This is a genomic window from Parabacteroides sp. CH2-D42-20 (assembly GCF_003670185.1).
GTDB classification, from domain to species: domain Bacteria; phylum Bacteroidota; class Bacteroidia; order Bacteroidales; family Tannerellaceae; genus Parabacteroides; species Parabacteroides distasonis.
In genome coordinates this window covers 1-57,671 of the sequence record NZ_RAYG01000015.1, presented here as the reverse complement: position 1 = coordinate 57,671, position 57,671 = coordinate 1, and the positions used below count along the sequence as shown (strand labels likewise).

Annotated in this window: 39 protein-coding genes, 1 tRNA gene and 2 pseudogenes (1 of these 42 running past the window's edge); 12 read left to right on the top strand and 30 right to left on the bottom strand. The window is 44.0% G+C overall.

Features of this window, described 5'->3' with window-relative positions; genetic code table 11:
- Together D7V92_RS11040 and D7V92_RS11035 are read left to right on the top strand one after the other, a co-directional pair.
- Nucleotides 1-2,011: the 3' portion of a TonB-dependent receptor gene (locus D7V92_RS11040; RefSeq protein ID WP_121772877.1), read on the top strand. The gene continues 1,160 nt to the left of window position 1, outside the view; 2,011 of the gene's 3,171 nt are visible here — the last part of the coding sequence; the start codon falls outside the window, past its left edge; the stop codon is at nt 2,009-2,011.
- Nucleotides 2,012-2,049: 38 nt separating this feature from the next.
- Nucleotides 2,050-3,468 (top strand): calcineurin-like phosphoesterase family protein, encoded by a 1,419-nt coding sequence (locus D7V92_RS11035; protein WP_057328077.1) that lies wholly within the window; start codon nt 2,050-2,052, stop codon nt 3,466-3,468.
- Nucleotides 3,469-4,542: 1,074 nt separating this feature from the next.
- Here the strand turns inward: D7V92_RS11035 and D7V92_RS11025 are convergent.
- The 4 genes from D7V92_RS11025 to alaS form a co-directional block, all read right to left on the bottom strand.
- Complete coding sequence (locus D7V92_RS11025; protein ID WP_121772876.1) at nt 4,543-7,521, bottom strand: DUF6383 domain-containing protein; 2,979 nt, start codon at nt 7,519-7,521, stop codon at nt 4,543-4,545.
- 867 nt (nt 7,522-8,388) lie between these two features.
- Nucleotides 8,389-8,463: transfer RNA gene (locus tag D7V92_RS11020), tRNA-Pro, on the bottom strand.
- 36 nt (nt 8,464-8,499) lie between these two features.
- A complete protein-coding gene (gene aroB / locus D7V92_RS11015; RefSeq protein WP_121772875.1) occupies nt 8,500-9,561 on the bottom strand; it encodes a 3-dehydroquinate synthase in 1,062 nt (353 codons plus the stop codon).
- A 154-nt stretch (nt 9,562-9,715) separates the two neighbouring features.
- Entirely contained in the window at nt 9,716-12,337 is a 2,622-nt protein-coding gene (alaS, locus tag D7V92_RS11010) for an alanine--tRNA ligase (protein WP_036615111.1), read from the bottom strand.
- Nucleotides 12,338-12,435: 98 nt separating this feature from the next.
- On the opposite strand from alaS, the gene D7V92_RS11005 reads away from it, so the two are divergent.
- The 4 genes from D7V92_RS11005 to D7V92_RS10990 all read left to right on the top strand — a co-directional run bounded on the left by D7V92_RS11005 (nt 12,436) and on the right by D7V92_RS10990 (nt 15,228).
- On the top strand, nt 12,436-13,419 hold the full coding sequence (locus D7V92_RS11005) for a M23 family metallopeptidase (protein ID WP_005861279.1): 984 nt from the start codon (nt 12,436-12,438) through the stop codon (nt 13,417-13,419).
- Between the two features lie 14 nt (nt 13,420-13,433).
- The gene (locus D7V92_RS11000; RefSeq protein WP_005861277.1) at nt 13,434-13,790 is read left to right on the top strand and encodes a MerR family transcriptional regulator; all 357 of its coding nucleotides are present in this window, start codon (nt 13,434-13,436) and stop codon (nt 13,788-13,790) included.
- 79 nt (nt 13,791-13,869) lie between these two features.
- On the top strand, nt 13,870-14,271 hold the full coding sequence (locus D7V92_RS10995) for a DUF3127 domain-containing protein (protein WP_005861275.1): 402 nt from the start codon (nt 13,870-13,872) through the stop codon (nt 14,269-14,271).
- 6 nt (nt 14,272-14,277) lie between these two features.
- Nucleotides 14,278-15,228, top strand: a complete 951-nt coding sequence (locus D7V92_RS10990; protein WP_121772874.1) for a calcium/sodium antiporter — start codon at nt 14,278-14,280, stop codon at nt 15,226-15,228.
- Nucleotides 15,229-15,273: 45 nt separating this feature from the next.
- Here D7V92_RS10990 and D7V92_RS10985 read toward each other — a convergent pair whose 3' ends face one another.
- Nucleotides 15,274-17,559 (bottom strand): bifunctional (p)ppGpp synthetase/guanosine-3',5'-bis(diphosphate) 3'-pyrophosphohydrolase, encoded by a 2,286-nt coding sequence (locus D7V92_RS10985; protein ID WP_121772873.1) that lies wholly within the window; start codon nt 17,557-17,559, stop codon nt 15,274-15,276.
- Nucleotides 17,560-17,656: 97 nt separating this feature from the next.
- Entirely contained in the window at nt 17,657-18,127 is a 471-nt protein-coding gene (locus D7V92_RS10980) for an Lrp/AsnC family transcriptional regulator (RefSeq protein WP_121772872.1), read from the bottom strand.
- A gap of 168 nt (nt 18,128-18,295) precedes the next feature.
- Here D7V92_RS10980 and D7V92_RS10975 point away from each other — a divergent pair, with 168 nt between their 5' ends.
- Complete coding sequence (locus D7V92_RS10975) at nt 18,296-19,585, top strand: O-acetylhomoserine aminocarboxypropyltransferase/cysteine synthase family protein (protein WP_121772871.1); 1,290 nt, start codon at nt 18,296-18,298, stop codon at nt 19,583-19,585.
- Between the two features lie 102 nt (nt 19,586-19,687).
- Here the strand turns inward: D7V92_RS10975 and D7V92_RS10970 are convergent, their stop codons facing one another.
- From D7V92_RS10970 to D7V92_RS10920, 11 genes are all read right to left on the bottom strand, one after another.
- Complete coding sequence (locus tag D7V92_RS10970) at nt 19,688-20,086, bottom strand: hypothetical protein (protein WP_121772870.1); 399 nt, start codon at nt 20,084-20,086, stop codon at nt 19,688-19,690.
- Nucleotides 20,087-20,405: 319 nt separating this feature from the next.
- Entirely contained in the window at nt 20,406-21,161 is a 756-nt protein-coding gene (locus D7V92_RS10965; RefSeq protein WP_008773869.1) for a LytTR family DNA-binding domain-containing protein, read from the bottom strand.
- A 6-nt stretch (nt 21,162-21,167) separates the two neighbouring features.
- On the bottom strand, nt 21,168-22,226 hold the full coding sequence (locus D7V92_RS10960) for a sensor histidine kinase (RefSeq protein ID WP_008773870.1): 1,059 nt from the start codon (nt 22,224-22,226) through the stop codon (nt 21,168-21,170).
- A gap of 68 nt (nt 22,227-22,294) precedes the next feature.
- Nucleotides 22,295-23,851, bottom strand: coding sequence for a lytic transglycosylase domain-containing protein (locus D7V92_RS10955; protein WP_121772869.1), 1,557 nt, complete (start codon nt 23,849-23,851; stop codon nt 22,295-22,297).
- Between the two features lie 5 nt (nt 23,852-23,856).
- Nucleotides 23,857-24,567, bottom strand: coding sequence for a DUF5683 domain-containing protein (locus tag D7V92_RS10950; RefSeq protein WP_005866821.1), 711 nt, complete (start codon nt 24,565-24,567; stop codon nt 23,857-23,859).
- Nucleotides 24,564-25,451 carry a ParB/RepB/Spo0J family partition protein gene (locus tag D7V92_RS10945; protein ID WP_121772868.1) on the bottom strand — a complete coding sequence of 296 codons (888 nt, stop codon included), beginning with the start codon at nt 25,449-25,451 and terminating at the stop codon, nt 24,564-24,566. Before D7V92_RS10945 ends, D7V92_RS10950 begins: the two co-directional genes overlap by 4 nt.
- On the bottom strand, nt 25,439-26,218 hold the full coding sequence (locus D7V92_RS10940; RefSeq protein WP_005861254.1) for a ParA family protein: 780 nt from the start codon (nt 26,216-26,218) through the stop codon (nt 25,439-25,441). Before D7V92_RS10940 ends, D7V92_RS10945 begins: the two co-directional genes overlap by 13 nt.
- 1,333 nt (nt 26,219-27,551) lie before the next feature.
- Nucleotides 27,552-30,881: a DUF6383 domain-containing protein gene (locus tag D7V92_RS10935; protein ID WP_008773874.1), complete on the bottom strand. Its 3,330-nt coding sequence runs from the start codon at nt 30,879-30,881 to the stop codon at nt 27,552-27,554.
- A 399-nt stretch (nt 30,882-31,280) separates the two neighbouring features.
- Complete coding sequence (locus D7V92_RS10930; RefSeq protein ID WP_121772867.1) at nt 31,281-32,033, bottom strand: biotin--[acetyl-CoA-carboxylase] ligase; 753 nt, start codon at nt 32,031-32,033, stop codon at nt 31,281-31,283.
- A complete protein-coding gene (locus D7V92_RS10925) occupies nt 32,020-32,379 on the bottom strand; it encodes an MmcQ/YjbR family DNA-binding protein (RefSeq protein ID WP_005866809.1) in 360 nt (119 codons plus the stop codon). Before D7V92_RS10925 ends, D7V92_RS10930 begins: the two co-directional genes overlap by 14 nt.
- A gap of 12 nt (nt 32,380-32,391) precedes the next feature.
- Nucleotides 32,392-32,757 carry a YraN family protein gene (locus D7V92_RS10920; RefSeq protein ID WP_008773876.1) on the bottom strand — a complete coding sequence of 122 codons (366 nt, stop codon included), beginning with the start codon at nt 32,755-32,757 and terminating at the stop codon, nt 32,392-32,394.
- 69 nt (nt 32,758-32,826) lie between these two features.
- Between D7V92_RS10920 and D7V92_RS10915 the strand changes: the two genes are divergently transcribed.
- Complete coding sequence (locus D7V92_RS10915) at nt 32,827-33,054, top strand: hypothetical protein (protein ID WP_005861242.1); 228 nt, start codon at nt 32,827-32,829, stop codon at nt 33,052-33,054.
- Nucleotides 33,051-33,491, top strand: a complete 441-nt coding sequence (locus D7V92_RS10910; RefSeq protein WP_008780688.1) for a nucleoside deaminase — start codon at nt 33,051-33,053, stop codon at nt 33,489-33,491. Before D7V92_RS10915 ends, D7V92_RS10910 begins: the two co-directional genes overlap by 4 nt.
- Before the next feature lie 3 nt (nt 33,492-33,494).
- On the opposite strand, the gene D7V92_RS10905 is transcribed toward D7V92_RS10910, so the two are convergent.
- The 5 genes from D7V92_RS10905 to D7V92_RS10885 form a co-directional block, all read right to left on the bottom strand.
- Complete coding sequence (locus D7V92_RS10905; protein ID WP_008773877.1) at nt 33,495-33,773, bottom strand: DUF4834 family protein; 279 nt, start codon at nt 33,771-33,773, stop codon at nt 33,495-33,497.
- A 56-nt stretch (nt 33,774-33,829) separates the two neighbouring features.
- Nucleotides 33,830-34,531, bottom strand: a complete 702-nt coding sequence (locus D7V92_RS10900) for a phosphatidylcholine/phosphatidylserine synthase (protein ID WP_005861239.1) — start codon at nt 34,529-34,531, stop codon at nt 33,830-33,832.
- A complete protein-coding gene (locus D7V92_RS10895) occupies nt 34,528-35,190 on the bottom strand; it encodes a phosphatidylserine decarboxylase family protein (RefSeq protein WP_121772866.1) in 663 nt (220 codons plus the stop codon). The genes D7V92_RS10900 and D7V92_RS10895 overlap by 4 nt, the downstream gene beginning before the upstream one ends.
- A gap of 72 nt (nt 35,191-35,262) precedes the next feature.
- On the bottom strand, nt 35,263-38,430 hold the full coding sequence (locus D7V92_RS10890; RefSeq protein ID WP_121772865.1) for an exodeoxyribonuclease V subunit beta: 3,168 nt from the start codon (nt 38,428-38,430) through the stop codon (nt 35,263-35,265).
- Nucleotides 38,431-38,441: 11 nt separating this feature from the next.
- Complete coding sequence (locus D7V92_RS10885; protein ID WP_008773880.1) at nt 38,442-38,786, bottom strand: translation initiation factor; 345 nt, start codon at nt 38,784-38,786, stop codon at nt 38,442-38,444.
- A 215-nt stretch (nt 38,787-39,001) separates the two neighbouring features.
- Here D7V92_RS10885 and D7V92_RS10880 point away from each other — a divergent pair, with 215 nt between their 5' ends.
- Together D7V92_RS10880 and D7V92_RS10875 are read left to right on the top strand one after the other, a co-directional pair.
- Nucleotides 39,002-39,910 (top strand): 6-bladed beta-propeller, encoded by a 909-nt coding sequence (locus tag D7V92_RS10880; RefSeq protein ID WP_121772864.1) that lies wholly within the window; start codon nt 39,002-39,004, stop codon nt 39,908-39,910.
- An 859-nt stretch (nt 39,911-40,769) separates the two neighbouring features.
- Entirely contained in the window at nt 40,770-43,076 is a 2,307-nt protein-coding gene (locus tag D7V92_RS10875; protein WP_051635824.1) for a PAS domain-containing sensor histidine kinase, read from the top strand.
- Here the strand turns inward: D7V92_RS10875 and ispF are convergent.
- From ispF to D7V92_RS10840, 7 genes and pseudogenes are all read right to left on the bottom strand, one after another.
- Nucleotides 43,045-43,530, bottom strand: coding sequence for a 2-C-methyl-D-erythritol 2,4-cyclodiphosphate synthase (gene ispF, locus D7V92_RS10870; RefSeq protein WP_008773883.1), 486 nt, complete (start codon nt 43,528-43,530; stop codon nt 43,045-43,047). The two genes, D7V92_RS10875 and ispF, sit on opposite strands and share 32 nt — an antisense overlap.
- Nucleotides 43,531-43,536: 6 nt before the next feature.
- Complete coding sequence (gene porV, locus D7V92_RS10865; protein ID WP_005861221.1) at nt 43,537-44,739, bottom strand: type IX secretion system outer membrane channel protein PorV; 1,203 nt, start codon at nt 44,737-44,739, stop codon at nt 43,537-43,539.
- A 91-nt stretch (nt 44,740-44,830) separates the two neighbouring features.
- Nucleotides 44,831-48,205 carry a type IX secretion system sortase PorU gene (porU, locus tag D7V92_RS10860; RefSeq protein ID WP_121772863.1) on the bottom strand — a complete coding sequence of 1,125 codons (3,375 nt, stop codon included), beginning with the start codon at nt 48,203-48,205 and terminating at the stop codon, nt 44,831-44,833.
- A complete protein-coding gene (locus tag D7V92_RS10855) occupies nt 48,202-48,816 on the bottom strand; it encodes a fumarylacetoacetate hydrolase family protein (RefSeq protein ID WP_005861219.1) in 615 nt (204 codons plus the stop codon). The genes porU and D7V92_RS10855 overlap by 4 nt, the downstream gene beginning before the upstream one ends.
- A 3-nt stretch (nt 48,817-48,819) precedes the next feature.
- Entirely contained in the window at nt 48,820-49,470 is a 651-nt protein-coding gene (locus D7V92_RS10850) for a redox-sensing transcriptional repressor Rex (protein ID WP_005866780.1), read from the bottom strand.
- 55 nt (nt 49,471-49,525) lie between these two features.
- Nucleotides 49,526-51,949, bottom strand: a pseudogene (locus D7V92_RS10845) (M14 family metallopeptidase); the annotation flags it as partial.
- Nucleotides 51,950-52,147: 198 nt separating this feature from the next.
- Nucleotides 52,148-52,411: a hypothetical protein gene (locus D7V92_RS10840; protein ID WP_121772861.1), complete on the bottom strand. Its 264-nt coding sequence runs from the start codon at nt 52,409-52,411 to the stop codon at nt 52,148-52,150.
- Nucleotides 52,412-52,606: 195 nt separating this feature from the next.
- Between D7V92_RS10840 and D7V92_RS10835 the strand changes: the two are divergent.
- Nucleotides 52,607-53,214 (top strand): annotated as a pseudogene (locus tag D7V92_RS10835) (Bro-N domain-containing protein).
- Between the two features lie 180 nt (nt 53,215-53,394).
- Here D7V92_RS10835 and D7V92_RS10830 read toward each other — a convergent pair.
- On the bottom strand, nt 53,395-56,967 hold the full coding sequence (locus D7V92_RS10830; protein ID WP_121772860.1) for a DUF6383 domain-containing protein: 3,573 nt from the start codon (nt 56,965-56,967) through the stop codon (nt 53,395-53,397).
- Nucleotides 56,968-57,671 lie beyond the last annotated feature (704 nt).

Here is a 57,671-nt window from a genome sequence, read left to right as displayed (position 1 = left end):
GAGCGATAACTCCAGTATCAATCTTTACGAGGTTTGGATCGACCGCAAATCGCATAACAACAGCTTACTCACTACCTTACGCTCGGTATTAAGTCCGAAGCTGACCAACGAGTTGAAGCTTCAACATTTCTTGGTTTACGAGGCCACGACCCCGAACAAGCAATTGCCAAGCTCTAATATCCCAAGAGCAATCGTAGAGAACGTGGAATCTATATCTGGTGACAAAAGCATGTACACTTCCATCCAACTTGGAGGTCAACGCTACGCTCCCGAACATTTCAAGGATAATGTACTTCAATTGGTAGACAATATGTATTATAATACGGACCGCATCAACTATACATTCGGAGCGGACTTCATGTACACCAATATGAAATCACTCTACGGCAGTGAGATGAACGGACGGTTTTATTTCACGGGACTGGATAATTTCGAGAATATGACTCCTTACCGCTATGCCCGGGAAATCGCCTTGGTAGATGATCCTACCGTAAAGATGAATACCTTGAACTCCGCTATCTACGGACAATTACAAACGAAGCTTTTCACCGGATTCGAGGTCATGGCCGGTATCCGTGCGGATTATACCCGCTATTTCAACCACGCGAACTTTAACCAGACCGTTTATGACGAACTAGGCTTACGTACAGACAACGTAATCTCCACCTTCCAGTTGCAACCCCGCGTTCAATTCACGTGGGACGTGAATGATAAACATCAAGATATTATCCGCCTTGGCGCCGGTATCTTCGGCTCGGATTTAAACAACTATTCGATGATCAACAATATGCTGTTCGACGGTACGAAGGTAGCGTCCGTGGATATACAAGGCAATTTGGTTCCGACACCGAATTTCCCGGCATACCGCAATGATCCTTCTACCGCTCCGGGCGTTGATTTATTCAACAACCCGAATATCCAAAAGATCAGCACGATCAATATGAATAGTAAGGATGCCCGTGTACCGGTAGTATATAAGTTGAACGCCAGCTACACGCATTTCTTCTCCGATCGCTTGCGGGTAGGTATCAGTGCTTACGCCAACTGGGCACGCCATAATTATATGTACGTAGACCGTAATATGGTGGATGAGCCTTACTTCCGTATCGCCGCCGAGGGGAATCGTGGCGTGTTCGTCCCCGCCGAGAGTATCAATACCGAGAACGGAGCGACCGACTGGATGCAAGGACGTAAAAGTGATAAGGTAGGCCGTGTGCTGGAATTAATCAGCGATGGAAAAATCAACCAATACGCGTTCGTTGTAGATGGAACTTGGCGTTATTTCAAGGATGGCGAACTTTCTTTCAGCTATACGTGGAACGATTCCAAGGATAACACCTCTTACAACGGAAACGTAGCGAATACAGCGACCCTAGCCTTGATGGTAAAAGATGATCCTCGTGATTTGAGTACCATGACTTACTCGGACAACCAATTCCGCCATAAGGTCGTATTCTACGGTACGGCTCCTTCTTTCTGGGGGATCAGCGTAGGCTTGCGTTTCTCCGGGATCGGTGGGACCCGTTACTCTTTAGCGGTTAGTGGTAATATGAACGGTGATTTCGTATCATCTAATGACTTGGCTTATATTTATGACCCGAACGATAGTAATACGCCTCAATATCTTCGTGAGGGTATCCAAGCGATCTTGGACAATCCGGAAGCGGAGAAGAGCGTAAAAGATTATATCCGTAAAAACTATGGGAAGGTTGCCGAGCGTAACGGTGGCGTAAATGGCTTCTACGGTACTTTCGATTTGCGCTTGAACAAGAACTTCAAGATCTATAAGACTCATTCCATCGAGGCCTCGATAGACTTTTTCAATTTCCTGAATATGCTGAACAAGGACTGGGGTGCCGGACATAATCTAGGCAAGCAGAATATCTACTCCATCAAGAGTTTTGACGCAGAGAAGAAGCAATACGTATATAACGTAAACAAAAACACGGGTGTATCCAATATGAACGGAAACCCTTGGCAGATTCAAATCGGCGTACGTTATAAATTCTAACTAACATATTCTATATTCAAATCATAAAAAAAATTACGATGAAGAGACAATTCTTATCATTCACGCTTTTACTTGCGTTATCCACTTGGATAGCGCAAGCCGCTACCGTAAGAGGCACTGTATCCGATACGGCAGGTAAACCGCTACAAGGCGTAGTCGTTACGGATGGTTATAATTTCACGCAAACAAATGAGCGGGGAGAATATAGCCTAGATTCGAATCTGGACAAAAGCCGCTTTGTCTACCTCTCCGTACCGGGTGACTATGAGATCGAGCAAACAAAAGGTATACCGGATCTTTTCTATCAGCAACTTGATAAAAGTAAGGAGATCAATGAACATGATTTTACGCTCACCCCTAGGAAACAGCCAATCGACGGGTTTGTCTACTTGGCAATCTCCGATCCTCAGACCATCGACGAACGGCAGATGAAACGTTTCCGTGAAGAGACCGTCCCCGACTTGAAGCAGACTATAGAGCACTACCAAGGAAAAGAGGTCTACGGTATGGCGCTGGGAGACATTACTTGGGATCGCATGGATTTATTCACTCCTTATAAGGAAGCGGTCTCGGTCTTAGGCATCCCGATGTTCTCCGTGATCGGCAATCACGACCACGACTTACGTTACCCAGCCTTATCCAATCAAAAGGTAACCGAGGAGAGCTACGCAGAGCGTATCTACGAGGATCATTTCGGCCCTTACAATTATTCGTTCAATGTCGGGGATGCACATATCATCACCTTAAAAGATATTGATTATTATAAAGACAAGAAATATGACGAACGCTTCGGAAAGGAACAACTGGAATGGCTGAAAAACGACCTGAGTTACGTTAAACCCGGGACACTTGTATTTATCAACGTACATGCCCCGGTATTCAACCAGACGGATAAAGGGGGAGGAAACGCCGAGGACGCTGAGAGCCTGAAAGAGATCGTCGGCCCTTATAATGTCCATATCTTCGCTGGACATACGCATTTCTTCGAGAACAACCAAGTCACACCGAATCTGTACGAGCATAATATCGGAGCCGCTTGCGGAGCTTGGTGGGCCGGCCATGTAAACCGGTGCGGCGCCCCGAACGGTTATCTGGTCGTTGAGGTGAAAGGGAATGCCGCTACTTGGTATTATAAGGCAACCGGCCATGATTCGGATTATCAATTCAGGGTTTATAAGCCGAATGAGTTCAAATCGCAAGCGGATTACCTAGTGGTGAACGTATGGGATTGGGACCCGACCTACCAAGTTACATGGAGCGAAAACGGCATAGAGAAAGGTCGCATGGAGCAATTCGATGATGAAGACCAAGACTATATCGACATGCACGGAAAACCTTCTGGATATCATACATCGCACTTATTCCGTTGCCACCCTTCTGCCGGAGTCAAAGACGTACAGATCAAGGTTATCAACCGATTTGGCGAGACCTTTACTAAAAATGTAACACTCCCGTAATCAAATCGTAACAAGTGGCATTTACTTTTGTATCGATAAAATGTAGAAAACTCTCATTACATATTAATGTTAGAATCATTACAAAGGAACAAACCAAACCTTATTCCTAACTTTGAACGGCAACTTGGCTTTCGGCGGAAGGCGGTTGCCGTTATTTTTTTAAGGGTATATCCTATTCTTAACGGGAAAAGTTTCGAGTTCATTCGAAACTTTTGTACTTTTACGCAAAAGTTTCGAGTATGGACGATAGATTTAAGACATTAGAGAAGTATAACCTATGGGGTGGAAACGATTTTCCAACAGGCTATAAACGGCAAGATTATTTAGATAGGATATTATCCTACATCCTATAAACTCATAAACGGAGGCCTTGGCATTTTGTCAATTTGTAAACTCAACTGCCAGAGAATCACTTTTTTCGGGCAAACGTACAGCTTATCCCCAAATACGAGAAAAAATATTAGCAATCATTTGTCTTATACCGCATTAATTAAAAACAGCCTTTTATCCTAGCGAATTTAATTCATCCTAATTCATATCCTATAGCTTATCCGGGCTATCTCATTGAGTTACGACAGGGATATAACAGGGTTACGATGCCCATTCATGAGTACTAACAACCCTATTCATGACTGTTTACGATGCCCAACGGCACTACTGGCGTTGCCAAACACCACTAGTCGTGTTGCCTTTTACCGCCTGTCGTGTATAAAAAGCGGTCCTTTTGTATGAAAAAGGCTATTTATACCCCTCCGATCTCCCCTACTTTATACCTCTCTCAAAAATGGTGTGTCACGATATCTGCCTTATATCGATTAAAAAGATCGAATACCGTCCATTTCGCTAACAAAGCCCTTACCCATCCTTATCAACAAATAAGGGGAAACAGTGTAATACCGTCTCCCCTTGTCTTTTATCCGTTTCCATCCTCACGGAAGTACTTACGGATGAACTTTAATTTATTACTTTAGTATTAATATTAATCCATTCCCGCCTGTTCGCCCTCTCGGGGTACTTGGATAATCCGCACGGGAATGATTTTCGATTTATCTTTTCATTATTCCTTTACATGTCTTATTTAACGACAACCTTTACAGTCTCGTCGCCAACCGTTACAAGAACGATTCCAGCAGGAACAGCGATCGTAGCGTTATCGGAAGTGACAACTGTCTCTGCCAACGGCATACCCAACAAGTTACGAACATAAGCAGTCTCGCCTTGAGCGCCTTGGATCGTTACAGAACCGGCGTTGCCTGTTACAACGATAGAAGAAGACGCAGAGTTATCGATAGACTCGTTACCGGTCGGAACCTCAGTACCCAACGTGAAGACCATAGCTTGTTCTTTAGAGCCTAAGCCTAACTTTCCGTTCAAAGCATATACATACTTGCTGTTGTCTGCCTTTGAGTAAATTACATATTCACCCTCTACAGCAGGATCAGCCAAGCAGATACCGAACTTGAAGTTATCCAAACCGCCTAACACTTCCTCAGCCTTGTCCTCTTCAGCCACAACGACAGCAGCCTTACCATTTACAACCGTATTGATCGTATCAACACCCGCGATAGTAGCCGGACGGAAGATTACCTTAGCGATCTTATCCTCCTTAGTTGTACCTTCCAACATATACTTCTCGTTGAAAGAAGCAACAGCAGAACCTTCATCAAATACTTGCATAGAGTCTGTAGCGTTATACATGAACATTCTCTCGGCCGGTTTCTCCTCGCCTTCAGCAACCTCAATACCCTTAGAGATATAGAAGAACGGAGTCGTAGCCTTGCTATCCGCCGTATCCAACCAGAAGATCATGCTCTCAGCGGAAAGAATACCCTCTGTGATACCATTCTTATTCAACTGATAGTTGATAGAACCCAACATATTGTCGAATGAAGCGTGACGAGGCTCAGCAGCCAATGTAGTCTTATCTGAGTTGTCGTTTACTTGTACGGTTACATTTGCGAATTTATCAGCCTTCATATCATAAACAGATGCCTCATCGTTAGTGAAAGCCAACTCTTGACTTACACCGATTGCTTTTGCTGATGCGTTAATCGTACCCTCGTCGCCAAAGCTAACCGGACCATTCTCAGCGAAGCCCATAGCGTATGAACCATCAGCGTTCTGTCTGAAATAGAACTCAGCAGGATTTGCTCCATCAGTTTTCTCTGTATATTTCATATCCTTGCCTAAGCAGAATGTCTTAGCGGCATCACCTTCGCCTGTCACGAAGAAGATCGTATAAGCAGGAACAAATAATGTATCCTTAGCAGCAACAACCTTACCATCCTTCAAGTAAGCTACATCAACCACTTGGATCGTATAGTTTTCTACAGCGTCCTTATCGTCCTCATTGATCTTACCTTTTGCTTTCTCGATTGACAAAGAAGCTAATTCAGAAGCTTTCATGCTAGGAGTCAAAGTGTTCTGTTCCTTCATTGCAGCATAGAAAGTCTTCTCGCCGATCAAGTCTGTTTTACCCTTGAACAACAAAGAAACACCAGCCTTCATCTCTTCCTTGGACAAATCCAAGAAACCAGCAACTTTTTCAACAGGGATAAATTTAACTTTAGTACCGGCGATTGTTTTCATCTCTTCAGTATCCTTTTTGCCATCTTCGGTCAAGTTGCCAAATTTCTTATCCTCACCTGTAGCAACCACCTCATACTCGCCTTTAACCTTAGTCTCTTGCATGCTCAATTCCAATTCTTGCTGAGTCTCGCGGTTCACTAACGTGAACGTATATTTACCATCGAAGTCCTTAACAGCCCATTGAGAAGCGGCAGACTTAAAGTTCACGTCGTTAGCGGCCATAGCGTTATATACGAATGATCCCTCAGAAACACCCGGAACCAAGTATTTATGATACTCAGTTGTAAGGCTCTTGTCCTTTTGACTTTCATTCGAGCTAGTGAAGTAAACATTCACGAAGTTAGCCACGCCTTCCTTCAACAATACAGAAGGTTTCAAATAAGTGCTAGCACCTAAAGTCGCGTTGATCAAAGAACCGATCTCGCCTTCCTCTACAGTAGTCACATAAGTCTTCGTATCCGTAGAAGTGAAACGAATAGCACCCATATAAAGAGCGGTTTCTGCTTCCGGAGACTTGATCTTCAACTGATATTCATCCGGATTAGCCAACTTATCGAATTCCGTTACCATGAAAGCAGCGGAGTGTTCAGCCACATTGGCCTTATCACCAGCTACAGCCTCTAATTTATAAGCCGTAGTCTTAGCAGCTTTCACGTCATACTTAACGTCCTTTTTCAAAGCTAGGATCTTGATGTCCTTATTGAACAGCAAGTCTTTCTCATCCAATGTTCCATCCTTGTAGTCTTCCTTCAAAGCCTTCAAAGCCTTCTCCGTACCACCAACAACAAAGTACGTATTGCCGAAAGTCTCACCTTCAGCCGCAGTAGCAACCTCTTCCGTATAATCTACCGCATAGATCGGCTGGGCGAACGGATTGGATACTAACTCAGTCGGAGCGTTAAATCCGAAAGTAAAGCCATTCTTATTATAAGTATTCAATGCTTCAGCATCCATAGTCTCTACCTCAGTAGCTAGAACCACTGAAAAACCGTTGGCTTCTTTCAAGAAAGCAGGCAACGCTTTGATTGCACTTAGCGTGTTTACGGTAGAAAGAATAGTTGTTGTACGGGCATCCGCATTCAAATCAGCGCCATCCTTAATGCTAGAGGCATCTTTCTGAAAAGTAACAACTTTCCCATTTGCAGACAATGAGAAGGTGTACTGGTTACCTACCTTAGCATAATTAGAAACCTCAAAAACAGACGCTTTTTCTGCAGACTCAGCCTCAGTCAAAGTCCAAACCTTAGTCTTGTCTTTAAGTGTCACTTCTTTTACCGTGTAATAAGTCTCTCCAGCTTTTGCTTCTGTACTCTTTTGCAAATAGAACTTCACGCCGTTAGCTAATACCTTATCTTTATTTACAGTCGAATAGGCTGTAATCTCAGAAGCAGCATTAACAGGCATTACCGCTGAACCTGCGGACAATAAAGCCGCTGTCATCAAAGTAAAAATCCCTTTGTTCATAATCTCTAATTTAAATATTAATAATAGTGTTAATTAAATATCTATCAAGACCTTAATCAATCGCCCTCTATTCAAAAACGACTAGTCTAAACGATCGTCTAAATCTTGCGTTTTTCGAAGAGTAAAAAGAGAGATTCGTTTACAGAATCGGTTGTTTCGTAAAGGATAGGCTATCCTATTGATAAGAAAGAGAATAAGGGATGAAAAAAATAGCTCGGAAGGGTTGCAGAAGTCAAAGAAACGCGTACCTTTGCAAATGACTGATTAAAACGATCGTTTATACTAGCCGTTTTATTAGATAAATAAGTCCTTGATATTATTGGTATGTATTACTAAAGCCTATTCATATACATCATATTCTTTAATGTACGTGTACATATATAATATAATTTCCAAAAATCCTCCTCTAGGTTAACGCATACTTGATTTCGCAGGCCGTAGAAGGCTTTCCAAGTGATCAGTTATTCACTTCCCGAGCCGTTAGTTAGCGGCTATATATAGCCGCTAGTTATTCATTCGACAAGCCGTTAGTTATTCACTTCAGCAGCCAATGGCACTCTATCAAACAGCTAGGCCTCCCTACTCCGATAAACAATCGTGCCCCAAAAGACTTTGAACTCACAGAGCATGCACCGATAAGTCGGCACTAAGCAACCATTAACAGATATAATGGCTAAAATAGGCTGGAATGACCGCACTAAATTCAAACGGAAATATATCAATTTTAATCTATTGTCATGATTTAAGGCTATCCCCCATGAATATCGGATGAGTCGGAATTTCTACTGCCTCATTGTTTTAGGAAAGTGATAAAGAGCAAAAAAAGGAGTTAAGCCATAGACTTAACTCCTTTTCTCTCAGCTTTAGTCGGGATGACTGGATTCGAACCAGCGACCACACGCCCCCCAGACGCGTACTCTAACCGGGCTGAGCTACATCCCGCTTTTATTTTACGGGTGCAAAGGTAGTTTTTTTCCGTTAAATGCCAAAACTTTCACGATAAAAATCAAGAGACTCCAAGATTTTTTCCTTGGTGACCGATTGATTGATACGGACATCCCCTACATTTTTCAGTAAAGTGAAGTTGATGATACCGCCCTCATTCTTTTTATCATGTGTCATTAACTCATATAAGGTATCGTAGTCCGTGCAGTCAAAGAAGAGCGCCGGATAATACTCTTTTATATAATAAACGACTTGACTCAATTTCTCCATCGGGAAGCCACACAGCTTATGCGAGAGGTAAAGCTCGCTCACGATACCCGCCGCTACCGCATGACCATGCAAGATCGGACGCATTTTCAGGAAAGACAAGCTCTCGAAAGCGTGGCCGATCGTATGACCGAAATTCAATGCCTTACGAATACCTTGTTCCTTGGGATCTTCCTCTACGATCCGCTCTTTCACGGCGACCGACTGGCCTACCAAACTATTCAAATACGAATAATTCATGGAGTCGATATCAAAAAGCATGACAGACGCATAATTCTCCATCGAACTAATCAACCCGTGCTTGATCATCTCCGCATAACCGGAAAGGATATTATCGCGATCCAACGTGCGCAAAAAATCGCAATCGATGAATACACACAAGGGGGGATAAAAAGAACCGACCTCGTTCTTCAACCCATTGAAGTTTATACCCGTCTTACCGCCAACCGCAGCATCGACGGACGCCATCAAGGTCGTAGGGATATTGATCGTACGGATGCCACGCTTGAAAGTAGCGCCGGCAAAACCACCCATATCCGTAATCATACCGCCACCCAAATTCACCAGCAAGGAGTTACGGGAAGCCCCCTCATTCGACAAAGCTGTCCATATCTGGGCTAAAGAGACAAAACCCTTATTCATATCACCCGCTTCCATCACGAGAATTGGCGCCTTTTGAAAGGCCGGTATATCCTCTACCAAGGGAAAACATTTCTCTTTGGTATTCGTATCCATAAGGATGAACAACTTATCGTATTTTAGAGAGAAGAGAAAATCTTGCAGTTCCGATTTCAGGTCCTTGCAAATAACCACTTTTTGCTCTGACATATCTTTTTTATTTAAAACCTTAGACCACAAAGGTAAAACATGTATTCCGATTATCAAAACGACATAAAAAAATTCCTTCGGATGGAATTCTTATTCGATCCGAAGGAATCTATCATTGCGTCCGAAAGAAAAGTCAATTTCTTCCGAACCGATTTTACTGTACTCCAACAGCCTCTTTCACAGCGCCAACCGCAATGGAAAGGCCCTCCATGTTCTTACCGCCGGCCGTAGCGAAATGGGGTTGTCCACCACCACCGCCTTGGATATGCTTAGCGGCCTCTTTTACGATCTTACCGGCATGCAAGCCCTCTTTCACCAAATCATCGCTTAACATAAGCATGAGCGTGCATTTGTTATCGTCTATGATACCGGCAACAAAGACAAAGCTATCGGTTGTCTCCGCCTTGATCTGGAAAGCCACGTTCTTCATAGCGTCCGCATTTGCCTTACCAACGAACTGCATAACCTTGATACCATTGCTCTCCGAAGCTTTCGCCACGATCTCCTCTTTCAAACGCATAGACTTCTCACGGATATAATCCTCGATCTGTTTCTTCATCTCGGCGTTCTCCTCGATAGACTTTTTCATCGCTTGCGCCAAATTCGGCATATGGTTCATCAACGCACGCAACTCACGGATCAGATCTTGCTGGGCATATACGAATTGCTCGGCGCCCTCGGCCGTAACCGCCTCTATACGACGGACTCCTGCGGCGATAGAGCTCTCTCCTATCACGTGCAAAGAACCGATCATACCGGTTGCCGGGATATGCGTACCACCACATAGCTCCACGGAGCTTCCGTATTTCACGACACGTACCTCATCGCCATATTTCTCACCGAACAAAGCCATAGCCCCTAGCGCCTTTGCTTCGGCGATCGGCATATTGCGATGCTCTTCCAACGGGAAGTTCGCACGGATCTTCTCTCCAACCAATATTTCCACCTTACGGATTTCCTCGTCCGTCACTTTCTGGAAATGAGAGAAGTCGAAACGTAAAGAATCAGGCGAAACATACGAACCTTTCTGCTCTACGTGCGTACCTAATACCTCACGCAACGCCTCATGCAAAAGGTGCGTGGCAGAGTGGTTACACTCACACTGGATACGCTTTTTCTCGTTGATCTTCGCAGTAAAAGTAGCTGTCACATCTTTCGGGAGTTTCGCTACCAAATGAACCGGCAAGTTATTCTCACGTTTCGTATCGATCACGTCAATCTTCTCGTCATCGGCGATCAACCAACCCGTATCACCAACCTGTCCACCCATTTCCGCATAGAACGGGGTTTGATCCAGAACGATCTGGTATAATACTTTATTCTTTTGTTTGATCTGGCGATAACGCAAGATCTCTGCCTCGCATTCGAACAAATCATAACCCACGAACTTACATTCACCCTCTTTCAGCGTGATCCAGTCGCCTGTCTCGATAGCGGCGGCGTTACGGGCACGCTCTTTCTGCTTCTGCATAGCCTTATTGAACTCCTCGATATCGGCTTCCATGCCGTTCTCACGAAGAATCAATTCCGTCAAGTCCAACGGGAATCCGTAGGTATCATATAATGTAAAGGCATCTACGCCATTCAAGACCGTCTTGCCCGCAGCCTTCGTCTCCTCCATTTTCTTATCCAGCAAACGGATACCGGTTTCCAAGGTACGAAGGAAAGATTCTTCCTCCTCCTTGATAACCTTCTCAATCAAGGTTTTCTGAGCGATCAATTCCGGATAAGCGTCGCCCATCGTCTCGATCAATACGGGCAAAAGCTTATACATAAACGCTTCCTTGCGATCCAAGAACGTATAACCGTAACGAACGGCACGCCGCAAGATACGACGGATTACATAACCGGCCTTAGCGTTGGAAGGCAACTGTCCGTCCGTGATAGCGAAAGCGATCGTACGGATGTGGTCGGCGATCACACGCATGGCGATGTCTTGCTGTTTATCCGTACCGTAAGTCGTACCCGCCATTCCCGCGATTACCTTGATAATCGGTTGGAATACGTCCGTATCATAATTTGAGGTCTTACCCTGCAATGCCATACACAGACGCTCGAATCCCATACCGGTATCGATCACCTTAGCCGGCAGCGGTTCCAAAGAACCATCGGCCTTACGGTTGAATTGCATAAATACAAGGTTCCAGATCTCGATTACCTGCGGATGATCCTTATTTACCATATCGGCACCGCTGACCGCCGCACGCTCCTCGTCCGAACGAAGGTCGATATGGATCTCGGAACAGGGACCGCAAGGACCCGTATCCCCCATTTCCCAGAAGTTATCATGTTTGTTACCGTTCAGAATATGATCTTTCGGTAAATATTGCTCCCAATAACCAGCAGCTTCGTTATCACGATCTAAGCCTTCAGCGGGGCTTCCCTCGAATACGGTGGCATATAAACGCTCCGGATTCAGCTTCAATACCTCTACCAAGTATTCCCAAGCCCAGTTGATCGCCTCTTTCTTAAAATAATCTCCGAACGACCAGTTTCCGAGCATCTCAAACATCGTATGATGATAGGTATCATGTCCTACCTCCTCTAAATCGTTATGCTTACCGCTAACACGAAGACATTTCTGAGAGTCCGCGACACGAGGATACTTACGGGGCACGTTGCCCAAGATAATATCTTTAAACTGATTCATTCCCGCGTTCGTAAACATCAACGTGGGGTCACCCTTTACCACCATTGGAGCGGAAGGCACGATCTGGTGTTCCTTAGAAGCGAAGAATTGCTTGAAGGATTCACGGATTTCTTTTGCTGTCAACATAATCTATTTATATAGTTCTCGTTAATATTCTGAAAAACAATTTGCAAAAGTACTGCAAATTATTATTTTTGCGTGCATTCAGATAACAAAAAATGTAGATGAAACTCTTTAAAAGTCGCAAAACATACTATTTATACAATCCGAACACTCTCAATTATGAGCGTGTATACCCATCTAGCAAAGACCGGCTGTTCACCGTTCTCCGCCATTTAAGCACCGGAATAGCATTCGGCGTAGCCACTTTTTTCGTCATGATGCATTTGGTGGACTCTCCGATGGAATCTCAGTTACGTAAGGAGAACCGCCTATTGCAAACTCAATACGAGGTGCTTTCCCTTCGCTTAAATAACGCGTTGGACGTATTGGATGATATCCAACAGCGTGACGAGAATCTGTACCGGGCTATCTTCCAAGCTGAGTCCATACCTGAATCCGTTCGGAAAGCCGGGTTTGGAGGGACAAACCGTTACGAGCATTTGATGAGCCTGTCCAATCCGGAGCTTGTTGTCTCCACGACCCAAAAGATGGATATGCTACGTAAGCAATTATATATCCAGTCCAACTCCTTGGAGGAACTGATCTCCCTAGGAAAGAACCAAGAAGAGAGAAGTAAATGTATCCCGGCTATCCAGCCGATTTCCAATAAGGATCTGCGTCGTACCGCTTCCGGCTATGGCGTGCGTATCGACCCGATTTACCGTACACCTCGTTTCCATTCCGGAATGGATTTCTCGGCTAAAGTGGGAACGGAGATCTACGCGACAGGTAATGGCGTAGTCACTTTTGCCGCTTGGAAACAGGGATACGGAAATTGTTTGATTATCGATCATGGCTACGGCTATCAGACGTTATACGGTCATATGAGTAAGTTCAAGAAACGTGTCGGACAAAAGGTTACTCGTGGAGAGGTGATTGGCGAGGTTGGAAATACCGGGAAATCTACCGGCCCTCACTTGCATTATGAGGTAATCGTACGAGGGAAGTATGATAACCCATCTAAATACTATTACATGGATCTCTCACCTGAGGAATACGACCGTATGATCCAGATTGCCGAGAATCATGGTCAGGTTATGGATTAAACTTCATTAGCAGTATGAGTCTAAAAAAGAATAAAGATCTCAAGCTCTATTTTTCCATCAGCGAGGTGGCGCAGATGTTCGACGTGAACGAGTCCACCCTTCGCTTTTGGGAGAAGGAGTTCGATATCATCAATCCAAGGAAGACGAGCAAAGGTACCCGTTTTTACAAGCAGGAGGATATCGACGCGGTACGCCTCATCTACCATCTGGTTAAAGAGAGAGGGATGACCTTGGCCGGCGCACGGCAAAAACTGAAGGACAATAAAGAGACGACGATCCGGCAAGAAGAGATCGTAAACCGCTTGAAACAGATCAAAGAAGAGCTGTTAGCTATGAAAGACGCATTCGATGCTTTTGCCCCAAAAGTGTGATTATTCTGTTGATAAAACCAGAACAAAACCGTACCTTCGTCCCCAATTAAATAAAACATAAGCAAATAAAATACAAGACATGGAAATTACAGGAAAAATTATTCAAGTCCTACCGGAAGTAGGCGGTGTCAGCAAAGCCGGAAACGAATGGAAAAAACAAGAGTACGTATTAGAGACACACGATCAATATCCCAAGAAAGTATGCTTCCAGATATTCGGAGCGGATAAGATCGCTCAAGCGGCCATTCAGCCGGGCGAGGAATTGACAGTCTCTTTCGACATTGACAGCCGTGAGTACCAAGGCCGCTGGTTCACCAGTATCAATGCATGGAAAGTAGACCGTCCGATGGCGGCAGCTCCTCAAGCCGCTCCGATGGGAGTAACTCCGGATAATTTCGCTCCGGCTTCCGCTCCTACGGCTCCAGCCTCATCCGCTCCTGATTTCGGACCGGCCAATCCAATCGATGATTTGCCATTCTAAAGACTAATGGATATCGTATTACTAATTGGCGGTTTACTACTAATTTTAGTCGGGGCTAACGCCTTGACAGATGGTGCCGCCTCGGTAGCCAAACGCTTCAATATTTCCAGCTTAGTAATCGGGCTAACTATTGTGGCGTTTGGGACTTCCGCACCGGAATTAACGGTCAGTGTCGTATCCGCCTTGAAAGGAAGCTCGGATATCGCTATTGGTAATGTAGTAGGAAGCAATATATTTAACGCCTTGATGATTGTCGGCTGTACGGCCGCTATCGTACCGATCAGCGTCACGAAAGGTACGTTGAGCAAAGAGATCCCTCTTTGCGTGCTTGCCTCAATCGTATTATTTATTTGCGCGAATGACGTTTTGATCAACGGCGCGTCGCACAATAGTATCAGTAGTAGCGATGGAATGTTACTATTATGCTTCTTCACCATTTTCCTTGGCTATACATTCGCGATCGCACATAATGGAGAGGAAAATGGAGAGAGCACGATTAAAATAATGCCCATTTGGAAAGCGAGTTTATTCATCATTGGTGGATTGGCTGGTTTGATTTACGGAGGACAATTTTTCGTGGATGGAGCTTCTGGTATCGCCCGTGGACTGGGTGTCAGCGAATCTATTATCGGTTTGACTTTAGTGGCCGGAGGAACCTCTCTTCCTGAGTTAGCGACTTCCGTCGTGGCCGCATTAAAGAAGAACCCGGAGATGGCGATCGGAAATGTTATCGGTTCCAACCTCTTCAATATATTCTTCGTATTAGGTTGTAGCGCAACAATCACGCCGATGAACATACAAGGCATTACCAATCTGGATTTGGGCGTCATGATCGGTTCATGCGTATTGCTTTATATTTTTGGCCTTTTCTTCAAGAAACGGACCATCACTAGGCCGGAGGGAATCCTATTGATCGCTTGTTATATAGCTTATATAACTTATTTGATTGTCGGCTGATAAAGCTTTTATAAAACAAAAGTGTAGCGAAGCACTTCGCTACACTTAATCCGCTACACGTCCGACAGATTTAATATTCTGTATCTTCGACAAAGTCACGCACATTTTCTGGATATCTTCTACGTCATGAACTTTCATCTTTATCTTACCTTCGAACACGCCGTCTTTCGCCTCGATCAGCAAGCGCATGATGTTCACGTTGAAATCCTCGGAAATCGTTTTCGTGATCGTATTCAATACGCCTATCGAGTCTATACCTTTCACCTCTAGCGTGGCCTCAAAAGAAGCGTTCATATGGCTGCTCCAAACCGTATTCAAGATACGTTCGCCAAAGCTACTTTTCAAGCGCATGGCGATCGGGCAGGAACGTTTATGAACTACTACATTTCCATCATCATTGATAAAACCTAAAGAGTCATCTCCCGGAATCGGCTTACAACATTCGGCAATTACATAATTACGCTCAAAAGCCTCCTCTTTCAATAAATAAGGCTTTTTCTTATCATATTTAGGCTTCTCTTTCTTGGCTTCCTCCTCTTCGGGTTGTTTCACCTTCTTGGAAGCGACACCCAACGCCTGTTTCACATACTTAAACAAGACATTATCCGTCTTCTCCTTCAACAGCTTCTTTAAATTCTCGGGCAAAACCACATCCCCCTTCTCTACCGCATAAAAGAATTCCTCGCGTTTCGAGAATCCAAAGTACATACCTAATTTATCCAGATTGGATGTACTCGCCTCAAGCTCCGAACGCTTGAAGGCATCAAGAACTTTTATCTCTCCATACTTAGCGACCTCTTTACGGACACGCTTTAATACGGCATCGATCTTCGCACGAGCCTTAGCGGTAGTCACGAAGTTCAACCACTCCGGTTGCGGCTCCTGAGAACGGGAAGTCAAGACCTCCACCTGATCTCCACTGGACAGCGGATGACTCAATGGCACCAAACGATGGTTTACCTTAGCACCAATACATTTATTACCGATATCGGAGTGAAGCGCATAAGCGAAATCCAAGGCGGTAGCCCCTTGGGGCAATGTCTTTATATCTCCTTTCGGAGTGAAAACAAATATCTCGGAAGTAAATAAGTTCAGTTTGATCGTATCCAAGAAATCCAGCGCATTCGGGTCCGGACTCTCCAATATCTCGGTAATGGTTTGTATCCATTTATCCAATTCCGTATCCTCCTCCACGTTGGATTCCTTGTATTTCCAATGGGCAGCGAAGCCTTTCTCTGCGATATCATCCATACGGCGGCTACGGATCTGGATCTCTACCCATTGTCCATCCGGTCCCATAACGGTCAGATGAAGCGCTTGATAACCGTTCGCTTTCGGACGGCTCACCCAATCACGGATACGGTCGGGACGAATCCGGTAAATATCCGTAATAGCCGAGTAGATATCCCAACATTGGTTTTTCTCGTCCACACCGGGAAGCGGGTCAAAAATAATGCGGACCGCATAAATATCATAAATATCCTCGAAAGCGACACCCTTGCTTTCCATCTTATTCCAAATGGAATAGACCGATTTCACACGGGCACGCATCTCATACTGAAGTCCCATCGATTTGAGCTTCTCGTCCACAGGGGCGGCGAAACGCTCGAATAATTTATTACGGCTCTCTTCTGTCGCTTTCAACTTAGCGCTGATGAAATCGTATTCTTGCGGATGCTCATATTTAAAACTCAAATCCTCCAGTTCCGTCTTGATCGAGAAGAGACCCAGACGATGCGCCAGAGGAGCATACAGATAAAGAGTCTCACCCGCAATCTTAAATTGCTTGGCGGGAAGCATGGAACCCAAAGTCCTCATATTATGAAGACGGTCTGCGATCTTGATTAGAATCACCCGTATATCGTCACTCATAGTCAGCAGCAACTTACGGAAGTTCTCGGCTTGAGCCGAGGCCTGTTCCCCAAAAATGCCACCGGATATCTTCGTCAAGCCATCCACGATCTGGGCGATCTTGTCTCCGAACATATCCCGGATATCCTCCACCGTATACTCGGTATCTTCCACGACATCATGCAATAACGCAGAGCAAATAGAGGTAGAGCCCAAACCCATCTCCCGGCATACGATACGAGCCACGGCGATAGGATGCATTATATAAGGTTCGCCGGAACGCCGTTTCACTCCGGCGTGCGCTTGATTGGCGAAATTAAAGGCTTTCGTGATTCGTTCGACCTTACGGCGGTGGTTTGACTTCAAATAATCGTTCAACAGCGCATTGAACCCATCTTGTATCATCTGTTCGTCCGCAGAGAGAACGGACGCAGTCTCGCCCGTTTCTTTTATATCTTTTGTGTCCTTTGTATCGTCCATGGTTTTACACCTCCCATTTTTATACTGTATAGCCACAAATATATACAAATATTTGGAAGGAAACCCTAACAAAAGACAAAAATAGAATATCTACAGCTTAAATATGGATCCCATAGTCGTGTTTAACCTCGTCCATGACAAAAGTACTTCTCAACGAGCCCAAACTATTGATCGTTCCTAACACATTCAAAATAAACTCTTGATAATATTTCATATTGGGAGCGTGTATCTTCAATAAGTAATCATAATCGCCTGAAATATTATAGCACTCCGTTACCTCGGGGATTTCTTGGATAATCCGGGTAAACTCAAAAGCTATATCCTTATTCAGCCGAACCAATTTCACGCTACAAAAGACAACAAAGCCTTGATTCAGCTTCTCCGCATCTAGTACCGCTATATACTTCTTTATATATCCACTATTCTCAAGACGTTTTAAACGCTCGAACACCGGGGTTGACGAGAGACTGACCCTTGCCGCCAACTCTTTCGTAGTCAACCGGGCATTATCTTGTAACGTTCGGAGGATTTGCAGATCCACCTTGTCTAACTTATCAGAAACATTCATAAGAAAAAAATTCTATCGGATTGATTCCCCAGCGTCCTTCGCCGAAGATGTATTCTATTTATAGCCCTAAAAATAGTATTATTTTCTATATTCTCAACGAATCTTGTTCAAAAAGCACACACATCATACATTTGCCAACAGAATAAGAACTAAATAAACAAGATGACTATGGCAACAAAGAAGTTACATTTCGAGACATTACAACTTCATGTAGGACAAGAACAACCGGATCCCGCAACCGACGCACGTGCGGTACCCATTTATCAAACAACTTCCTATGTATTCCATAACGCACAACATGCGGCAGACCGTTTCGGCCTACGTGACGCAGGGAATATTTACGGACGTTTGACAAACTCCACGCAAGGCGTTTTCGAGGCACGTGTAACTGCCTTAGAAGGAGGTGTGGCAGGTTTGGCCGTGGCTTCAGGAGCAGCGGCTGTCACCTATGCGTTACAGAACATAGTGAGGGCAGGAGATCATATTATCGCGGCCGATAATTTGTATGGCGGTTCCTTCAACCTGATCACCCATACACTGGCCTCTCAAGGCATTACTAATACGATTATCAATGTAAATGACCTAAACGCATTAGAAGCAGCCATCCGGGAAAACACGAAAGCCATTTATGTAGAGACATTCGGGAATCCTAACTCTGACGTAACGAATCTGGATGCGGTAGCGGAAGTCGCCCACCGACACCATATTCCATTAATCGTAGACAATACGTTCGGAACCCCCTACTTGATTCGTCCGATCGAACATGGAGCTGACATCGTCATCCATTCCGCCACAAAGTTCATAGGGGGACATGGCAGTAGTCTAGGAGGCGTAATTGTAGATGGAGGTACTTTCGACTGGAAGGCGAATGCCGATAAGTTTCCTACATTAGCCAAACCAGACCCAAGTTATCATGGAGCCATATTTGCGGACGTAGCAGGTTCCGCCGCCTTTGTCACCCGTATCCGTGCGGTCATTCTTCGCGATACCGGGGCAACAATCTCTCCTTTCAATGCTTTTATCTTGTTGCAAGGATTAGAGACCTTATCCCTACGCGTGGAACGCCATGTAGCAAACGCATTGAAAGTCGTGGATTATTTATCAAAACATCCGAAAGTAGAAAAAGTGAATCATCCATCACTTCCTACCCATCCGGACCATGAACTTTACAATAAATATTTCCCGAATGGTGCCGGCAGTATCTTCACCTTCGAGATCAAAGGCGGGCAGGAAGCCGCTTGGAAATTCATCGACTCACTGGAGATCTTTTCCCTACTAGCGAATGTCGCCGATGTAAAGAGCCTTGTCATTCATCCATACACGACCACTCATTCCCAGATGAGTCCGGAAGAACTTGCCCAACAGCACATAACACCATCCACCGTACGCTTGAGCATCGGAACCGAATATATAGATGATATTATAGATGATCTGGATCAAGCTTTCGCTAAAATCTGATAGCGCACTTCCAAAAGGAAAAGGACAGAAGCAAAGAAGGCGATCCCTGTTCGACACAAGGATCGCCTTTCTAATCAACATCACATCGAGCCAAGGTTACACTCATTTATTCTCAGCCAAATAGATATCCGTAAATGTCACAGTTCCGGTTAATCGGTTATTGTTGTTAGTTACATTTAACAATATGACATACTTGCGATACTGATCGGCAGTCAACGCCTCTTTCATCAGCTTCAAATTGCCGTACACGGCTTTTTGCAATCGTTCATTCTGACGCTTCAGGTCTTTGCTCAAACTCTTTCTTTGTTCTTGTACAAAATAATCGTTAATGTTAAGTACCTCCTCCATTTGGTAAGGAGCCAATCCTAGATAAGAACTCAATCGGCTAAACTCTACCGCAAACGGTTCTTTATTCCCATATTCATTCACACATTGCGCTTTCGCAAAATTCATTGTAGCACTCATTCCCAAAACCGCTACCGCCATAATTAACTTTCTCATAATACCTACAATTTACCTATTACAAAACTATTCACAAAACAAACACTCATTTTAGAGAAGATAGCCTAAACATTCTTTTGTTTCGGACTAATCCTTTTTTACAAACCTATTAACCTATCTAATTTGTATGATAAAACTCGGATTAACATCAAAATTTCAACTTACATCTTATTGATGTATCTCCTTGTTTGTATTGCAAAGATGAAGAATTATCGGATAGGAAGTTTCCGATTGTTGACGAAAAGGAAAAAATGGGGATTGAACACGAAAAGGGCAAAAAAATACCGGCTTTAAGAGAACCGGCATTTCTATTTAATTATCATTCCAGACTTACTATCCAAGACTTAAACTCGGATGCCTTATTTTTACTAATATATATACGCTCAGGCACTTCTATATCCAAAGTAACGAGCAAACGGCTATCAAACCAAATTGTTATGTCCTTCACGCTATCACGAGAAATGATGAATTGTTTATTCGCACGGATAAAATCAGCAGGACTTAAAGAAGAAATTATCTGTTCCAATGTTTTAGCATATGGATACGAATTACCAGTCTTTAAATAAACATATGTACTCTTATCAGCTGTATAGAAACAAGACACATCTTTCAAGCTAATAGGCAACAATTTATCCTTAACAGGAATCAGTAGTTTATCCTTGTATTTAGGAGTAGTAGACAACTGTGTTAATTGGGATAAATAATGGATGATATCTTGATGATTCCATCGGCTAAACTTATCTAAGGCCCGTTTCAATTCTTCCGGCTTAATCGGCTTCAAGATATAGTCTATGCTGTTTACTTTGAAAGCGTCGATCGCATATTGATCGTACGCCGTAGTAAAGATGATCGGTGCCTCCACCTCTATCTGGTCAAAAATAGCGAAAGCGGAACCGTCCGATAAATGAATATCCATAAAAATCAAATCCGGCCTCGGATTGGCTTGCAGCCAACGTACCGTTTGCCGGACACTCTCCGTATTTCCCATGATCTCAATCGTGGGATCTATTGTAACCAACATATCCGCTAAGTTCTCATAGGCGGCGGTCTCGTCCTCTACGATCAGTATTCTCATATAGCATCATTTTAGGGGTAGGTATACCTGAAACTCATCCTCATCAGATTCTACCCGTATTTGTTTATTCATTAATAGCAAGAAACGATTCTCCAGATTCTTAAGCCCGGTTCCATTCGTATCCGGTAAGGTCAATTTCGGATAGATTGGATTAGAAACAACCAGTTCCATTCGCTCGTTCAGCCGGATCAAGATATCCATCCGGTGCTCGCTGTCTATAATATTATGTACCGTCACGTTCTCTACCAACGGAAGCAAAGATAATACGGGAATTCGCAAGTTCCGCTTATCTTCGGGAACTTCGATCGTAAAAGTAAGCTTATTGGCGAAACGGACTACCATTACATGCTGAAAAGCCTCTATAAACGCAAGCTCCTCCGACAGTAGTACCAAATTCTTTTTATCACTCTGAAGGATATAACGGAATATATCGGACAATTTCGTAACATACAACAAGGTATTCTCATCGTTTTTCTTCCGTATCAAGGAGGAGATTCCATTCAATGAATTGAAAAAGAAATGCGGATTGATCTGGTTCACCAACGCATCGCAGCGGCTCTGCAAATTCTCGACACGCAGATTCTCGATCAATTGATCCTTTTCCCGTTGATTGTGATATAGCATTTGTATATAGCCGATCAAGGTACATAACAACGCCAACACGATAAACTGGAAGATAATGATACTCAAAAAACGATCATAACTAATAGTCAGGAAGGAGATCAATTTATAGACAACAAAGCCTCCGGAAACGTACAGGGCATTCCAGAGCAACCGCTCGAAGAAGGAGGTACAATCCTCGTGCCTCAAGTTACTTTTCAGCAAAAACCAAATAAGTCCCCAGAAGTAAAGAAAACGGAACCCAAAGAAGAGCAAAAACCCTTGATGATCGTTCGGAGCCAGATAGCTCATGTCACAAAAGATCCATGCCAAATTCGGATAGGCGATAAACACTGCGCAAACCAAACTGACCAACCAAGGTTTAGCCTTGACCACTGATATCTTTTCATCCAATGAACCCATACGATTGTATCTTTTTTCGTATACAAAGGAATAAAAAATCATTCACATCCTTCTCCAGTGCACGAAGAAAGCGAAAAAAAAGAGTTAAAGACGAATTTATCCCCGAATGATCATCCTACCGGTATCTTCAGTACTTGGCCCGGACGGATATCCGGACTTGACAGCCCATTCACCTTTTGTAAGGAAGAAGCGGTAACCCCAGGGTATTTCTTGGAAATCGAATAAAGTGAATCTCCCGATTTAACCTTATAAGAGACAAAATCTTTATTGGCGGAAGCGATCTGTTTTGTAGCGACGGAAGCCGACTTTTTCGTTGTTGTCGCAGTCGATTTCGCAGTCACGGTAGTTGATTTCACCGGAGTCTTGGTAGCCGAGGCAAAAGCGACACCCCCATTATCTACATATAATCTTAACCGTTTTCCTTTCGCTACCCGGTTGGAGCCTAGCCCGTTCCATTTACGGATATCTTTCGCTGTCACGCCATAGCGGTTAGCGATCGTATAAAGATTCTCACCACTCAATACCACGTGGGTGATTTTTTCCCGGGTCGCACCACTTGGTAAAGAGCCATTAGAGTTATTCGCGGAAATGCAATTCGCCAACAGTTCCTCGATCCGATGCGTATAGACCGTATCTTCTTTATCGATAAAAGCATAGGTTTCCGCCGCAGGTAGTTTCAAGACCGAAGGGCGGGTATTACCCGGAACGATGTCTCTTTTATATTGTGGATTTAACGCACGCAACGTCTCAATATCTACTTGCAATAGATCCGATACTTGCTGCAAATGTAGGGCATTATTCACCATGACCGTATCCGTGGCTAACGGCAAGCTGGTTTGCATCGGACAGATGTTATGCTCGCAATAATAATTCATGACGTAATTGGCGGCGATAAATAAGGGGACGTATGAACGAGTCTCTTTCGGTAAATAAGGGAAGATATCCCAGAAGTCCGTCTTGCCCCCCGAACGACGGATCGCTTTATTCACGTTGCCCGGCCCGCAGTTATAAGATGCCAACACTAAATTCCAATCCCCATAGATAGCGTACATATCCTTGAAATACTTACAAGCGGCCTCGGTCGCTTTCAAGGGGTCCCGGCGCTCGTCCACCAAGCTATTAATCTCCAAGCCATAGCTCTTACCCGTAGGAAGCATGAATTGCCATAAACCACAAGCGCCCACTCGAGAGAGGGCTACCGGATTCAAGGCACTTTCCACGACGGCGAGATATTTCAATTCAATAGGCAGGCCATGCTCATCCAACACCTGCTCGATTATCGGAAAATAAAAGTCTGCCATCCCCAGCATATAACGCACTAAATTTCGTTTACGCTCCGCATATAAGTCAATACAATCACGCACTATATTATTATAGGGCAAAGCGATCACGCTGGGAAGCCTAGACAGGCGGTCGATATAGACCGAATCCGGGAAATAGACATTCTCGTCGTCATCATGGCAAAAGTCCTCTCTTTTTGAGAAATATTGCACATGCCAAGTATGGAGCAAACTATCCACGTTCGCATCCAAGCTTTCCGGAATCAATCCGACCTCAGACTCCAGCGAGCTTAAGGTATCTTTTTCCTCAATTCGGGTCTCTTCCTGCGCATAGACCAATGAGACCAAACAATTTAAACAAATGAGTGCTAGCAGGTATCTTTTCATGTATATCAGAATTTTAGACTGCAATTCAATCCGTAAGTACGAGGCGTGACACTCGTCTTCGGACTAACAACCGGCTCCAAATGCAAGGATAAATCCGGTGATATATCAAAATCGAATAACTGGGCATCCACGTAGGCATCCACGATACTCAACGCATACACCCCGACCGTAATAATTATACTTAAGTCTCTATATCGACGAAAATAATCCTTCTGTCTTTTCAATTGATCCTTGAAATTTGAATTATTAATCGCATCCTCAGGAGCCATGGAAGTCAAGTCTTGCCAACTTTTACTCCAAGCATCCGGATTTTCCAGATTCTTAGCGGCATCATACATGATATCCTTATAAGCCGTCGAATAATCCTTATAGTTCTTGTTGTTCCAAGTCACGGCATACATACATCCCATCAAGCCACCGTAAACGATCGGTAATTTCCAATATTTCCGGTTATAGATCTGTCCCAGACCCGGAACCAAGGCGAACAAGACCGCTTTTGTCGGATTCGGCTTAAAAGCCAGCTTCATCTTCACTTCCGGTACGCCCACCGAATCGGCCGCCATCAAGACGGCTTGCACGGTAGAATCCGGGGCAGCTACCTCCACGGAATCGGAAACTATAGCAGGAACGGCTTTCTCCGTCTTATCCTCCTGTGCGTTACCCATCCCGGCATAGCACATGAATCCGATCAAAAGGAGTATGATTCGATTTCTCATTTCAATTTATCCAGTAACCCGATCAATTGCTCCAACTCTTCTTCCGTGGCGAAAGGAATCGTAATTTTACCTTTTCCCTTCTCATTGCAAGTCAACTGGACTTTCGTATTGAAGTAACGGGACAAATGATCTTTCAGCAATTTAAACTCTTCCGGAAGTATCGGCTTACGATCCGATTTTTTCTTTTCCGGCAATTCCGGTTGTATTCCCTCGGCTATATTACGCACCATCTCCTCCACGTTACGAACGGAGAGTCCTTGAGCCAATATCTGCTCATATAAAGCTAATTGAACCTCCGGATCATCCACCGGGATCAATGCCCGGGCATGTCCCATATCGATCTTCTTGTCCTTCAATCCTACTTGGATCTCGGCGGGAAGTTTCAACAAACGAAGGTAATTGGCGATCGTAGCACGCTTCTTTCCAACCCTTTCGCTCAACCCCTCTTGGGTCAAGCCGTAATTATCGATTAATTTTTGATAAGCTAACGCGATTTCGATAGAGTTCAAGTCCTCTCGTTGGATATTCTCTATCAAAGCCATCTCCACCACGCTCTCGTCGGCCGCCGTCTTAATATAAGCGGGAATACGCTCCAAACCTGCTTTAAGCGACGCACGATAACGGCGTTCGCCAGAGATGATCATATATTGCTCGGGGCCGATTTCCTTCAACGTAATCGGCTGTATCACGCCTAACGAGCGGATAGAGGTAGCCAACTCCTCCAAGGTCTCTTCCTCAAAGACAGATCGAGGTTGCTCCGGATTAGGCTGGATCTTGCTTAACTCGATCTCACTAATAGACGATGAACCACCTGTCTTCAGGTCATCCATCGTAATTAACGCGTCTAATCCACGGCCTAACGCCGATCTTTTTAATGCTGCCATAATCCTTTATTTTTTTCAACAATCTCCTGTGCCAACTGCATATGGTTGATAGATCCTTTCGAATCCGCGTCATACAATAAGACAGGTTTACCGTAACTGGAAGCCTCGCTCAACTTCACGTTTCGTTGGATCACGGTAGTAAATACCAAATCGCGGAACGGACGTTTCACTTCCTCATAAATCTGGTTCGCCAAACGCAGGCGGGAATCATACATAGTCAAGAGGAATCCCTCTATCTCCAGTGCCGGGTTCAGCTTTGATTTGATAATCTTGATCGTGTTCAACAGCTTACTGATACCTTCCAAGGCGAAATACTCGCATTGTACCGGGATAATCACCGAATCGGCGGCTGTCAAGGCATTCACGGTTATCAATCCCAAAGAAGGAGAGCAGTCGATCAGGATAAAATCGTACTTCTCTTTCAGCGGTGTCAATATCTGCTTCAAGATCCGTTCACGATTCTCCAAGTTTAGCATCTCGATCTCCGCTCCCACCAAATCGATATGAGAGGGGATGATATCCAGTCCTTCCACTTCAGTCTGTGTGATAGCGCCGCTCGCGTCCTCACCGTTTACCAGACATTCATAGATAGAAAGTTCTACATTACGTATATCCACACCCAGACCGGATGAGGCATTCGCCTGCGGATCAGCGTCTACGACCAGCACCTTTTTCTCAAGAGCGGCCAATGACGCAGCCAGATTAATCGTGGTGGTTGTCTTCCCGACTCCACCTTTCTGATTTGCTAAAGCGATAATCTTTCCCATACTATACCTAATTAATTCGAGGGCAAAACTAAACATTAAAAACTGAACCAAACAGGGTTCAATCAAAACAATGCTTGTTTTGTTGATAAATCGCCCTAACTGTTGATAACTCGCAAATATAAGCAGAATAAATCAAATAGAGGGTTATAAGGCTGGTATATAGGTGTTTTTTTGGAAATGATAACGAAGTTTTAAACAAACAGAGGCTCCTCTCACATCTTATTTCTCCCAATCAATACGATAATAATACCCTGCGTCCGGACGAGAGAGCATCTCCTTTTGCGTCATCATTGCTTGTTTTTATATGGAGAACAGCGCTTTCGTTAAAAGTGAGAGGTTTCTTGAACTTAATAATAGCGGTATGGTAATTATCGTCCGTCCTACAGGCTAGTTCCTCTATACGTTGATTTTCCGAACTGATCTTTGGCGAAATACTTCCAGACCACCTATAGTTATACTCTAGTTCCGCAAGCAGAGGTCTTTTACATTGAATCAAGCGATAAGTCTCAAAGGTGGAATGTACTCCATCATCACACTGGAAAATAAAAAAAGAGGAGATCTTCTTATACTCTACCGGATAATTACGAAGAATAACCCGACTTTCGAGAAAATTCTCTAATCACAGGCAAGCCTAGTGACTAATGCAAAGTTAGAATATATTTTCATATCGAAAAACAAAAGGGCTCATCAAAATACATCAGCAATGTTTATTTATTTATTCTTAGCCTTCCCCTTTGAGGATTTTCGCAATTATCATTCTGACAATTTGTAATATCAACTCCCGGAGAATCGATTTTTCCGGGCATACGGACAGTTCGTGCGCAAATACGAGAAAAAAATTCGGCAATCATCTACATAACAATCCTTTATCGAAAAATGACCTTTCATTCTAGCGAGATTTATTCATCGTAATTCATATCCATTGAGTTCTTCGGGCGATTCCATAGGGTTACGACCGGGAAGTAACAGGGTTACGATGCCCATTCTAGAGTATTGACAACCCTATTCTTGACTACTTACGATGCCCAACGGCACTACTGGCGTTGCCCAACGCGACCTATCGCATATGCTTTAACCGCCTATCGTGTGCAAAAAGGGGACTTTTCCTGTCAAAAACGCCCGTTGAAGCCACCACTTTCCCTCTAGTTCTGCGTCTTTACAAGAGGTCTTTGTCACGCATATCCCCATTTATCCATCAAAAAGTTCGGATAACTGCGGTTTCGCTTACAGCCAGGCAAATAGGCAAAACCACAAAAGCCCCGCCGAAATACATCGACGGGGCTCTATCTTATGAACTGTGTCTTTCCTTACGGAAATTCGATCAGTTTTCTACTTATTTAACGATTGTCTTAACAGCCTCTTCACCATCAACAGCTACAGCTACGATACCAGCAGGTACAGCGATAGTTGCGTTGTCTGAAGTAAGAACTGTCTCAGCGACAACCTTACCTAAGATGTTAGTGATAACTACTGACTTACCAGCAGCGCCTTGAACAGTTACAGTACCGTTACCAGCTACTACAGATACACCTTCAACATTGTTGATGTTATCGTTAGATGTTACCATATCATCAGCATCAGTCTTAGGATAAGCATTGAATACTAATGCACCATCACCACCAGTCTTAGCGGCATCAAATCTAGAGCTAGCATCTGTCAATACTAAGCAACCATTGTGCATCTTCAACCAAGCAGCTTTCTTAGTCGGAGCAATCGCACTAGCAACATCACCAGCTACAGTCTGATATTGATTATCAGTTGCACCATATACATTAGACTCAATCAAGAATGAGTTGTTCGCACCCTCTTCACCATCTAAATAAGCTAATGCAGCCTTATCCGGATTTACATAACGGAATGACCAAGTTACGTTCTTGTGCTTGTCACCTGTCAATACATTGATGAACTTAGCATAGTTCTTATGGTAGTCAGCGCTGATTGCCTCGATACCCTCATTCTTCAATTGATCAGCAGTCATACCTTTGTATTTGCCAGTCAAGACAAACAAAGTATCACCATATTGAACAGCAGGAACGAAACCTACACGAGTGTAGCTACTGTTAGAAACAGCCTTCGTATTGAACAAGTATGGGTTAAGAGCCTCCTTACGATCTGCAACAGCAGCAGCAGAGTCAGAGTAGTTAACCAAATACTTACCATAGATAAATGCCGGAGTCTTCACGTGAATAGCGTGTACACATTGATATGGGTCGTCTGTAACTTGACCATCAGCAGTGATGTGCTTGCCACCTTCTGTACAAGGAATGATCTTCTCACCCTCGATCAACTCACGATAAGCAGAAACTAAGTATTGAGGTTTAACCTTACCTGCGCCACGAGTTAACCATGCTGTATCAATACGGAAAGCTAACTTACCATCAGCTTTAGCTTCACCCCAGATACCTGCGTAATCAACATCCTTGTTCAACAAGTTTCCATTATGCTCATCCATCAAATATTCACCACGGATAGTTTCCTTGAACATCAAGCTATCTGCTGAATTATCAACGTTCTCACCAAGAAGTGCATTGTTGAATTGACGATACAACGGAGTCTCATCCGGAGCGATGTAGAATGCAGAAGTTCTAGTCTCGTTCAACATTTGAGCTTTCAATGTAGCAGCACCATCATAGTCAGATACACCAGCCTTTGTTGAAGTAAGCTTCATCACATATTTACCACCTTCTTTCGTTACTGCAATAACAGCATGATAGCACTTACCATCGATTTGGTTATTTTCCTTGAAGTAGTAACCTGATGTCAAATTTGTATTATTATCTGTATCATACTGACTTACGTTGAATTTCTCTTCCTTATTTACAGACCAGATATTCTTTTTAGCATTGTCATTACTTGCTACATAAACAGTTCTGTAAAGGTTCTTTAATCCATTAATACGTTTAGCAACCGCAGCAGTAACAGGGAAACCATATTGAGCCTTAACAGCAGCTGCGTCATTTACCAAAGTATCCAAATTGAAAGCAGTCTTACCTTCTAATACAGTCAACGTAGAGTCTTTAGAAGACTTAGCGATGTATTTGTCTGTAGCATACGGATGCCAGTAGTTGAATGTATACTTGTTGATCATCAACTCTTCTTTATCCAAGTTCTTGTAACCTAACAATGAATCTGTTACAGAAGCTGCAGGAACAAGTTCGAAGAACAATGAATCTGTAGAATTGATAGTAACACCATTTGCAGAATTTACATCAGCTGTCAAGTACCAATAAGTAGCACCAGCCTTCTTATTCAAATTCAAAGTATAATCAGCAAGAACACCATCAGAGAACTCACGGTTATAAACCTCTAAAGTAGAGATATTATTCTTATCTGTTACGTTCTTCTTCAAGATTACCCATTGATAAGCCGGCATATGAGCTACGTTCTGCTCATCAGCATTAACGGTTGTCCACTCGATCGTACCATTTCTGTAGATCGGAGAAGCCAAATACTTACCAGCCTTATTTGTGATGTAATATACACCATCCTTCAAAGAAGTCTTAGTAGACTCTACAGCTGTACAATCCTTGTAACCCAAAGAGATATGAGTATTTTGGTCTTTGCTGTCAACAGTCAAGATACGAGTCTCGTTCTTGATCAAATCCTGCAAAGAAACACGCCAGTTAGCACCAGTATTTGCAGCAGCATCTTCCCAATACTTAACGTTATCTTCTTTCCATGTAATTTGTTTTACATAGATATACAAGCTATCATAAGCAGGAGAATAAAGGAAAGCGAACTTGTGTTGATCTTTAATAGCACTATTCTCTACTGCATCTAGAGCTGTACCAGTCTCACCCTTTTTCGTCCAGTTATAAGCTAAGAACTTGTAACCAGTCTCATTTGTATAAGCTGTATCAACTTTCAAATAAGCTTCTTTCTTCAAGTCAGAAACAAACAAATAACGGCTATCAGCATCGCCAGCACCTTCAGCTACAAACTTATTAGCGTTAAACGGATTCGTTAAAGTAGTACCTAGGATATCTTTATCGAAACCTAACTTAACACCAGCATCAGCTTTTTGGTTACCAAAGATAGTGTTCAACTCGTTAGCGCTCAAATAAACCTGTCCAGGAGCTTGCAATGTAAATGTTGCAAAAGTATTATTTTGAACATCCTTAGCAGCCCATTTCTGAACTTTCACGCCATTGGTAGTAGTGAAACCAACAACAGAGTCAGTTGTAAAGTAAGAGAACAAAGGTCTCTTATCTTCCAATTTCGTAATAGTTCTAGAGAAAGCCCAACCTGCGATTTCTCCACCTGTAGTCGGAGTCAGATCCACTTGGCTTTGAGATTTCAAAATTTCAGCCATTGTGATATCCAACATACGGCCTGTGCCCTTGTTCATGAAGTCGAACTTAGGAGCTTGACCCTGATTCTCGGAAGAAACAGTTACACACCAAAGTGTGTTCGCTAAGCCTGCAGAAGTAGAGGAAGAAGGAACCAATGATAAAACACCATTTTCGTCCATAGATAAGACGCTACCGGACGCATCATCTTTCAATTGGAAAAGACCAGAGTTAGCACCCTCAGCTAATTTCCCAATTGAATAAGCACCGTTTGCCGTAGGCAAAGGGTTTTGTGCCGGTGTTGTCTGCGCATTTGCTGACATCGCACTTAAAAGCGCAACACCAGCCAAAAGAGTAGAAAACTTTTTGTTCATAATTAAATAATTTAATATTAATACTAAAGTGTAATAAGCTCTTTAACAACGATCGCTCTCTTAAAAATCAAAACAAACGGCGATCGACTTTATTCATCATTTGCAAAGGTACGCGTTTCTTTGATTCGCGCAACCCTTCTTTATCATTTTTTTCTCGCCATATAGACTTTCTTATCAATCAAATAGACTATTCATTACAAAACCACCGATTACAAAGACAAACCCACTATTGTTCGGTACAAAAGATATATATTTTCCGATTAATTTCATTAATAAATAGGAATCTATATATAATGTACACGTACTTTAATATATAGATATATTATTTTCCGCAAATAACACATAGAGCTATATGGAACTAGATATATTAATAACACGTACCTTCGCTGTTCAAAAACATCACTTACAATAAGAAACCTCCTTAAAAGCATAGCGACGGATGCTTCCATCCCGTAACGTTAGCAAAAGATGCCCGGTTGATTCAATATCATGGATACAGGCCTCGAATTCTCCCGCCTCATCCCTATAGGCATGATAGCCCTCCCTTCTATACAATGCGGATTGATAGCGGATACAAATATCCTCGTATTCCTCTTGGAGGAGAGATAAATAATAGCGATAGAATATTGAGAGGAAACGATCTAAAACCTCTTCCCGGTTTACTTCATTGCCTGTTATTTGAAACAAAGAAACAGGATTCGGAGCATCTCCCCGAAACACCGCTTGATTCAAGTTTATGCCGATCCCGATGATGGAGCAATATAGATTATGCCCTGATAGATCGTTCTCGATCAACATTCCGCAAATCTTCTTATCTTTCCAGTAAATATCATTCGGCCATTTCACTGTGACATGATCCGTATATGAGTCTAACGTCTCTTTCACGCTCAAGGCCGCTATTTGAGAAATCAAGAATTGGCGATTTGCCGGGATGCACGTAGGGTACAGGACTGTACTAAACATCAAGTTCTTTCCCGCCTCAGACTCCCAGACATTCCCTATCTGCCCACGTCCGGCTGTCTGGAAATCAGCGACAACTACACTTCCTTCCAGAAGAGATTCCTTGATGACCAGCTCACGAAGCAGGCTATTCGTAGAAGTGGTTTCCGCCACACGCAAGATGCGGGGAGATTCATTATCAGTGCTCATCATTATAAATTTCCCTTATATTTTTTGGTAGTTTAGCGATCACCTCCCGGTAAGAGTGGAAGATCCAACGTTTAACCTCCTCGTCCTCCATATCCCGATCCAGATAAATGCTATTCCAGTATTTCTTATTAAAATGATAAGCCGGCTCAACCGCCGTATACCGTTCCCGTAACTCTTCCACATAGTCCGTACTGCATTTCAAGGAGACATGAGGCTCCTCCGCATCCAAAGGAAGCAGCAGGAACATCTTATTCTCTACCTTAAAGACCAGCGATACCTCATCGAACGGGAAACACTCGATGGTATTCTTCAAGGAAAGGCAGTATTCACGTACTTCTTCTATATTCATAACTTTTATCTTTTAACGGCAAGGAGCATAGAAAGCATCTTCGATATGGTCGATCAGGAAACCCGTCTCTTTCTTGATCAATGTCACGATATCAAAACGAACCGGTAAGTCTATATTAAAATAACGGACATAGGCATCCGCAGCGGCGACAATCCTTCGAATCTTCTTGGTGTCTACCGCATCTTCCGGTGAAAGCAAAAAATCCTCAGAGCGTGTCTTCACCTCCACCACGATTAACTCATCTTCCTTGACAGCGATAATATCCAGTTCATAATGATGCCAATGCCAATTGGTATGCAACACGTTATATCCATGTTTTACCAGATAGGCACGAGCCTCAGACTCACCTTCCCGACCCATATCGTTCTGTCTTGCCATCGCATTAATTTGCACAAATATAGCCATTTTCTTTGTTATTCGGCTATTCACTCGTACATTTGCAAATGTATGAAAGAAGAACGTAAATATTCATCGGCTCACCCCAATCATCCGAGGGTACACAAAGTGACCTTTATGCTGAATGACGAAGAGCATAAAGCGGTAAAACGTTACCTTTCACGCTACAAGATCGAGAATAAGTCCCGTTGGTACCGAGAGACGATCCTTTCTCACATCCTCAAGACCTTGGAGGAGGATTATCCGACTCTTTTCAACGAAAATGAGATGAGAAGATGAATCCTTTCAATGACGAATATTTCATGAAGCAAGCGTTGGTGGAAGCTCGTGCGGCAGCGTCCGAGGGTGAGGTTCCCGTAGGAGCTGTTATCGTCTGCAACAACCAGATCATAGCGAGGGCGCATAATCAAACCGAATGCTTGAACGACGTGACCGCACATGCCGAGATGTTGGCGATTACGGCCGCCGCCGGAGTCTTAGGAGCGAAATACCTGACAAATTGTAGTCTATACGTAACCGTGGAACCCTGCATAATGTGTGCCGGCGCGATCGGATGGGCACAATTAAGTACGATCGTATACGGGGCATCCGATGATAAAAGAGGTTTCTCCAAATTCGCCCCTCAAGCCTTCCATCCGAAAGCGATTATCAAAAAAGGTATCCTTGAAAAAGAGTGCGCGGAAGAAATGCAGCGTTTCTTTAAGCAAAGACGCTAAGCTCTATTTAACTTCCTCGTAATCCACATACTCCCCTTCATCCTTGGCGAATATCTTCTTACGGTGCACATAAGGTGTACGATCATCATCATCGTCCCGGGCGGTAGTAGTCGTAGAACGATGTCCGGAAGTATTGCTATTTGTTTGACGACGTTGTTCTCCCTTACGAGTGTTGTTTCCGCTACCAAAAAAGATGTTCTTAAAGGTACGCAAGATGGAGAAACCCATCAGAAACACCAACAGGATAAAGAAAAAGAATATTACAAACAAAAACTTAAACATAATCCGATACTTAAATGATTCTTTACTATCACAAACACAAAGATAAGAATTCTTGTTTATCCCTTTTTGTTAAAAATAGACAAGACTATATATAACAGGATGGTTCCAGAGATTCCCAAGAATCCCCATAACGCCACGAAAATAATGGCACAAGCGATCAATATATAGCGAAGCTCATTACCCTTCCACGCTAAGGATTTCACCTTCAGCGAGAACATCGGTATCTCAGACACCAACAGCAAGGAGGTAATGAACGCCAAGATAACAGTCACCAATACGAACAAGCCTTCATTCGCATGGACAACCGGTAAAACAGAATACCCCACCGAAGCCCAAAATAAAGCATGCGCCGGAACCGGCAAGCCGATAAACGAGGTAGTTTGCCGTTCATCAATATTGAACTTAGCCAAACGCAAACCTGAAAACGTAGGGATCACGAACGCCAGATAAGGGATATACGTATTCAAAGAGCCAAAAGGCAAAGCCGTAGAAGCCTCTCCCAACAACCAATAGACCACCATGCCCGGAGCGAAGCCAAAACTTACCATATCCGACAAGGAATCCAATTCCTTTCCCATCGGCGAGTAAGCCTTCAATAAACGAGCGGCAAAGCCATCGCAGAAATCAAAGACCGCGGCTATAATAATCCAAATCAACGCAGATAAAAGATTTCCGTGCAAGGCCATAACACTGGCGACACACCCGGACAGAAGGCTCAGACACGTAATCGTATTAGGAATATGTTTTCTTATACTCATTTTGACAAACGGGCTATAGGCGTTTGATTGCCTGTTACTTTTTGATCCATTTCTATTAATACCTCTGTTCCTACCGGCAGGTAGACATCCACGCGAGAACCGAATTTAATAAACCCCATTTGCTCGTCCACATGACATTTCTCTCCCGGCTTGGCATACGTAACGATGCGGCGTGCCATCGCCCCGGCAATCTGACGAGCCAAGACATCCACCCCGTTCCTCGTGGTAATCACGACCGCCGAACGTTCGTTCTCCGTACTACTCTTCGGCAGATAAGCCGCCATAAAACGCCCGTTCTGGTGGGAAACATGCTTAACGGTACCGTTTACGGGAAACCAATTGGCATGCACGTTAAAGATAGACATAAAGATAGATATCTGTAGGCACTTCTTATGAAGGATCTCGTTCTCCATCACTTCCTCGATGGCAACGATCGTACCGTCGGCGGGAGCGATCACCAAGCCTTCCGAATCATAAGGAAACCGACGGAAAGGACTACGGAAGAAGTTTAATACCAATAGGAACAATACGGTAAAAACAAAAGCGACAGAATAAAACAGCATACCCTTACCTACCGTATGGTACAAAGTTATATTCACAATAAATAATATTGTAAACAACGTAAGCAGTAAACCGGTTCCTTCTTTATGTACTTTCATTCTTCTTTGACTGTATCGTTTTATACTAAGAATCTGCAAAAATATTCATTTTTACCGAATATCAAAAATATATCACTTATTCACTGCCTCTATTTTACCTAACTCTACGTACCAAAGGTATCCATCTACCCGCTCGAAACCCATTTTACGAATTAATTGCAAGTAATTTCTTACCTGATTAGGATGGCGCTTATCTTGCCGTTCGCCAAATTTATAATCCACGACAATTACCTTGTTATCTTTTATCATTACCCGGTCCGGGCGTTTAGACAAGCCTTTACCGAACAGGATATCCACTTCATTCAAGACACGGGCGGAACCATCATACCAAGCCTTTACCTCCTCCGCTTGCAATAATTCTTCCAGACGGCTGATCAACTCCGCCGCTTCCTCCCGGTTAATCACCCCGGCTAACCGATAACTTTCGACCGAAGCGGGAATATCTTTCGACGTACGTATCCGGCTCAATACCTCATGCATCAAGGTACCGTGCTTCCGCCTGGCATTATCGAAAAAGAATCCTTTCCCATGCAGGCGTAATTGTAAACGATCATCCGGGGAAACGGAATACAGGCGGCTCATGGGGATTTCCTCCAGGGTATCTTCTGCCGTTCTACCCGAAGCTGGACGCCACCATTCGCCCCTTTCAAAGGTATCATCCTCGATCTCCGTCTCCACCCCCGCCCACAATAGATCGGCGATGGAAGTTATCTTCTCAACCTTACCTTCCTTGTTGATCTTCCTCGGACGTGGGGAGAATACGATCAGTTCTTCTTTCGAACGGGTAAAAGCGACGTATAAGGTGTTCAAGTTATCGATGAAAGCATGCAAGCGTTCCTTGAAATAATCCTTGGCGAAAATCGTGCTACTCAGGATCTGTCCGTAACGGACAGGAACTAAGTGCAGGCGGTCAAACGGCTTCTTCTCCGGGTGGCACCAAAGGATAACGGGCTTTGTCGGCTTATGGTCGATCTCCCAGTCCCCGAAAGGAATGATAACGACCTTAAAACCTAAGCCCTTGGATTTATGTACGGTCAAGATGCGGATAGCGTTTTGCCCATCCGGGGTAGCGATCGTCTTTCGATAACCGGTCTCGTCCCACCATCTCAAGAAACGGTTCAAATCCGCGCTTTCTTTTTGGGCGTACTCGGAAACCATATCCAAAAAGGCTTGCACGAATACCTGTTCCGTTTCCGGGAAGTAAGCGGAGAAGTTACGGAAGAGCCCTTCGGTTACCTCGTACAAGGATTGCCGGGAGATAGACTGAAGGTTTTGGAAAACAGACTCGTCCGCCTCGCTCTCCCCGAATTTTCCGGTTAATACTTGATAGGCATACATCGCCAATTTCCTGTTCGTCCGGTCCTCCGGATTTCGCAAATAGCGCAATACGGCGATCAGGAAACGGACCGCCGGAGAACTACCCACGAACAGGGCATCATCGGAGATGATATCGTAATTGTACCGGTCGGACGGATGCTCTTCCTTATAGGCTAGCAACGTATCAGCCACTAGAGCGCCTTCTTGATTGGTACGCACGAGTATGGCGATGTCTTTTAGCGCGTAACCGTTATCCTGCAAGCGCTCCAAGGTAGCCGGCAATCGCTCCATCGCCTCCTGCTTCCAGTCCTTCTCCTCATCGCCGGACAAGAAATCGATCCGTACATGTCCGTCCTTCTTCTGGAAAGGGGGAGGGACACGCTGAATGCTCTTATCATAAGCGGTCATGATCTTCGTGAAAAAGGCCGTGCGTTCTTCCTCGCTTAATGAGGAGGTTTTCAACGCTTCATTATATAGATCTTGCAGGATCGCCGGAGCGGCGGAGAAGAACGCGTTATTAAACTCCACGATATGGCGGCAGCTTCGCCAATTATCCATCAGGGTTTTCTCACGGACCTGTTCCTCCTCGAAATCCCTGCGGACTTGCTCGTCCAATAGCTTCCAATCCGAGTTACGGAAACGATAAATACTTTGTTTCACGTCGCCAACGATCAGATTCGCCCGGCCATTCGCCAGACTCTCCTCCACCAAGGGCCGGAAATTATTCCACTGCATGCCGCTGGTATCTTGGAACTCATCGATCATATAATGATCTACGTGCGTACCCGTTTTCTCGTAGATAAAGGGGGCGTCACTGCCGCTGATGACCTTATTCAGCAACTCGGTCGTATCGGCGATCAGCATGACATTCTTTTCTTCCCGGTAAGAGGCGATTTGCCGGGAGATATCGGTTAAGATCCCTAACGTATAATAATAACGCACGATCTCCCGGGCCGTGTTATAGGCTGTCAGGTTGGCGAACAGGGATACGATATTCTTTACGCAGGCATTCAACCCTTCCTCATATACACACCCGATGATCTGCCGGAGGCCCGGTGGAGTCGTCTTGGTCGTATAGGCATCCGGATTATCCGGCAGAGCTTGGAACGTGGCAGTCGGCTCTTTCATCTCACCTCTCGCCAGCTTCTCGAAATAGAAAAATGGGGAACGACTTCCTCCCTTAAAATCCGAGGGTTGTAAGGCGAACTGTTTCAGCAATGCCACTCCCTCCTCTCCTAAACGTTTCGCCTCCGCCTCTACGGAGCGGATAATGGCGTATAGCTCATTCTTATAGGCATCAAGGGCCTGCTTATCCGAGATATCTTTACCGACCTCCTCGCTAAATGCCTTATAACTCTCCTTAAAGACCTCCCGGCTGAGCGACATGATATCCTTCCGCAAGCTCCAGCCGCCACCATCCTCGATCTTGTCCTCGGCGAAACGCAGCAACCAACCTAGCAAATCCTTGCTCTCCGGCTTCTCCAGATCGGCCAGCAGGTTATCGATCGCCTCGGTCAAGACCAGTTCTTGGTCCATCTCGATACCATAGCCGCCTTGCAAGCCGATCTCGCGGGTAAAGGCACGCATCGTTTGCTGGAAAAAGCGGTCGATCGTACTGATATTAAAGGCGGAGTAATCGTGCAGGATAGCGACCAAAATCTTCCGGGCCTGCTCCCTCACCTGCCGCTCCGTCAAGGAATAGGCGGAAGAGAGTAGCTGGATATAATCGGACGCGCGGCCGGAAGCGAGGTGATAAAGTTCTTGAACGATACGGGTTTTCATCTCATCCGTCGCCTTATTCGTAAACGTCACGGCCAAGATCCGGCGGTAAGCGCCCGGCTGGGAGAAGAGTAACATCAGGTACTCCCCTGTCAATTTATGCGTCTTGCCCGCCCCGGCGGAAGCCCTATAGATTGTTAGCATAGCGATCGGGATTAGATCGTACGGCTTTTCGAATAGCCCTCTTTCCGGAGGATATCCAACACCTTGGCACGCAGGTCCCCTTGGATGATTATCTCCCCGTCCTTCGCGGAGCCGCCTACGCCGCATTTCACTTTCAAGAGTTTCCCCAAGGCGGTCAGATCCTCGGAAGTGCCCCGGAACCCGGTGATCAAGGTAACCATCTTCCCTCCCCGGTTCCGTTTGTCCAAGGAAATACGCAAAGCTTGTTTCTCCTTCGGCAACGTATCTTCCTCCTCCGTATCTCCCGTATTATATTGAAAATCGGGATTCGTGGAGTACATCACGCCTAATCGATCTTTCCAGTCGTTATCCTTCATATATACTATTGTTTTTAATGGTTCAAAGCTACGGATTTATCCCGAAATAGGCAAACAAGCATTTCTTTTCTCCCAATGATGTTTTTCGGGGAAATAAAACACGTCTTTTTGTGACCCAATATTATAATTTATTTCTTACGTTTACATATTCTAATTTTGGTTTCACTTAAATCTAGCAATAAGATGAAGAGTAGTTTGATTTACTATTCAGCGATATCCATATTTTTCTTTCTTGTACGGGATCTAAAGAAATCTTCGTTTTCGACCGGGAGGGACGTTTCCAATTCGCGCTTAACGAAAAAGGAGACGGCCCGGGGCAGTACCTAAATCTGTCTGATTTCGCGATCGATACAGCCCGCAGGAATTTTGTAGTACTCTGCGCCGTCAGCAACGCTCTCTTTTTCTATGACCTAGGGGGTAAATTCATCGAGAAAAAGAGACTTCCGGATATTACTGGAGCCTACAATTCTTTCCAGTTCCAAAACAAGGATACGATCGCTTTCTTCACCTATAATAATGACAATCGCCTGAAGTTCTATTCCCTATCAAGAAATGAGATAATCGATGAATATTTCCTGGAAGAGAGAAAAGATATATTTTGCAGGGGTGTATTTCCTTTCCCACACGCTCTCCGCAGATCTTTGACTAACACGATTTATTCACTTTCAGGAGCGACCTTGACTGAGCTTTATCGCTGGGATTTCGGAGATTTAAACAATGACATTGAGAATTTAAAGTTTCGTCCCAATATGAGCAAGCAAGAACAAATCCAATACGTAAAGGACGCCTATTCCTCCAAGAGCGTAAATTATGTAATAGATTCACAAGGGCAAAACAGCAGATACCGATATGCCATGGTTGTCCGTAAAAACAAATACATCCACTTGTTCTATAATAGGGAAAAACATGATTTGCTTCAATTCGAGCGAACCAAGGAAGGCTTGCAACTTTACCCGATCTACTTCGGAGAAGACTTCATCCTTTGTACCCCGGAAGGAGGGCTTCCACTAAATGATCTATTTCCCGAGAAGCTAAGAAATGAGGATCAGCAAAGAATCATTCAATCGCACTCGGAAGAAGAGAATCCAATCTTAGTAAAATATGTTTTCAAAAATGAAGAGTAACCAGAATACTTCTTCCTTCCACCCACAAAAAAACTCTGCCGGATCAGCGCCTCAAACACTCGATCTGGCAGAGTAAACCTCAAATTCAATTATCTCTTAGCGAAATCAATAATCATTTTTCTTTTATACTTAAAATTCAAGTCTCCATCATCCGCATGTACAATCCAATCCCCCCAACAAGATAATTAGAATAGATACACATTTTTTCATTTTCTTGTGTTTTTAGATTGATATAATAAGATTATGCTCACAATTCAGCGGAAATAGACTTAGAAAAAGTACGGTTGCAAGTTCGTAAAAAAAATATTAATACAGCAAAATAAATCAATCATATTCAAGAATAATTTCCATTTTCAAAACTCATCATAAAGATTTATCGAATGAACCTTTAATATCTAACACACTAGAACACCATATGCCGCTATCCAGAGATATGGAATATCTTTTGTTATTGTACACATTATATGTTTCCTTAGAATAGATACCCTAATAATCATGATTACTACCTATAGTAAACCCGATCTACTATACATAGTAATTCAAAATACTATGGATAGAAATTCGAAGAGAGCAAGTCTCGTTTACATAAATAGTTAAATATCAATACTATGCAATTATAACAGGTAAAAAACAGACTTATTGTATATTTTTTCGAAATAAAATTCAGTACGATTGTCCAGCGCAAAAATATTATACGCCACCAAACATCATATGTCTCAACGAGGAGTCGCACACGTATCCGTATCAAAACCATTATTTTATGAAGATGACAGACAAAGCCTTTGCTTTATAAAAGCGGATTCACTACATTTGCTACAAAATTTTCTATTGATGCTTATATCGCTTAGAATCATCGACCATGAAAAATACAATTCCTCTCATATTACTTTTATTTTGTATCCATTTGGGCGTGGGCGCACGACCCTCAGAAGGCAAGTCGATCGTCGTACTGCACTCCATCAACTTCGAGGAAAGCTGGACGAAACAGACCTATCTTGATATAGAAAATAAATTCGGGAAGGAAGGGTTTACCGTAAAGGCGATTCCCTTACAGATCCCCGGTATCCGCACGATGGAAGGTTTTCAAGAGAAGAGACAAATGATCCTAGAGAGAGTACCTGTGCCACCCACCTTAGTCGTATGCATAGGAGATCCCTCTTGGCTTATCACCCGCCCGTTATTTGACAAGGAATGGAAAGATGTTCCCTCTATCATCTGCTATGCCAGAGATAATATGTACCCGAAAGAAGAATATCTGATAGATCTGGATACCAACGCGCTCGAGACCTTAACCCCCATCACGGACGTAGTAAAAGGCTATAACGCCACTTTTATAAAATACTCAGTCTATATCAAGCAGACGATCGAGCTAATCAAAAAGCTACAACCGGGATTAACCAAGCTGGCCTTTATTTTCGACCATCGTTATATAAGTCAGCAAACGAAAGCGGATGTGGAGGCCGTGCTACGGAAAGATTTCCCGGGCATCCAATTCGAACCGCTGTCTACGACTTCCATTTCCACCGAGAACTTATTGGACAGGCTGGCCTCTTTCGACAATAAGACCGGCGTCCTTTATTACTCATGGTACAGGACCCAGAAGGACAACGAGAATCGTTACCTAGTCGATAACGTCCAGAAAATGATTAACAGCTTCTCAGTTCCCCCCGTCTTTACCTTGCAAGACGTACAAACAGAAAACGGGAATTTCGCCGGGGGATATTATGTTTCTCCGGAGGATTACGCGCAGGTGACGGCCAACACGATCGAAATGATCCTCTCGGGAAAAGATAGCAAAGAAATCTCTACCCTGACTTCGGGAACCCCGAAGACTTACCTGAATTACCAACACCTATTGCTTCACCAAATCGATCCCGGCTTATATCCCCCAAACGCCACTTATTTCCAAGAGCCTCCCGGTTTCTTTCAGAAATACAAGGTCCATATCATAAGCCTACTCGTCATTCTGGTGTTATTGATAACGATAGGGATATTACGGGTACACCTCTTTATCCAAAAGCAAAAGGGCAAAGACAAGGAACTACGAATCGCACGCCAAGCGCAGGACTTAAACCAGAAATATCAACTCGTCTTGAAAGCCAGCAACATGATGACATGGACGTGGGACGTAAGAGCCGAGATCATAGAGTGCAATAATGTCTACCTCACCCAAAGATCCGCCCGTGACAAAGGCGTAAACGGGATATTCAAGATGTCACCCAATGAGTTCTATAGCGGCGTGTACCCGGATGACCTAGACCGGCTCCGTGATAAGATGGAAGCACTTGCCTCCGGCGAGGGCCAACCGGTAGATGAGGAAATCCGCTACCTAGACGATACGGGGGAAAACTATATATGGATAGAAATTTACGCCATCACCGGCAAGACCGATCCCGTCGGTAAACCTATCTACCTGATCGGGGGAACTGCCCTGATCCATCAACGCAAGCTGATGGAGCAGGAATTGAGGGACAAAGCGAAGGTAGAGGAATCCAACCGGCTGAAATCAGCCTTCCTAGCGAACATGAGCCACGAGATACGTACCCCGCTGAACGCTATCGTAGGGTTCTCGAACCTGCTCGCCCAAACAAACCCCTCCGAGGAGACAAAAGAATTTTGTGAGATCATCGAGACGAACAACGAACTTCTCCTTCAACTCGTGAACGATATTCTGGATCTATCGAAGATCGAGGCCGGGCAAATGGATTTCATCTATTCCGAGTTCAACGTATCCACGCTATTCCGGAGCTTATACCAGACCTTCCAAAGCCGGGTGAAAGACGGTGTCACTCTCTATTGCGAGATACCCGAACAGGATTGTGTTATCTATTCCGAGAAGAATCGCTTGACCCAAGTGATCACCAACTTCCTCACGAACGCCTGTAAGTTCACGTTCCAAGGGTCTATCCGCATGGGATACAAGGAGAGGGAAGATGGATTATACTTTTACGTAAAAGATACCGGAAAAGGTATTGAGCGGAAGAACCTCCCGCACGTATTCGAGCGTTTCGCCAAATTCGATTCCTTTATCCAAGGAACTGGACTCGGGCTATCCATTTGCCAAACGATCCTAGAGAATCTTCACGGGAAGATCGGCGTAGAGTCGGAAGAAGGAAAAGGGAGTACTTTCTGGTTTACGATCCCATGCGCTGTATCAAGACCGTAGCGTAAGCCGAGATCCCTTCCTGCCGTCCGGTGAAGCCCAGCTTCTCCGTGGTGGTGGCCTTGATAGAGATATCCTCCTCGTCCACGTTCATGACCTCGGCCAGCGTTTTCTTCATCAGAGGAATATGGGGATTCAATTTAGGGCGCTCGGCGGCTACGGTGGCATCGATATTACCCAACTCATAGCCCGCGTCTCTTAAAAGCCTCATGGTATCCCGGAGCAAGATCTTACTATCGATATTCTTATATTCACCGGCCGTATCCGGGAAATGATAACCGATATCCCGCATATTGGCCGCTCCCAATAAAGCGTCACAGATCGCATGGATCAGCACGTCCGCATCGCTATGTCCCAATAGACCCAACGTATGCTCGATCTTAATCCCGCCCAGCCATAATTCCCGGTCCGGCACCAAGGCGTGGACGTCATAACCAAAACCTACACGTATCTTCATACCCATTTATCTGAAAAGGTTCTTGATTCCATCCATATCGAACGACAAGGAGAAGCGCAATGTCTGGTCCAACGGGTTACTCTGTACCGTACTGATCAGATAAGCGGCATCCAACTGGAAAACACTCATGCGGAAACCGGCACCGACCGAGAAATACTGACGGTTTCCCTGATATTTATTCTCATAGTAATAACCGCCACGAACAAAGAACTGCTGATTGTAATTATACTCCAGACCGATAGAGGCCATAATCTCCTCTAACTCACCCTTGAAGCCATTCGGCGAGTCTCCGAATGATTTGAAGATACCCGTGATCGGGGACATATTGTTATATTCATCATGTTTTTCCTTATAAGCAGCCTCATCCTCGGGAGTCGTACCTTCTTGAATAGGTTCGGTAGGAACTAAATATTTACTCAAATCCACATAGATACCGATTTGGTTATAATCATCGATCGGATACAGCAAACCGGTTCCAACCTTTAACATCGTAGGCAAGAATTGGTTGGTATTTCCGCCGTCGTAAGAGACCTTCGTACCGATATTGGAGACATTAAAACCAAAGCTCCACAGGCACTCGCTATTCCCTAAGATCACGTATTTCTCCAGATAACCGGCGATATCAGCGGCAAAAGCGTTATCCGGAACCATATCCGCGTCCGACGAGGCACCCATGTCCGAACGAATATAGCGCAAGGCGACCGCCATAGAGAACACATCCGATAATTTACGGCTATAACTTACATCAAAAGCCATCTCATAAGGATTCAATATGAGCTGATTACCCATTCCTCCATCCCGGCTTTCCTGCACTTCTCCTAAAGAGAAATAACGCAAAGAGGCTCCGATCGCCTGCATATCGCTATCGCCTAATTTATAATAACCGGCCAGATACGCTAAAGCCACATCATTCACCAATTTACGTAACCAAGGCGTATAGGATAAAGCGACTCCGGCCTTACTATAGCTAAAAGCATACTTAGCCGGGTTCCAGTACTGGGAATTCACATCCGGCGTAGTAGCCACACCGTTATCACCCATAGCACCTCCGCGAGCGTCGGGCGCGATAGACAAAGACGGTATCGCCGTATTAATCGGGGCGAATTTATGTTTAACATCGTCTGCGCCTCCTTGGGCATATAAAGCCGTAAATGCCGTCAAAAAGCTGAAAACCGCTAGTAACAGACTGAATCTTGAAACTCTTACCATATATTCTATTCTAAAAATACATTTACATTTATCATTCCTAGAGGGTAATAAACATACCCCCATGCTTATTATAAACTAATTACCCGATACTTTATTGTGCGAGAATGATTAATTTATTCGCTTTCGTCGCCTCTTTCGAGTTATTCGTGCTAATCGCCGCCCGATACAGATAAACTCCCGGGCGCAACCGCCTGCCACCATTATCCGTCAAGTTCCAAGTTACGATATAAGCCTTAAACAACTCGGAGGAACCGCTCTTCTCGGTACTCCATAGGAACTTACCGGTCATATCATAAACCATAACCGTCACCTTTAAGTTTGACTCCGGACGATTGTGATGCAGAAAGAATTCCACTTGATCCCGTGCCGGATTCGGGGTGGCATACATCTCGATCAGATTAGGTTTCAACCCTTCCGCCACCTCAAAAGTAAAGGTATAGGTCGTGGAGTTATTTAAGATATCCCACACCTTAAACTCGGCGGTATGCATTCCCGGCTCCAGCTCGGGGATGGAGAACTGGACAAGTCCTTCGTTCTCACTATCTGGTAGCAACGCATAATAACTATTTAAGTTATAGCTCATAGAGGGCATACTATCAATCGTCAACATCATATCATGCCCTACGCTACTGCCGGTTATATTCACGCCGCTCTTATCCCACAGCTTCGCTACAAAATAAGGAGTCGTGTTTACCTTATCGCCCGAAACAAAACTGGAATCATTCAAATAGATCTGCCGGATTTCGGGACCGATCGTATCAGTCTCCGCCGTATCCGAAGTCCCCCCCACGATAAAATCGAAGAAAGAACCCTGCGCCTCTTTTGTCTCGGAAGACGCATATAGGTTTAATTTACCTTTCTTATTGGAATAAGAGATATCCTTCGGGACCATAAAAGTAAAGCTGAACTTTCCATTTCGAACCGAGTCTCTACCTATATAAATCGTATTCGGATAATCGAGATAAGTGAATTTCTCAGAGCTATTCCCTAAAGTCGTAATGGAACTTTGGCTATCAAATATGGTCGAGCTTAATACGCCCGTGAAATCCGCGGCAAAAGAACCTGACGGATTCAAGATTTCACCCTCTACCGTAATCCGGGATAACGCCTTAAACTCAAAAGGCTCATCAGAAACAGCTTCTCCATTCACAGCCGTCACCCGAGCCTTATACTCTGGATACGCAAACTTTAACGCCGGGTCTCCGATTAAGATAAAGTTCAATTTATTTGAGTCATTGAGTTGACGTTTCGTATACATCATCGCCTCTCCAAGTGTATAACGGCTATTCGCGTCTTCTTGGAACAGGTTATCGATGAGCGCCTTATTTAAGTTCGCATTATTACCGGAGAACACGACACGGGTCGTCGTAAACAAAGCGATACCCCCACTGGTAGGATTCAAGAAAACAGATTCACCCGCAGAAGTTTTCACATCGTCAAAACGGGTAAAATCGCAGGTAGCCGTCACCCACACCGGCAGATGCTTATAGCTGGAATTATTGATATCGGTTTGTGTCCATACGCTTTCGTCCGCCCAATGGGTCGTACTGCCATGCCCCGTATAATTAATCAACAACTGACCACTTTTTAATAGTTTCTCAATCTCATTATGCACATCCGGATAAGTCCCGAGGCTGCTACGCTTATAAGCATCGAAATACACTTTATTAACTAGAAAACCGGGTTGCACCTCTTCAATGGCCTCAGCAAGCTGATCTGCCTGCTTCATATGATTCGTTGTGAAGCTATCCTCATTATTTCCATCATCCGCCACGAATGTCACGTTATTCTTCCAACTACCCAAATCCTTGTTCTCCATATAAGAAATCGTCTTATCCACCATCTGAGTCGCCTCCGTTACTGTACGGATTGGAAAGCGCCCGACACCCAGACACATCTTATCTCGGCTAAAATTACTGCCGGAATTATCCTCTAAAAACGCAAAATAATCATCTGTCGCATAAGAGTAGACATTCAATGACTCTTGAGACTGGAAAGTCAGGAGCATATTACTCCGTGAAACACCTTGCACCTCACCGCTTATCCCCCGATTATCATAGATCCCGTCTCCGAAAAGCAATAAATATTTTGGAGGATTACCCAAAGAGGAACTACGATCGTAAAACATCTTCATCAAACGACGATATGCCGTCGCATCTGGAGTTCCACTAGAGAACTCATTATAAATCGCCTCTGGAGTTACGACTTCAACAGTCAAGCCATCTTTCTCACGGTGCGCAACCGCCAAACGCTCCGCCTGCTGAACCAAAGACGGGGCCGATATAATAATCATATCCCTCTGTTCCAAACCATGCAGATTCGAGGAAGCGACTTCTCCCACGACTTCCGGAGAAGGAAATGTTTGATTGGTTTGAACCAACACAAACTCCCTCAATCTACCCGCTGGTATTGTAAATGAAAGTTCAGAACCATTCAGATCGGCTTCCACTCTCTTCACATTCAACGCATCGGTCACATCAAACACCAAGGTATTCGAATTCGCCTCGCTAATAACAAAGCGAGACGCATTTCCTACAGAAGTCAAGCTTCTGAAAAAAGTAGAAGCCCCATAAGGGCGCAACGTACGGACAAATTGCATACGGATATAGTCCAAACGTACATTCGTATGTCCACTTGAACTATAGGAAACCACTACGTTATTTTTCTCACTTTTTGATCCCTTCCATAACGCGGTGGTTGTCCCGGGAATCGCCTTTGTATACGATCTGACATTCGAGCTTACTGTTTGGATAGAAGGTATGGTTATATCCAACAATTCGGAGTCATTGATACTTAAAGAAGCCGTACCGGAGCCAGAGTTAATTCTTGAGATAAAACGCATGGTCACCTTACCGTCCGCATCCGTAATCCCGGGGATAGAAGAAAAGGTAGAAATTGTACGAGGGCGTGCCCCACTAAAGTCCTCTCCAAAAAACTCCCGGCCGGATTGGTTTACGGAGACTAACTCTTGCTCATGCAATAGATAATCATCATAAGTCGTAATCCGAGTGGAAGCGCCACTCGCTTGAGCCACGGAAGTCATATCATTCGTCGGAGTGGCATCGGTCACAAAATAATAGCCATACAATGAATAAGGATTATTCGTATGCACGAATGTCTGGCTCGACGAGTCATACTCCCATTTAACCGGACCTTTCCCGTAGAATAACAGGTAATCACTCCCACGCCAAACCGGTGTAGAAGGGACATCATCGATATATTCCTTACTGAAATCCTCATCCAAGGGCCATCCTCCATAGCCATGGACAGAGACTTTCGATGCGTCCGAGAAACCCATATTCTTCAAATCCGCATAGGATAATTTGTAGATTCCGGTCTTATCCACCCGGATCTTCACCCATTTCCCCTCCGATAACAGGGATTTAGAAGCATAACGGCTACCATCCGCCCATGTATATGAGCAAAGTAATAAACCTATAATGAATATATATATTAATCTTCTCATCTCACATAAAAATCCAGAAGCTTCCGCTCGCCAAGATATCCCTCCAGATGATCGTCGATCTTCACGGGACCTACGCCAGCAGGTGTTCCGGTATAAATCAAATCGCCTATTTTCAGCGTAAAGAAGCGACTTACGTACGCGATAATCTTATCTACCGAAAACAGCATATTCGAGGTATTGCCTTCCTGTACCTTCGAGCCATTGATATCCAGATGGAACGGAAGCCGGTTTACATCCCCCGCTTGCTCCAGCGGAATAAAGGTCCCGATCACAGCCGAATTATCAAACGCCTTACTAATCTCCCACGGTAGCCCTTGCGCACGCAATTTATTCTGCAAATCCCGTGCCGTGAAATCAATACCGACCGTAACCTCATTGTAATAACGATGAGCGAAACGCTCGGCTATATTTTTCCCCAAACGGTCTATCCGTACCACGATCTCCGTCTCATAATGAACTTCCGATGAAAAATCCGGAATAAAAAACGGTTTCCCATCTTTCAACAAAGAGGAGTCCGACTTCATAAAAATAGTAGGCTCTGATAATTCTAACGAATGATGCAGCTCTTTATTGTGAGCGGCATAGTTCATTCCAACGGCGATAATCTTCATATTTTAGTGATTCATTGAGTTCAATCGATTAAACATAACAGCTAAATGCGCATACATAGAAGTATTCTGGACTACGATATGTTCCGGCACCCGTATACGGAAGGGGGTAAAATTCCAAAGAGCCTTGATTCCTCCCTCGATAATCCGGTCTGTCACCTCCTGCGCTTTCTCCACCGGCACGGTGATCACCCCGATCGTCGCGCCATATTCTTTCTGCTTGGCAGGAAAATCATCCATATGAAAAACGGGAATGCCATTAATCATGCTCCCGTCCAAATCCTCACGAACATCAAAGCCCGCCACGATCTCCAATCCATATTGACTCAGTCCGGTGTCATGCAACAAAGAAGCGCCCAGACTCCCTACCCCAAACAGAAATGCCTTATGCTGGGATGTAAAACCGAGGAAATCCTCCAGTACGTCAACCAATGCGTTAATATCGTATCCCACTCTCGTCTTCCCGGAGATATTCACAAAAGAGAGATCTTTAGCGACCTGACTAGGATCTACATTTATCTCCTTAGCGATCTGGGTGGATGAGATAAACGTTTCCCCTTTTCCTTTCATCAACTTTACAAACGCAAGATACCACGGCAACCTCCTTAACGTAGGTTCCGGCACTTTCCATGCCTGTTTTATATCATCGCTGGCCATTGTCTAATTTTCCTATTCATGTATAACATTCGTGCAAGCTTGCAAAAGTACAAAATTAAAGACATTCACCAAAAAAGACCGCGTTCATGAATAATTTACTCGTCCCAAAATAATAAGAGCGGAAATTCAGATCATCAGCAAAGACAAATACCGCCCCACTCTTATATTTCTTAGCGAACACAGCCGGCGTATTCCGCAATAAACTCTCATTTTTCTCCGAAAGAAATCCGGACAACAACGGTTTTTCCGTATAATGCAGAGGAGAGACGTAAGGATCGCTATCTTTCTCAAAAATCAAGTTTCCTTTTTTTAGAACCGCTATCTTCGGTTGTTCTAATCCCCAAGCCAACGGATGAGAGCTATCCAGAGAGCAACTCAAGATAACACCGCTGATGCTATTTCCTGCCGCCGCCTCTTTCTTCTCCGAGTAAGCCCGATAACGGGTAGAATCCTCTTTAAATGAAGCGTCTTTCACCGAGATCGGAAGAATCCCGGATTTATCAACCCAAGAGTAGGCCTTTCCCGAGGCGATCAACGTACCGCCATTCGCTACCCAATCCTTCAATGCCTTTTCCGACTCTTTCGTGAGATCCGGAATTCCATTCGCCAGAATAATCACATTATAACGGCTCAACTTCCGGGATGTCAGCGTAGCGGTAGCCTCAATCAATGTCGGTCTCATCTGGAAACGTCGATCTAATAAAAACCACGCCTCGCCGGAATCCGGAACTCCCATCGTACGTCCCACAAGAATGGCTACCTTCGGTAATTTCAACGCCGTATAAGCCGGGCTACCCAAATCCACGTCTTGCATCAATCCGGTTGTAGCCGCATAGATATCCACACCCGATTCTTTCGCCAGTTTAGACAATAGCTCATAAAGCTCATCGGAAGATACCGGTTGATTCCACGCAGATACCAAGATTGTACCGTACCCCATCTCTTTCTCTATATCTCCCGAACGGAAATGGAACGGGCGATTACTTGCTTGTACATGAATACCTTTCCGCAATAACTCATACATCACTTTCGGGGTATAGAACTCTACATTCGTAAAAAGGTATCCATAATCACTTTTACCGCCAATCATTTGACCGGGTACAAACCGATTCTCCACAACCTGCTTACCGATAAAGCCATTCGTATTCTTCACTTGCGCGAATTCCAAATTAAACGCATAAGGGAAGGACCAAGTAGAGATATCATAGAAAGTACTATCCTCATAGCTTAGGCAATCTTCCATAATCGCACGGATCATCGTGTTATTTTTCTGATCCACCGGGATGATAAAGGCCTCATCCGCCTTAAACGTCTTCCCATCTACCGAGAAGTCTTTCGCCAAATGATATACGTTAATCCGGTGATGCCCCATATTCTCGATAAAATGATAGCCCACAGAGCGAGAGCCACGGGTATCGAAGACATATCCTTTTACCGGCTGCTTAGCGATATCCGCCTTGACATTCTTATAATAATCCCGTTGGTAAGCCAGTAATTTATCTTTTAGCCGATAGCCGGCAAGGATCGTACCATACGAACCGAATGCTTGGTTACGAATCGTCCACGCAAACGAGCGCACCCCATTACGAGTCTCCCGCAAATGCCCCCGGGACGTACCCTGCTCATAAAGCAAGCAAACCGATCCGTGAATATCACCATAGGCGGCTCCTTTGCCGTAGTAATAATCATCGTATCCCTCCTTTGAGTAATACAACGTACCGATCTTATCCAACTCCTTTGCGCAATAAGCCGATACTTCCGCCGTAAGCTCTTGATTTTGCCGAGGAGTCAACTGATGCGTACGCTTCGGATGCCCCGGACTGAAATAGTAAGGTCGATCAGCGCCTTGCTCATGTTGGTCGGCCAATACATTCGGCATCCATTTAAAATAGGTATTCACTCCTGTAATCCCTTCCGGGTGTTGCGCCATCAGCCAATCCCGGTTGCAATCCGCCCAATAATGATTCGTACGGCTAGAAGGCCATGGCTCTTGGAATTCCCGGGAATTAAGGTCACTTACGTCCGTTTGGCTACGGGTCGTATTCACCCAATTAGCGAACCGGTTTATGCCATCAGGATTAGCTCCCGGATATAGAACGATCACCGTATTTCTCAACAGGTCATCGATCTCATTACTTTGCGCCGCCGCCAAGAAGTAAGCGACAGCCAATGAAGCGTTCACGCCGGAAGGCTCATTTCCGTGGATACTATATACCAAGTTGACAACAACCGGCATTTTCCGTATATCCAGATCTGTGGAACGATCTACATCGGTCAAGGCCAAATGCTCCTCTCTAATCTTTTCTATATTTCGTTGGTTTTCCGGAGAGGTAATTACCACCTCTATAAAAGGACGATATTGATAAGTACGCCCTACTTCCTGCAAGGTCACCCGATCCGAGGCTTCAGCCAAAGCCTTCATATATTCAACGACTTGTCCCCAATCGGCATGTTGACGTCCCAATTGAAAACCTAAAACCGTTGCAGGTTCAGGGATATTCGAATCGTACTGGTAATTGCCTTCCGGCAAGAAATAGGATAAATCATACGTTGTCTCCACCGCCTTAGGTTGGGCGAAAAGGTCTACCGACACACAGATAAACAGCAAAGAGATAATGCAGCTAGCTTTCATCTTGACAAAGGATTTTTCATATAAACGATCATGTTCTTGCCAAAATTACGAATAATTGACAACATAAAAAAGCTCCGGTGGAAAATCCGACCGGAGCTTGTCTTTTCTTCTGGGATCCGGGTTCAAAGCGAATGCCCAATTAGCCTCATCATCATGCTTCTTCACATATTTAGCCGTATCCGTAGCGGTATATAATTCCAAGGAATCAGTGCCTGCCACATACTTACCCTCGATAAACGCTACGCGAGAAAGGCCTTCCCACTTATAAGTGTTAGCCGTAGAAGCAGATTTCTCGAAAGCGTTGTTCACGCACTCTTTTCCTTCGTGAAGAATTTATATCCGAATATATAAGTCTTATCTTTCCACATATCTTTTCCGCAAAAAGTTTCGAGTTCATTCAGAACTTTTGTATTTTTACGTAAAAGTTTCGAGATATCCAAAACCATAGCAAAGATTTAGATATCACCCACTTTTAACTAAAGTGTTTACACAAAAACTTCAATTATGACAAAGAAAGAAGCTATCAAGATTTTCGAAGAGAAAAAAGTGCGTACAGTCTGGGACGATGAAACAGAGGAATGGTTTTTCTCCATAGTAGACGTTGTCGCTATCCTCACAGATAGTCCTAATCCTAGCAATTACTGGAAGGTGCTGAAACATAGGCTAAGAAAAGAGGGAAATGAGTCGGTTACAAATTGTAACCAACTGAAATTGCCTTCCACCGATGGGAAATACTACAAAACCGACGTGGCTACGACAGAACAGCTGTTTAGGCTTATCCAATCCATCCCATCCCCTAAAGCAGAACCTTTCAAGCTATGGATGGCCCAAGTGGCAAAAGAGCGATTAAAGGTCTGAAAAAAGAGAGCTTACGAGACAATATGACCAATACGGAACTTGCTCTTAATATGCTTGCCGAAGCAGCTACCACTGAATTGTCCAAAGAAAAGAATCCGCAACATCTCGAAGAACACGAAGTTATCGCCAAACAAGGAGGAAAAGCAGCAGAGGCCGCCCGCAAACAACTTGAAAGCGATTTAGGCCACTCGGTAATCTCTCCCCTCAACGCTAGAACCGGATTGAGACTTAAAGATAAAAACGACAAAGAATAGGCAAAAAGCCCCGATCGAGAAACCGACCGGGGCTTATTCTTTTTCCGCTTTCTTGCCTCACGGAAATACTGACGGAGAGCTTTAATTTTTTACTTTAGTATTAATATCCCCGCATGTTCAACCTCTCGGTTTACTTGAAGACGAATCTCCGCACGGGAATTTTAGAATTATATATCTTTATTATTTAACTACCACCTTAACAGCTTCCTCACCATCAACAGCTACGGCTACGATACCAGCAGGTACGGCGATTGTAGCGTTATCAGATGTAAGAATAGTCTCAGCAACTACCTTACCTAAGATATTGGTGATTACTACAGACTTACCAGCTGCGCCTTGGATAGTCACGGCACCGTTAGTAGCTACTACAGATACGCCTTCTACGGATACCTCATCATTAGAAGTTACCATATCATCCTTTTCTGTCGGGCGAACAGCATTGAAGATCAAAGCACCGTCAGAACCAGTCTTAGCCGCATCAAATTTAGAATCACCACGAGTCAATACCAAGCAACCATTCTGCATCTTCAACCATGCGGCATATTCAGGAGCGATTGAGCCAGACTGAGCCTCTTGGAAGCCCTTTGTTGCTTTTCCGTCAGTAGAAACACCTGCTACTGTTGCATTTGTAGACTTATAGCCTGTTTTCTCATAGATGTTAGATTCGAACAAGAACTCATTGTTCACACCTTCACCTTCGCCTCCTTCAATATAAGCCTTGGCAGCCTCTAACGGATTTACATAACGGAATGACCAAGTTACGTTCTTGTGATTATCACCAGTTAAGTCAACAATGAAGCGCTCGCACTTCGTTGCCTTATAGTTAGCGAAGATCTCAGCGGTATCAATCTTAGCCGGTTCAACTTTCTCGAAACCATTCGTTAATACGACTAAAGAATCGCCAACCTTAATAGCTCTCACGAATCCTACGCGAGTGTAACCACCCTTGATATCCATGTATGGAGCTTCCATGTCATTAATCATAGCGGAGTCACCGAAACTTACCAAATACTTACCATACGTGAAGCCTAAGGTCTTGTGAGTAGCATGAACACATTCGTATTGATCCGTTGTCGGAGTTCCGTCCGGCTTGATGTGAGGACCAGCCTCAGTACAAGGATGAGTCACGATGTTCAAATCTTGATCTTGACGATCAACAGAGATCAAGTATTGTGGTTTGATATAACCTTTACCACGATTTACCCAAGCCGTATCAATATTGAACACCAACTTACCTTTTGCTTTATCCCGGTTCCAGATACCTGCGTAATCAACGGTTTCTGAAGTCAAGTTAGGATTCCACTCATCCATCAAGTATTCTTGACGGATCTTCTCAACGAAAATCAAGCTATCAGCAGCATCGTCGGCCTTCTCACCTATGACGGCATTGTTGAAACGGCGATACAACGGGGTCTTATCTGCTTCTACCGTGAAGGCAGATGTACGAGTCTCGTTCAAGATCTGAACTTTCAATACGGCGCTCTTACCGTCATCAGCAGTACCAACCTTATGAGTTGCCTTGTCAAACTCAGCACTTGCGCTTTGGATGATAGCACCAGCCCACTTATAATTAGAAACTGAAACGTCTTGGCCTTGCGCATTTACATATTTTACAACTTCGCCTTTGTCATTCTTTACCTCGTAGGCATAGATAACTTTTCCATCAGAAGCTACCCATTTCGGAGCAGACTCTACAATCGCATAGAAATGTTTAGCATTATAATGATTATTTTCCTTGAAGAAGAATGTATCAACAACATAAGGAGTTACCTTATAATTATTAACACCCATAGAGTACTTCTCACCGTAAGCCTCAACCAAAGACTTCGCACCGTCTACAGTCTTGACTACATAGTTCGTTCTCTCCAAACGTGCGATGCCTAAACGAGCCAATGCTTTACCTTCCGGAGTATCCTTATCTTTACCGTAACCATAACCGTATCCGGCAGTAGAACCTTCTTCCAACATGTAGCGGCTTGCCGTTTCTTTCACATAGTTTACAGAATCCTTATCTGCTCCGTTGGCCATCCAATAGCTATCCGTAAACGGATTCAAATAGTTAAATACATACTTATTAACCAATAAAGAATCTGTCGGGATATAACGATAGCCTAATTTCTTATCACCTAAGATATTCTTATCCGTGATACGAGTGAAAGTAGTTTTATTCAAGACTTTATCAATAGTAGTACCCACTGCCGTACCTATGATATCACCATCCTCATTTAAAGTTAATTGAACAGAATTCGCATACAATTCGGGGAACTCACGGTTAACGAACTTTACAGGAGAAGTAGCCTTTGCCTTATCTGCCGTATAAACCTTTGTTACAACCCATTGATAAGCTGGCATGTGCATCGGATCTTGCTCATCCAAAGTAATCCATTGAGCCTTGTTCGCAGCATTGTTATCATTTAAGTGGATAGGAGCGGCCAAAACTTGTCCCTTATCATTCTTGATAATATACAAACCCTCGTCCAAGGATGTCTTGTTATTAGATGCGACACAACCATTAATACCGAAACTAATCTGTGTATTGATAGCCTTGGTACCGATCGTGACAATACGATCGGCTACCGTATAGTTTTGTAACTTAACGAATAATTGATCCGCATCGGAGTTTGCGTCTGCCGCCTGTTTGCCATCGCAATAAATATCATGGTAGTTTGAACTATATTTCACTTTGGTGGCATCTTTCCAATAACCTCTTTCAGCGGTAGGTTTCTGCGTATCCCTAACACGAGCTTCTTTTACTTGAATAAACAAGCTATCAGCAGAAGGACGATAAGTGAATAGGAACTTATGTTGCTGTGAAATATCATCCGCATCACCCGTTACCGTAAGCGCATCTGCATATTTCTCAACATTCGTATCAGACCATCCGAATTTCAAGAACTCGATACCCACACCGTTAGCGGCTGTATCGACCTTCAAGTAAGTCTTCTTATCTTTCTCGTCTTTCTTAACGACATAAACGAAATTCTTTCCATCAGCGGTTACACCATCGGCCACCTTTGCTTCAATTTGAGAAGCAGAGAATGGGTTGACATCCGCATTAGCATCCAAATGGAAATTCAATACGTCTTTGTTGTTTTTCAAATAAGCGTTGATCTCATTAGCGCTCAATACATAAGTACCGGCGTTCCAAACAGTAAATTTCAATGCATATTGAGCGTCACCTGTTTTGTCCTCGGCATCAGAAGCCATTACTTTTTTAGCTTTAACCTCATCGCCTTCACCAAACAAAATATAAGCATAATCGGAATCGATGTAAGTAAACAACTCCTTATTGGGTCTTAAACCACCCTTAGTTGGATCTTTCTCGTAACTACTCTTTGTCCAAGTTGAAGAAAAAGCCCAACCACCGAAAGAAGAACCTACATTGCTTGTCTCTGTATCAAATGCCAAAATAGCGCCAGTCTTCTTATTGATGAAATCGAAGATAGGGTTCTTTCCTTGGCTCTCTGTCTCAGTAATAGAGATACACCATAAAGAAGATTCAACATCCGTAAGATCAGAAGGAGCAACCAATTTGTACTTATCATTTTCCACGATAAGGACTTTGTCGTTTGCTTTCAATTGGAACATTCCTTTAGGAGTGGCAGACTCAAAATAGGGTACTGCCGCCGCCCCCACTCCTGAAATAGAAGTAAGAGCATCAATATGCTGAGCCTGTGCAGGAGTTTGAGCATTCAATGTGAATGCGGAAACCAGCAGACCAGCACACAAAAGTGTAGAAAACTTTTTGTTCATAATACTGAAATTAATATTAATACTAGTGTTTATTAAGATAATCAAATACTTAGCCCTACTAAACCGATCCCTAAACCATACAAAACGACTAGTCTAAACGATCGATTAAATCTTGCGTTTTTTTGATGCCTAAACGCACAGTTCGTTGAAGGAATCGCTTGTTTCGTAAAGGATAACCTATCCTATTGATAAGAAAGAGAATAAGCGGTAAAAAAATAGCCCGGAAGGGTTGCAAGTATCGAAGAAACGCGTACCTTTGCAAATGACTAAAAGAATCGATCGTTTATACTAGTCGTTTTCATACTCCAAATATCATTTCAATCTATTATTCATCAACTTTTATAGTATAGCATTAATTAATGTACAGGCGTACATTAATATTATATTAAACGAGTTACCCGGAATTTACGGATTGTCATTGTGACACTTTGAAAATTAAAGTCCTTGAGAATCGAATTTTCCGGGAGATTATACATATAGTTCCGTAAAACGAGAAAAAATATTCGCAAGTAGTTATTCCATAACAAGATAACGGAATATGCCCTTTCATTCTGGCGAAAATTATTCATCCTAATTCATATTCTTAAGGCTAAAACCTGTAATTCACCCGTATGTGAAGGCTATTTCTATCGTATGCGATGGGGATTACTACCGTATGTATCACCTAAAACATACGGTTGCGTCGGCTAACGCATATATTCGCG

What these genes read in the sequence shown, in the direction of transcription:
- D7V92_RS11035 (WP_057328077.1), top strand. Translation starts at nt 2,050, where the DNA reads ATGAAGAGACAATTCTTATCATTCACGCTTTTACTTGCGTTATCCACT.
- D7V92_RS11025 (WP_121772876.1), bottom strand. Translation starts at nt 7,521, where the DNA reads ATGAACAAAGGGATTTTTACTTTGATGACAGCGGCTTTATTGTCCGCA.
- aroB (WP_121772875.1), bottom strand. Translation starts at nt 9,561, where the DNA reads ATGTCAGAGCAAAAAGTGGTTATTTGCAAGGACCTGAAATCGGAACTG.
- alaS (WP_036615111.1), bottom strand. Translation starts at nt 12,337, where the DNA reads ATGTTGACAGCAAAAGAAATCCGTGAATCCTTCAAGCAATTCTTCGCT.
- D7V92_RS11005 (WP_005861279.1), top strand. Translation starts at nt 12,436, where the DNA reads ATGAAACTCTTTAAAAGTCGCAAAACATACTATTTATACAATCCGAAC.
- D7V92_RS11000 (WP_005861277.1), top strand. Translation starts at nt 13,434, where the DNA reads ATGAGTCTAAAAAAGAATAAAGATCTCAAGCTCTATTTTTCCATCAGC.
- D7V92_RS10995 (WP_005861275.1), top strand. Translation starts at nt 13,870, where the DNA reads ATGGAAATTACAGGAAAAATTATTCAAGTCCTACCGGAAGTAGGCGGT.
- D7V92_RS10990 (WP_121772874.1), top strand. Translation starts at nt 14,278, where the DNA reads ATGGATATCGTATTACTAATTGGCGGTTTACTACTAATTTTAGTCGGG.
- D7V92_RS10985 (WP_121772873.1), bottom strand. Translation starts at nt 17,559, where the DNA reads ATGGACGATACAAAGGACACAAAAGATATAAAAGAAACGGGCGAGACT.
- D7V92_RS10980 (WP_121772872.1), bottom strand. Translation starts at nt 18,127, where the DNA reads ATGAATGTTTCTGATAAGTTAGACAAGGTGGATCTGCAAATCCTCCGA.
- D7V92_RS10975 (WP_121772871.1), top strand. Translation starts at nt 18,296, where the DNA reads ATGGCAACAAAGAAGTTACATTTCGAGACATTACAACTTCATGTAGGA.
- D7V92_RS10970 (WP_121772870.1), bottom strand. Translation starts at nt 20,086, where the DNA reads ATGAGAAAGTTAATTATGGCGGTAGCGGTTTTGGGAATGAGTGCTACA.
- D7V92_RS10965 (WP_008773869.1), bottom strand. Translation starts at nt 21,161, where the DNA reads ATGAGAATACTGATCGTAGAGGACGAGACCGCCGCCTATGAGAACTTA.
- D7V92_RS10960 (WP_008773870.1), bottom strand. Translation starts at nt 22,226, where the DNA reads ATGATTTTTTATTCCTTTGTATACGAAAAAAGATACAATCGTATGGGT.
- D7V92_RS10955 (WP_121772869.1), bottom strand. Translation starts at nt 23,851, where the DNA reads ATGAAAAGATACCTGCTAGCACTCATTTGTTTAAATTGTTTGGTCTCA.
- D7V92_RS10950 (WP_005866821.1), bottom strand. Translation starts at nt 24,567, where the DNA reads ATGAGAAATCGAATCATACTCCTTTTGATCGGATTCATGTGCTATGCC.
- D7V92_RS10945 (WP_121772868.1), bottom strand. Translation starts at nt 25,451, where the DNA reads ATGGCAGCATTAAAAAGATCGGCGTTAGGCCGTGGATTAGACGCGTTA.
- D7V92_RS10940 (WP_005861254.1), bottom strand. Translation starts at nt 26,218, where the DNA reads ATGGGAAAGATTATCGCTTTAGCAAATCAGAAAGGTGGAGTCGGGAAG.
- D7V92_RS10935 (WP_008773874.1), bottom strand. Translation starts at nt 30,881, where the DNA reads ATGAACAAAAAGTTTTCTACTCTTTTGGCTGGTGTTGCGCTTTTAAGT.
- D7V92_RS10930 (WP_121772867.1), bottom strand. Translation starts at nt 32,033, where the DNA reads ATGATGAGCACTGATAATGAATCTCCCCGCATCTTGCGTGTGGCGGAA.
- D7V92_RS10925 (WP_005866809.1), bottom strand. Translation starts at nt 32,379, where the DNA reads ATGAATATAGAAGAAGTACGTGAATACTGCCTTTCCTTGAAGAATACC.
- D7V92_RS10920 (WP_008773876.1), bottom strand. Translation starts at nt 32,757, where the DNA reads ATGGCAAGACAGAACGATATGGGTCGGGAAGGTGAGTCTGAGGCTCGT.
- D7V92_RS10915 (WP_005861242.1), top strand. Translation starts at nt 32,827, where the DNA reads ATGAAAGAAGAACGTAAATATTCATCGGCTCACCCCAATCATCCGAGG.
- D7V92_RS10910 (WP_008780688.1), top strand. Translation starts at nt 33,051, where the DNA reads ATGAATCCTTTCAATGACGAATATTTCATGAAGCAAGCGTTGGTGGAA.
- D7V92_RS10905 (WP_008773877.1), bottom strand. Translation starts at nt 33,773, where the DNA reads ATGTTTAAGTTTTTGTTTGTAATATTCTTTTTCTTTATCCTGTTGGTG.
- D7V92_RS10900 (WP_005861239.1), bottom strand. Translation starts at nt 34,531, where the DNA reads ATGAGTATAAGAAAACATATTCCTAATACGATTACGTGTCTGAGCCTT.
- D7V92_RS10895 (WP_121772866.1), bottom strand. Translation starts at nt 35,190, where the DNA reads ATGAAAGTACATAAAGAAGGAACCGGTTTACTGCTTACGTTGTTTACA.
- D7V92_RS10890 (WP_121772865.1), bottom strand. Translation starts at nt 38,430, where the DNA reads ATGCTAACAATCTATAGGGCTTCCGCCGGGGCGGGCAAGACGCATAAA.
- D7V92_RS10885 (WP_008773880.1), bottom strand. Translation starts at nt 38,786, where the DNA reads ATGAAGGATAACGACTGGAAAGATCGATTAGGCGTGATGTACTCCACG.
- D7V92_RS10875 (WP_051635824.1), top strand. Translation starts at nt 40,770, where the DNA reads ATGAAAAATACAATTCCTCTCATATTACTTTTATTTTGTATCCATTTG.
- ispF (WP_008773883.1), bottom strand. Translation starts at nt 43,530, where the DNA reads ATGAAGATACGTGTAGGTTTTGGTTATGACGTCCACGCCTTGGTGCCG.
- porV (WP_005861221.1), bottom strand. Translation starts at nt 44,739, where the DNA reads ATGGTAAGAGTTTCAAGATTCAGTCTGTTACTAGCGGTTTTCAGCTTT.
- porU (WP_121772863.1), bottom strand. Translation starts at nt 48,205, where the DNA reads ATGAGAAGATTAATATATATATTCATTATAGGTTTATTACTTTGCTCA.
- D7V92_RS10855 (WP_005861219.1), bottom strand. Translation starts at nt 48,816, where the DNA reads ATGAAGATTATCGCCGTTGGAATGAACTATGCCGCTCACAATAAAGAG.
- D7V92_RS10850 (WP_005866780.1), bottom strand. Translation starts at nt 49,470, where the DNA reads ATGGCCAGCGATGATATAAAACAGGCATGGAAAGTGCCGGAACCTACG.
- D7V92_RS10830 (WP_121772860.1), bottom strand. Translation starts at nt 56,967, where the DNA reads ATGAACAAAAAGTTTTCTACACTTTTGTGTGCTGGTCTGCTGGTTTCC.